This window comes from Anabaena lutea FACHB-196 (assembly GCF_014698305.1).
Taxonomy (GTDB): Bacteria; Cyanobacteriota; Cyanobacteriia; order Cyanobacteriales; family Nostocaceae; genus Anabaena; species Anabaena lutea.
The window spans coordinates 1-57,671 of sequence record NZ_JACJST010000024.1; the positions used below are offsets into that span (position 1 = coordinate 1).

52 protein-coding genes (1 of these 52 running past the window's edge) are annotated in these 57,671 nt (G+C 38.9%); 26 read left to right on the forward strand and 26 right to left on the reverse strand.

Annotated features, from left to right (window positions below; all coding sequences use genetic code 11):
* Nucleotides 1-67: 67 nt before the first annotated feature.
* From dhaL to H6G59_RS21315, 4 genes are all read right to left on the reverse strand, one after another.
* Nucleotides 68-706: a dihydroxyacetone kinase subunit DhaL gene (gene dhaL / locus H6G59_RS21300; protein WP_190718095.1), complete on the reverse strand. Its 639-nt coding sequence runs from the start codon at nucleotides 704-706 to the stop codon at nucleotides 68-70.
* A 1-nt stretch (nucleotide 707) separates the two neighbouring features.
* Nucleotides 708-1,781 (reverse strand): dihydroxyacetone kinase subunit DhaK, encoded by a 1,074-nt coding sequence (gene dhaK, locus H6G59_RS21305; RefSeq protein ID WP_190718098.1) that lies wholly within the window; start codon nucleotides 1,779-1,781, stop codon nucleotides 708-710.
* Between the two features lie 243 nt (nucleotides 1,782-2,024).
* Nucleotides 2,025-2,567 carry a peptide deformylase gene (def, locus tag H6G59_RS21310; protein WP_190718100.1) on the reverse strand — a complete coding sequence of 181 codons (543 nt, stop codon included), beginning with the start codon at nucleotides 2,565-2,567 and terminating at the stop codon, nucleotides 2,025-2,027.
* Between the two features lie 48 nt (nucleotides 2,568-2,615).
* The gene (locus tag H6G59_RS21315) at nucleotides 2,616-3,860 is read right to left on the reverse strand and encodes an HhoA/HhoB/HtrA family serine endopeptidase (protein WP_190718102.1); all 1,245 of its coding nucleotides are present in this window, start codon (nucleotides 3,858-3,860) and stop codon (nucleotides 2,616-2,618) included.
* Nucleotides 3,861-4,312: 452 nt separating this feature from the next.
* Here H6G59_RS21315 and H6G59_RS21320 point away from each other — a divergent pair, with 452 nt between their 5' ends.
* The 6 genes from H6G59_RS21320 to dnaN all read left to right on the forward strand — a co-directional run bounded on the left by H6G59_RS21320 (nucleotide 4,313) and on the right by dnaN (nucleotide 9,680).
* A complete protein-coding gene (locus H6G59_RS21320; RefSeq protein WP_190718105.1) occupies nucleotides 4,313-5,497 on the forward strand; it encodes a nucleotide kinase domain-containing protein in 1,185 nt (394 codons plus the stop codon).
* Between the two features lie 41 nt (nucleotides 5,498-5,538).
* Nucleotides 5,539-6,024, forward strand: a complete 486-nt coding sequence (locus H6G59_RS21325) for a DUF1643 domain-containing protein (protein ID WP_190718107.1) — start codon at nucleotides 5,539-5,541, stop codon at nucleotides 6,022-6,024.
* Between the two features lie 114 nt (nucleotides 6,025-6,138).
* The gene (locus H6G59_RS21330) at nucleotides 6,139-7,035 is read left to right on the forward strand and encodes a nucleoside triphosphate pyrophosphohydrolase family protein (protein WP_190718111.1); all 897 of its coding nucleotides are present in this window, start codon (nucleotides 6,139-6,141) and stop codon (nucleotides 7,033-7,035) included.
* A 74-nt stretch (nucleotides 7,036-7,109) separates the two neighbouring features.
* Complete coding sequence (locus H6G59_RS21335) at nucleotides 7,110-7,805, forward strand: dCTP deaminase domain-containing protein (protein WP_190718112.1); 696 nt, start codon at nucleotides 7,110-7,112, stop codon at nucleotides 7,803-7,805.
* Between the two features lie 71 nt (nucleotides 7,806-7,876).
* Nucleotides 7,877-8,128: a hypothetical protein gene (locus tag H6G59_RS21340; RefSeq protein WP_190718115.1), complete on the forward strand. Its 252-nt coding sequence runs from the start codon at nucleotides 7,877-7,879 to the stop codon at nucleotides 8,126-8,128.
* Between the two features lie 403 nt (nucleotides 8,129-8,531).
* Nucleotides 8,532-9,680 carry a DNA polymerase III subunit beta gene (gene dnaN, locus H6G59_RS21345; RefSeq protein ID WP_071191207.1) on the forward strand — a complete coding sequence of 383 codons (1,149 nt, stop codon included), beginning with the start codon at nucleotides 8,532-8,534 and terminating at the stop codon, nucleotides 9,678-9,680.
* Between the two features lie 197 nt (nucleotides 9,681-9,877).
* Here the strand turns inward: dnaN and H6G59_RS21350 are convergent, their stop codons facing one another.
* From H6G59_RS21350 to H6G59_RS21360, 3 genes are all read right to left on the reverse strand, one after another.
* Nucleotides 9,878-12,601: a GAF domain-containing protein gene (locus H6G59_RS21350; protein ID WP_190718117.1), complete on the reverse strand. Its 2,724-nt coding sequence runs from the start codon at nucleotides 12,599-12,601 to the stop codon at nucleotides 9,878-9,880.
* A 286-nt stretch (nucleotides 12,602-12,887) separates the two neighbouring features.
* The gene (locus tag H6G59_RS21355) at nucleotides 12,888-14,075 is read right to left on the reverse strand and encodes a TRC40/GET3/ArsA family transport-energizing ATPase (RefSeq protein ID WP_190718121.1); all 1,188 of its coding nucleotides are present in this window, start codon (nucleotides 14,073-14,075) and stop codon (nucleotides 12,888-12,890) included.
* A 43-nt stretch (nucleotides 14,076-14,118) separates the two neighbouring features.
* Nucleotides 14,119-14,508: a C6orf136 family protein gene (locus H6G59_RS21360; protein WP_190718124.1), complete on the reverse strand. Its 390-nt coding sequence runs from the start codon at nucleotides 14,506-14,508 to the stop codon at nucleotides 14,119-14,121.
* A gap of 421 nt (nucleotides 14,509-14,929) precedes the next feature.
* Between H6G59_RS21360 and H6G59_RS21365 the strand changes: the two genes are divergently transcribed.
* The 3 genes from H6G59_RS21365 to H6G59_RS21375 all read left to right on the forward strand — a co-directional run bounded on the left by H6G59_RS21365 (nucleotide 14,930) and on the right by H6G59_RS21375 (nucleotide 17,971).
* Nucleotides 14,930-16,957: an FAD-dependent oxidoreductase gene (locus tag H6G59_RS21365; protein WP_190718127.1), complete on the forward strand. Its 2,028-nt coding sequence runs from the start codon at nucleotides 14,930-14,932 to the stop codon at nucleotides 16,955-16,957.
* Nucleotides 16,958-17,348: 391 nt separating this feature from the next.
* Nucleotides 17,349-17,672, forward strand: coding sequence for an ATP-dependent Clp protease adapter ClpS (clpS, locus tag H6G59_RS21370; protein WP_190718129.1), 324 nt, complete (start codon nucleotides 17,349-17,351; stop codon nucleotides 17,670-17,672).
* 2 nt (nucleotides 17,673-17,674) lie between these two features.
* Nucleotides 17,675-17,971: a DUF2103 domain-containing protein gene (locus tag H6G59_RS21375; RefSeq protein WP_127054972.1), complete on the forward strand. Its 297-nt coding sequence runs from the start codon at nucleotides 17,675-17,677 to the stop codon at nucleotides 17,969-17,971.
* Between the two features lie 53 nt (nucleotides 17,972-18,024).
* Here H6G59_RS21375 and H6G59_RS21380 read toward each other — a convergent pair whose 3' ends face one another.
* On the reverse strand, nucleotides 18,025-18,348 hold the full coding sequence (locus tag H6G59_RS21380) for a hypothetical protein (RefSeq protein WP_071191218.1): 324 nt from the start codon (nucleotides 18,346-18,348) through the stop codon (nucleotides 18,025-18,027).
* A 316-nt stretch (nucleotides 18,349-18,664) separates the two neighbouring features.
* Nucleotides 18,665-19,150: a molybdenum cofactor biosynthesis protein MoaE gene (locus H6G59_RS21385; RefSeq protein WP_190718134.1), complete on the reverse strand. Its 486-nt coding sequence runs from the start codon at nucleotides 19,148-19,150 to the stop codon at nucleotides 18,665-18,667.
* A gap of 315 nt (nucleotides 19,151-19,465) precedes the next feature.
* Here H6G59_RS21385 and H6G59_RS21390 point away from each other — a divergent pair, with 315 nt between their 5' ends.
* The 4 genes from H6G59_RS21390 to H6G59_RS21405 all read left to right on the forward strand — a co-directional run bounded on the left by H6G59_RS21390 (nucleotide 19,466) and on the right by H6G59_RS21405 (nucleotide 26,568).
* On the forward strand, nucleotides 19,466-21,970 hold the full coding sequence (locus tag H6G59_RS21390) for a PAS domain S-box protein (RefSeq protein WP_190718137.1): 2,505 nt from the start codon (nucleotides 19,466-19,468) through the stop codon (nucleotides 21,968-21,970).
* A 65-nt stretch (nucleotides 21,971-22,035) separates the two neighbouring features.
* On the forward strand, nucleotides 22,036-23,742 hold the full coding sequence (locus H6G59_RS21395) for an ATP-binding protein (RefSeq protein ID WP_190718139.1): 1,707 nt from the start codon (nucleotides 22,036-22,038) through the stop codon (nucleotides 23,740-23,742).
* 452 nt (nucleotides 23,743-24,194) lie between these two features.
* Complete coding sequence (locus H6G59_RS21400; RefSeq protein ID WP_190718141.1) at nucleotides 24,195-24,641, forward strand: response regulator; 447 nt, start codon at nucleotides 24,195-24,197, stop codon at nucleotides 24,639-24,641.
* 16 nt (nucleotides 24,642-24,657) lie between these two features.
* On the forward strand, nucleotides 24,658-26,568 hold the full coding sequence (locus H6G59_RS21405) for a hybrid sensor histidine kinase/response regulator (protein ID WP_190718144.1): 1,911 nt from the start codon (nucleotides 24,658-24,660) through the stop codon (nucleotides 26,566-26,568).
* Between the two features lie 200 nt (nucleotides 26,569-26,768).
* Here H6G59_RS21405 and pyrR read toward each other — a convergent pair whose 3' ends face one another.
* The 3 genes from pyrR to H6G59_RS21420 form a co-directional block, all read right to left on the reverse strand.
* Nucleotides 26,769-27,305, reverse strand: coding sequence for a bifunctional pyr operon transcriptional regulator/uracil phosphoribosyltransferase PyrR (gene pyrR / locus H6G59_RS21410; protein WP_127054965.1), 537 nt, complete (start codon nucleotides 27,303-27,305; stop codon nucleotides 26,769-26,771).
* A gap of 88 nt (nucleotides 27,306-27,393) precedes the next feature.
* The gene (cbiB, locus tag H6G59_RS21415) at nucleotides 27,394-28,389 is read right to left on the reverse strand and encodes an adenosylcobinamide-phosphate synthase CbiB (protein ID WP_190718147.1); all 996 of its coding nucleotides are present in this window, start codon (nucleotides 28,387-28,389) and stop codon (nucleotides 27,394-27,396) included.
* 54 nt (nucleotides 28,390-28,443) lie between these two features.
* The gene (locus tag H6G59_RS21420) at nucleotides 28,444-28,887 is read right to left on the reverse strand and encodes an Rrf2 family transcriptional regulator (RefSeq protein WP_127054963.1); all 444 of its coding nucleotides are present in this window, start codon (nucleotides 28,885-28,887) and stop codon (nucleotides 28,444-28,446) included.
* A gap of 445 nt (nucleotides 28,888-29,332) precedes the next feature.
* On the opposite strand from H6G59_RS21420, the gene H6G59_RS21425 reads away from it, so the two are divergent.
* Nucleotides 29,333-29,743 (forward strand): AbrB family transcriptional regulator, encoded by a 411-nt coding sequence (locus H6G59_RS21425; RefSeq protein ID WP_127054962.1) that lies wholly within the window; start codon nucleotides 29,333-29,335, stop codon nucleotides 29,741-29,743.
* 154 nt (nucleotides 29,744-29,897) lie between these two features.
* Here the strand turns inward: H6G59_RS21425 and H6G59_RS21430 are convergent, their stop codons facing one another.
* Nucleotides 29,898-31,802 (reverse strand): chloride channel protein, encoded by a 1,905-nt coding sequence (locus H6G59_RS21430; protein ID WP_190718150.1) that lies wholly within the window; start codon nucleotides 31,800-31,802, stop codon nucleotides 29,898-29,900.
* 479 nt (nucleotides 31,803-32,281) lie between these two features.
* Between H6G59_RS21430 and H6G59_RS21435 the strand changes: the two genes are divergently transcribed.
* Nucleotides 32,282-32,662, forward strand: coding sequence for a hypothetical protein (locus tag H6G59_RS21435; protein ID WP_190718153.1), 381 nt, complete (start codon nucleotides 32,282-32,284; stop codon nucleotides 32,660-32,662).
* Between the two features lie 73 nt (nucleotides 32,663-32,735).
* Here the strand turns inward: H6G59_RS21435 and H6G59_RS21440 are convergent, their stop codons facing one another.
* Nucleotides 32,736-34,355 (reverse strand): ArnT family glycosyltransferase, encoded by a 1,620-nt coding sequence (locus H6G59_RS21440; RefSeq protein WP_190718156.1) that lies wholly within the window; start codon nucleotides 34,353-34,355, stop codon nucleotides 32,736-32,738.
* Between the two features lie 255 nt (nucleotides 34,356-34,610).
* Here H6G59_RS21440 and H6G59_RS21445 point away from each other — a divergent pair, with 255 nt between their 5' ends.
* Complete coding sequence (locus H6G59_RS21445) at nucleotides 34,611-36,137, forward strand: hypothetical protein (protein ID WP_190718159.1); 1,527 nt, start codon at nucleotides 34,611-34,613, stop codon at nucleotides 36,135-36,137.
* A 149-nt stretch (nucleotides 36,138-36,286) separates the two neighbouring features.
* Here the strand turns inward: H6G59_RS21445 and H6G59_RS21450 are convergent, their stop codons facing one another.
* Together H6G59_RS21450 and H6G59_RS21455 are read right to left on the reverse strand one after the other, a co-directional pair.
* Nucleotides 36,287-37,579: a recombinase family protein gene (locus tag H6G59_RS21450; RefSeq protein WP_190718162.1), complete on the reverse strand. Its 1,293-nt coding sequence runs from the start codon at nucleotides 37,577-37,579 to the stop codon at nucleotides 36,287-36,289.
* Entirely contained in the window at nucleotides 37,576-37,935 is a 360-nt protein-coding gene (locus H6G59_RS21455; protein ID WP_190718164.1) for a VOC family protein, read from the reverse strand. Before H6G59_RS21455 ends, H6G59_RS21450 begins: the two co-directional genes overlap by 4 nt.
* A gap of 373 nt (nucleotides 37,936-38,308) precedes the next feature.
* Between H6G59_RS21455 and fabG the strand changes: the two genes are divergently transcribed.
* From fabG to H6G59_RS21470, 3 genes are all read left to right on the forward strand, one after another.
* Nucleotides 38,309-39,004: a 3-oxoacyl-ACP reductase FabG gene (gene fabG, locus H6G59_RS21460; protein ID WP_190718167.1), complete on the forward strand. Its 696-nt coding sequence runs from the start codon at nucleotides 38,309-38,311 to the stop codon at nucleotides 39,002-39,004.
* 465 nt (nucleotides 39,005-39,469) lie between these two features.
* Nucleotides 39,470-39,787, forward strand: coding sequence for a hypothetical protein (locus H6G59_RS21465; protein ID WP_190718311.1), 318 nt, complete (start codon nucleotides 39,470-39,472; stop codon nucleotides 39,785-39,787).
* Nucleotides 39,784-40,161: an aspartyl protease gene (locus H6G59_RS21470; RefSeq protein WP_190718170.1), complete on the forward strand. Its 378-nt coding sequence runs from the start codon at nucleotides 39,784-39,786 to the stop codon at nucleotides 40,159-40,161. Before H6G59_RS21465 ends, H6G59_RS21470 begins: the two co-directional genes overlap by 4 nt.
* A 469-nt stretch (nucleotides 40,162-40,630) precedes the next feature.
* On the opposite strand, the gene H6G59_RS21475 is transcribed toward H6G59_RS21470, so the two are convergent.
* On the reverse strand, nucleotides 40,631-42,337 hold the full coding sequence (locus tag H6G59_RS21475; protein ID WP_242038944.1) for a reverse transcriptase domain-containing protein: 1,707 nt from the start codon (nucleotides 42,335-42,337) through the stop codon (nucleotides 40,631-40,633).
* A 21-nt stretch (nucleotides 42,338-42,358) separates the two neighbouring features.
* Between H6G59_RS21475 and H6G59_RS21480 the strand changes: the two genes are divergently transcribed.
* A complete protein-coding gene (locus H6G59_RS21480; RefSeq protein ID WP_190718173.1) occupies nucleotides 42,359-42,625 on the forward strand; it encodes a DUF2887 domain-containing protein in 267 nt (88 codons plus the stop codon).
* A 90-nt stretch (nucleotides 42,626-42,715) separates the two neighbouring features.
* On the opposite strand, the gene H6G59_RS21485 is transcribed toward H6G59_RS21480, so the two are convergent.
* Entirely contained in the window at nucleotides 42,716-43,162 is a 447-nt protein-coding gene (locus H6G59_RS21485) for a DUF29 domain-containing protein (RefSeq protein WP_190718177.1), read from the reverse strand.
* 230 nt (nucleotides 43,163-43,392) lie between these two features.
* On the reverse strand, nucleotides 43,393-44,541 hold the full coding sequence (locus tag H6G59_RS21490; RefSeq protein WP_190718180.1) for a homospermidine biosynthesis protein: 1,149 nt from the start codon (nucleotides 44,539-44,541) through the stop codon (nucleotides 43,393-43,395).
* 143 nt (nucleotides 44,542-44,684) lie between these two features.
* Here H6G59_RS21490 and H6G59_RS21495 point away from each other — a divergent pair, with 143 nt between their 5' ends.
* The gene (locus H6G59_RS21495; protein ID WP_190718183.1) at nucleotides 44,685-45,362 is read left to right on the forward strand and encodes a DsbA family oxidoreductase; all 678 of its coding nucleotides are present in this window, start codon (nucleotides 44,685-44,687) and stop codon (nucleotides 45,360-45,362) included.
* Between the two features lie 234 nt (nucleotides 45,363-45,596).
* On the opposite strand, the gene H6G59_RS21500 is transcribed toward H6G59_RS21495, so the two are convergent.
* Nucleotides 45,597-45,938 (reverse strand): hypothetical protein, encoded by a 342-nt coding sequence (locus H6G59_RS21500; protein ID WP_190718186.1) that lies wholly within the window; start codon nucleotides 45,936-45,938, stop codon nucleotides 45,597-45,599.
* A gap of 738 nt (nucleotides 45,939-46,676) precedes the next feature.
* Between H6G59_RS21500 and cobO the strand changes: the two genes are divergently transcribed.
* Nucleotides 46,677-47,354 carry a cob(I)yrinic acid a,c-diamide adenosyltransferase gene (gene cobO, locus H6G59_RS21505; protein WP_127054942.1) on the forward strand — a complete coding sequence of 226 codons (678 nt, stop codon included), beginning with the start codon at nucleotides 46,677-46,679 and terminating at the stop codon, nucleotides 47,352-47,354.
* Between the two features lie 300 nt (nucleotides 47,355-47,654).
* Here the strand turns inward: cobO and H6G59_RS21510 are convergent, their stop codons facing one another.
* Nucleotides 47,655-48,377, reverse strand: a complete 723-nt coding sequence (locus tag H6G59_RS21510) for a hypothetical protein (protein ID WP_190718189.1) — start codon at nucleotides 48,375-48,377, stop codon at nucleotides 47,655-47,657.
* Between the two features lie 532 nt (nucleotides 48,378-48,909).
* Between H6G59_RS21510 and H6G59_RS21515 the strand changes: the two genes are divergently transcribed.
* The 4 genes from H6G59_RS21515 to H6G59_RS21530 all read left to right on the forward strand — a co-directional run bounded on the left by H6G59_RS21515 (nucleotide 48,910) and on the right by H6G59_RS21530 (nucleotide 50,425).
* Nucleotides 48,910-49,359, forward strand: a complete 450-nt coding sequence (locus H6G59_RS21515) for a hypothetical protein (protein WP_190718192.1) — start codon at nucleotides 48,910-48,912, stop codon at nucleotides 49,357-49,359.
* A gap of 113 nt (nucleotides 49,360-49,472) precedes the next feature.
* Nucleotides 49,473-49,661, forward strand: coding sequence for a hypothetical protein (locus tag H6G59_RS21520; protein ID WP_190718194.1), 189 nt, complete (start codon nucleotides 49,473-49,475; stop codon nucleotides 49,659-49,661).
* A gap of 23 nt (nucleotides 49,662-49,684) precedes the next feature.
* Nucleotides 49,685-49,981: a hypothetical protein gene (locus tag H6G59_RS21525; protein WP_190718197.1), complete on the forward strand. Its 297-nt coding sequence runs from the start codon at nucleotides 49,685-49,687 to the stop codon at nucleotides 49,979-49,981.
* Complete coding sequence (locus H6G59_RS21530) at nucleotides 49,982-50,425, forward strand: type II toxin-antitoxin system VapC family toxin (protein ID WP_190718199.1); 444 nt, start codon at nucleotides 49,982-49,984, stop codon at nucleotides 50,423-50,425.
* Between the two features lie 49 nt (nucleotides 50,426-50,474).
* Here the strand turns inward: H6G59_RS21530 and H6G59_RS21535 are convergent, their stop codons facing one another.
* The 5 genes from H6G59_RS21535 to H6G59_RS21555 form a co-directional block, all read right to left on the reverse strand.
* The gene (locus H6G59_RS21535; RefSeq protein WP_190718201.1) at nucleotides 50,475-52,169 is read right to left on the reverse strand and encodes a tetratricopeptide repeat protein; all 1,695 of its coding nucleotides are present in this window, start codon (nucleotides 52,167-52,169) and stop codon (nucleotides 50,475-50,477) included.
* Nucleotides 52,129-53,472: a P-loop NTPase fold protein gene (locus H6G59_RS21540; RefSeq protein WP_190718203.1), complete on the reverse strand. Its 1,344-nt coding sequence runs from the start codon at nucleotides 53,470-53,472 to the stop codon at nucleotides 52,129-52,131. The genes H6G59_RS21535 and H6G59_RS21540 overlap by 41 nt, the downstream gene beginning before the upstream one ends.
* Before the next feature lie 199 nt (nucleotides 53,473-53,671).
* Nucleotides 53,672-54,655, reverse strand: a complete 984-nt coding sequence (locus tag H6G59_RS21545) for an RNA polymerase sigma factor, RpoD/SigA family (RefSeq protein ID WP_190718205.1) — start codon at nucleotides 54,653-54,655, stop codon at nucleotides 53,672-53,674.
* A gap of 582 nt (nucleotides 54,656-55,237) precedes the next feature.
* The gene (locus H6G59_RS21550) at nucleotides 55,238-56,968 is read right to left on the reverse strand and encodes a helicase HerA domain-containing protein (RefSeq protein ID WP_190718208.1); all 1,731 of its coding nucleotides are present in this window, start codon (nucleotides 56,966-56,968) and stop codon (nucleotides 55,238-55,240) included.
* Nucleotides 56,969-57,059: 91 nt separating this feature from the next.
* A protein-coding gene (locus tag H6G59_RS21555) for a glutathione S-transferase (RefSeq protein WP_190718317.1) crosses the window boundary here: on the reverse strand, nucleotides 57,060-57,671 show its 3' portion. Its footprint extends 183 nt past the window's final position; the window shows 612 of its 795 coding nt (coding positions 184-795); its start codon lies beyond the right edge, outside the window — the gene reads right to left on this strand; its stop codon occupies nucleotides 57,060-57,062.

Consider the following 57,671-nt stretch of genomic DNA (forward strand, 5'->3'; position numbering starts at 1 on the left):
CATCTCCCCATCTCCCCATCTCCCCATCTCCCCATCTCCCCATCCCCGCGTCCCCGCGTCCCCTGCCTCATCCCCTCGAACCTTCTACCACCTCCAATAAACTCCGCAACATCCAATAAGCAGAAGTACCACCGGGATCTTGATGTCCCAAACTGCGATCGCCTAAATAACTCGCCCTGCCTTTTTTGGCTAACATGGGTATAGTTGCCTTTAACCCTTGTTCTGCCGCAGCAACAGCCCTCTGCAAGGCTTCTACAGTCCCTAAACCCTCGCTGACAGCTTGCTCAAAAGCACTTACAGCCGGAGACATCACATCTATCATAGTCTTATCTCCCAACTGCGCTTTACCACGCTCTAGTAAACCATCTAAGCCAGCCTGAAGGACTTTGAGGGTATCTTCTGTTGTTAATTCCTGCTTGCCATCTGTTGCGGAACTAGCCCTTAAAAACCAAGTTCCATAGAGGGGTCCACTGGCACCACCAATACTGGAAATTAAGGTCATGCTAACAGCTTTGAAAATGCTGCTGATGTCTTTACCTGTAAAACTCCCTAACTGACTGCTGACTTTTTTAAAACCGCGATCCATATTGATACCATGATCACCATCACCTATGGCCGCATCTAATTCTGTCAAATCTTCTTTATGATGCTCAATGACAGAAGCGAAAACCTGTAACCATTCGACAATTTGCACCTGAGTAATCATCTCACATTCCCCAGCGTAAACTTGGCGTTTTTACTGGTGCATCCCATAACCGCAGCATCTCATCATCCAACTTTAGCAGGGTAATTGAGCAGCCTTGCATTTCCAAAGATGTGATGTAGGGGCCAATTAAGTTTCGGACAATTTGTAGTCCTTGCTGCTCACAGATTTCTGCTAGTTTGCGATAGACAAGATAAAGTTCAGAAATGGGAGTCCCACCCATACTGTTAACAAATGCTAGAATGCGATCGCCTTTTTGCAGGGGTTTATTTAACAGTTCCACATCTACCCATCTGTCTGTGGCTTCGTTCCACTCCCGCACTGTGCGACTGTAGGCGGTATCATCAGTGAGCGAGTTCACTAAAATCTCTGTAATCTCATCGACTGATTTCATGGCAACTCTCTCTCTACCAGGTTCTCCATGAATCCCAATCCCTAATTCTATTTCATCATCTCCCAAAGCAAAAGTCGGCGTACCTTTCATTGGCACTGTACAAGAACTGAGGGCAACTCCCACACTCCGTCCATGCAAATTTACCTTTCTACACAAGGAAGCTAATTGCTGCAAATCATAACCTTGTTTTGCGGCTGCACCACAAATTTTTTCCGCCAGCACTGTTGTTCCTACACCTCTTCTGCCTTGGGTATACAAACTATCTTTCACAGCTACATCGTCATCAATGATAATATTTAGCGTGCGGATGCCTTCACTTCTGGCTAATTCCGTCGCCATTTCAAAATTCATCAAATCGCCACTATAATTTTTGACGATATAAAGAATACCAGCACCACCATCTACCTGCTGCGCTGCGGCTAACATTTGGTCAGGTGTGGGTGAAGTAAAAACTTCTCCAGGACAAGCAGCATCAAGCATTCCTTCACCAACAAAGCCAGCGTGCATTGGTTCGTGACCACTTCCACCCCCAGAAATAATTGCTACCTTTCCCTGCATAGGTGCATCGGCACGATAGACAAAAGTTGGCTCATAATTTACCTTAATTAAATCACCATGAGCCACAGCCATTCCTTCTAGACTTTCCCTAACAAAGTCTTCCGGTTGATTAATCAGCTTTTTCATAATTCATATTCAAAGGGGCTAAAAATCAGAATAACCGTTCATAGCACCACTATTCAGTATTTTTGCTGATGATTACCCTTGAGATTAGTAAACTATAGGAATCCTAAATGATTTCTGATAGCTTGCGTGGCGTAGCCATAAAATATCCAAGTATTGTAGGTAGGGCTATGCCTTACAAAACCCGCATATTGTGGGCAATGCCCACCCTACGTATATGTTCAAAAATCAAATATTAGTCCTGTTTCACCTGTCACCTGCTATACCAATTATCTGCTTTTGATATTCTGCTTCAGTCATCAATTCATCAGTAGATTCTACCCTATCTAAAAACACTTTTCCTTCCAGATGATCATATTCATGTTGAAAAATTCGGGCTACAAAATCAGTTAATTCTTGCTTTTGCAAATTACCATTTCTATCTGTATATTCAATTTCAATTTTTTGATATCTAGGAACTAAACCCCTAATTCCCGGAACACTTAAACAACCTTCCCAACCTTTGACGACTTCAGTTGAGTGAGAAATGATTTGGGGATTAATCATTGCTGTTGGTTCCATTTCTGGCGCATGGGGATACCGAGCATTAGGACGGGAAGCAACAATAAATAAACGATAAGATTCTGCTACTTGGGGAGATGCAATTCCTACGCCGTTAGCTTGGGCAACAGTGGCGATTAAATTATCGATTAGTTGTTGGATACGCTGATCTTGAATATTTTCAATCTCAACTGCTTTTTGGCGTAATATCGGATTACCTAATTGAATAATTGGCGCTAATTCAGTCATGAAATCAACTCCTGTAAATTGGGATTTAATCTTGATAAATATCTGAAATCAACTTTCATTCCTGATGGGTAAAGGTGCAGGTTTAACTGTAACTTGAGTTAGTTGCCCATTTCGCTCTACTTGGATTGGTAATGGACTGCCAATTTTGCTATTTTCCACTAGCTTTTGTACTTCCTCTACTTTATTAACAGGTTGGTTATTAATGCTTTTGATGACATCACCAAAGCGGAGTCCACCAATTGCTGCTGGTGAGTTAGGAACAATTTTCAATAATAAAACTCCTTGATCTGCGACTAAATTCACGCGATCGCCAAATGTACTAATAACTTTTTCCTTAACTTCAGGTGTCAGCGTCACCATTTGAATACCCAAATATGGATGATCCGCCCTACCTTTAGTAATTAATTCCTGAGATATTTTCTGCACTGTATTAATAGGAATTGCAAATCCTAAACCTTGAGCGCCTTGGATAATTGCTGTATTCATTCCTATCACTTCACCACGAGCATTTAGTAGTGGTCCACCAGAATTGCCGGGGTTAATTGCTGCATCTGTTTGTAAATAGTCTACACGTTTATCAGTAGCGCCAATCTCACTACCAGAGCGACCCATAGCACTGATAATTCCAGAGGTGACAGTGTTATTTAAACCCAAAGGATTACCAATGGCAATCACCGGTTCTCCGGGTTGTAAAATATCGGAGTTACCGAGAGCTAAGGTGGGTAGGTTATTAGCGTCAATTTGAATCATCGCTACATCCGTTACTGGATCTTCACCCAAGACTTTACCGTTAAAAGTGCGTCCATCTTTGAGTGTAACTGTTACTCTATCAGCGCCGTCTACTACGTGGGAATTAGTCAAAATTTGCCCAGAGGAATTAATTATAAATCCAGATCCGCTACCTCTTTCAACTCTTTGTCTTGGTTGTGGGACTCTATCACTGAAAAACCGCTGGAAAAATGGATCGCCAAATTCTTCCGCTGGTTGAGATGTGATTGTTCGGGTAGAATCAATGCGAACCACAGCACCACCGACATTTTGTACTACTTTAACTATAAAGTTAGGATCTCCAGAGGAGGAAATCATGGCAGGAGGAGCCACTACTGGGATATTCTGACCTTGAGGAATATTTTGTTCGGCTTCTAAAGTCTTGCTATTCATACGGGAACAGCCACCAACAAGCACAACTGTTAAACCAGTTAACATCCACCCTCTTGCTTTGGTTCCCAATGTGTGGAACAAAAACTTAGTATCCATATTTCTGGGTGTTAAGTGATGATTATTCGTCTTCATGTGTACTTTATTCTCCGTGTTAGACCCTGAGTGGTAGGATATTGGCTACTTGGTGTAGACCAGATTAATTACAGTTTAAAGTTAAATGATTGCTTGCTCTTTCTTCTATTGTGGCAATTAGCAGCTATCTCGTCCCACCTGTGAAACTTGGATTAAAATAATTCGTAATTCGTAATACTAAAAGCCTTGTTAAATAAAGGTTTCAGATTTTGCTCTGCTGAGTGTGATGAATTTCTGATTAAGTCTAGTCTCACGCAAAGGCACAAAGGAATTTTTTAGCATCTTTACGTTTTTTACAGATTTTTGCCAGTTCAGTTAAGAAAATGGTAGGTTGGTTGAGTTAAGCAACAGCACAACCGAAAAGCTCTGATAATGTGCATTTTTGGGCTTAAATGGACTGTATTACCCCATATTTGAGGAAAACTGATGACGATAAGCCAGGAGAAAAGAGTATGAAAGTAAGACAAGAAATTTTTGATACTTATTGGCGATTTTCTGCTATGCGCCAAGAAGTATTTTTCAACAAACTTAAAAATGCACCACCACCCTGGACAAGTGATCCTATTCTTAATACTTATAAGTTTTGTAATGCTTATCGAGTAAGTGATCGGGTTTCTCAATATCTGATCAAAAATGTAATTTACGATGATAATAGAAGCAAAAATGAAGAAGAAGTGTTATTTAGGATTTTGCTATTTAAAATTTTCAATAAAATAGAAACATGGGAATATTTAGAAAGCAAAATAGGAGATTATATTACTCTGTCTAATTTTGATTTAGACATATACTCTAACATATTACAAGAAGCTATGAATCTTGGATATGTGATTTATACAAGTGCATATATGTCTTGTGCTAGTAAAGAGTTTGGTTATGATAAAAAACACCAAAATCATTTGGCATTAATTGATAAAATGGTTGTCAAAGATAAGGTAATTAATCCCATAGTCAAAGCTAAAAGTTTTGAAGAGATTTTTCATATTATTGAATCATATCCATTGTTAGGTAAGTTTATGGCTTACCAATTAGCAACAGATATTAACTATAGTGAAGTTATCAACTTTGATGAAAACAGTTTTACTATAGCAGGGCCAGGAGCAGAACGTGGTATTAACAAGTGTTTTCTTGATACCGAAGGAAAAAGTTATGCTGATGTCATTCATTGGATGACAGAAAATCAAGAAAGTGAATTTCAGCGTTTAGGTTTAAATTTTCAATCACTCTGGGGTCGTCCGTTACAAGCTATAGACTGTCAAAATCTTTTTTGTGAAACTGATAAATACTGTCGAGCCGCATTTCCTGATTTAAAAAGTAATCGCAAAAAGATAAAAGCTAAATTTACTCCAACGCCTCAACCAATTGATTATTTTTATCCGCCTAAATGGTGTATTAATGATAAAGTTCAAGAAACTTTAGCACAGAGATTACCAACATTAGAAATTCCTACTTTGCAACATAATTGTCAGCAATTATCTTTAGAGTTAGATTCTTTGCTGGAAACTACATCTGATCAATCTGATAAATTATCTAAATCTCATAAACAATACAAGCAGGAGACTCAGAAGAAAAAATCAAAATTTTTGCAAAATCCAGATACAGAAAAATCTCAACAGTTGTGCCTGTTTAATGTCTTATAGGATTTACAAATCAAGAGTAATTCAAAGGAAAGTATACTGGCATGGAAAAATATGCCAAGATTAATGGAAATTATCGCTACTTACTGGGGCGTAAATGGGATGCAAATTTGCAGCAAGTTACTTTTGTCATGCTTAACCCAAGTACGGCCGATCATGAACAAGATGATAGGACACTCACGAGATGTATTAAGTTTGCTCAATGTTGGGGTTATGGTTCTCTTGAAGTGGTTAATCTATTCGCTTATCGTGCTACAAAACGCCCTCATCTTCTCCTAGCAGACGATCCGGTAGGACCAAAAAATAACTACTATATTCAATTAGCAACAAACCGCGCTGAGGCAATTATTGTGGCATGGGGAGGGAGTAAGTATCCCAGAATTATGAACCGGAATGAAGAAGTGCTAAGTCTAATTTGTGGCAAAAATATCGATTCTCTAGGTCTTTTAACAAAAGATGGACATCCACGCCATCCGCTATATCTTCCACTGAGTACAGAAAGAAAGCCTTTTCTTAGTGCTTTACCATAGTAATAGTTAAAACAGAAACTCTAACAATGAGACTGTTTATTTCTCATCATATTTGTATGTTATTTCGGTGAGAATACTAGTAATCAACAAGTTTAAAATTTAAGGAATTGTATTATGAATTTTGCTGAATATCAAATACAAGCATTAAATACAGATCAGATTCCTGCTGTTGAAGGTACTGAATTAATCATACCGCTACTAGGTTTAGTTGGTGAAGTTGGTTCACTGATGACAGAATATAAAAAACATTTACGCGATGGTGAAGCACACAAATTATTTAAAGAAGGAATTGCAGAAGAATTGGGAGATATGCTTTGGTATATTTCCAATATAGCCAGTAAATTTAACCTTAATTTGGAAGAAATCGCAGAAAATAATCTGACAAAGTGTAATGATCGGTGGGGATGGAGAGATTCAACAGAAACAGATAATAAAAATACAAGTTACAGCTTTGATAATGATTTTCCCGAACATGAAAGTTTACCAAGACAATTTGAAGTAGAAATTACAGAGGTAAGCAAAGATAACTCAATCAAAATGAAGGCATTTGTCAACAAAGAACAGATAGGAAATGACCTAACTGATAATTCCTATAAAAGTGATGGCTACCGCTTTCATGATATTTTTCATTTTTCCTACGCCGCAGTTTTAGGTTGGTCTGTAGTTACTCGTAGTATTCTTAAACGTAAGCGCAAAAGTAATCCCCTTATTGACGAAGTTGAAGATGGAGGTCGTGCAGTAGCTATTGAAGAAGGTATATCAGCACTTGTATTTAGCTATGCTAAAGATCACGGTTTCTTAAAAGGCGTTTCAACATTAGATTACCAACTATTGAAGACTATCAAAAATATGACATCTCATTTAGAAGTTTCTTGTTGTTCGCTAGGAGATTGGGAGAAGGCTATTTTGATGGGTTATGATGTCTGGCGACAAGTAGAAAAAAATCGGGGAGGAACGGTAGTTGTTGACCTTGATGCAGGCTTTATAACTTATCAAATAGGTGTAAGTTAAAGTAACAAGTCTAGTTGGCATTTTGTCTCTGTTAATATAAAACTTTCATTTAACCATATCTTGAGGAAATAAAAATGAGTTTTTGGTCATCACAAACTTTGCGTTCTCGTCTTCCTAGTTTAATTGAACCATTTAATGATGATCAAATTGAGTCTGCATCATACCAATTGTGTTTAGGGGAAGAAGTTTATATTTCACCCCTTCCTGATACACCTCTGAAAGAACGAAAAAAAATTCCTCTTAGCGAGAAAGAAACTGTTCCTATCCCTCCAGGACAGTTTGCATTTCTAATAACTTCTGAAAAAATCAAAATTCCTAACAATGCACTTGCATTTATTTCAATTAGATTTAAATTTAAATCAAAGGGCTTGATTAATGTTTCAGGTCTTCATGTAGATCCTGGTCATTGTGGCAAATTAATTTTTGCTGTTTATAATGCTGGACCTCTTCACCTTCATATAGAAAGAGGTGAAAGGGTTTTTTCTATATGGTATGCAGACTTAGATAAAGAAGATGATAATCCACGAAATAAGATCGGTTATAGTTCAATTCCGTCAGACTTAATGAATAGTGCTGATTTAGTTTCTTCTCTTCCTGCTTTGGTAAAACGTTTGGATGATCTAGAGAAGAAAGTAGAGAATTATTCTATTAAACAGGCTTTTGTCATTACGATTGCTGTTGGGGTTCTACTTACTTTAGCAAAGCCAATAGCGGAAATATTTATACAGCCATTACTAAATATGATTAAATCTTCTCTTACCATCTATTAATTTTCAATTAGCGAAATGAATCTAAGCTATCGCTAAGATGATATAAGTCACGAAATAAACGAGGTGAAGTCATGACAGTAAAAGAAGAAATAATCAAAGAAATTTCTCAAACCCCTGACTTTTTAATCCAAGAAGTATTAAATTTCTTACTGTTCATTAAAAACAGGTTTAAGCAAAGAGTTTCCGAAAATCAAACTGGAGATTTTACCGATACCTTAGCATCCCAATCTTTTTTTAATTTCATTGATGAGGTGAGTAGCCAAATTCCTCAATCAGAATGGGAAAAGCTACCATCGGATATGTCAAAAAATTTAGACCACTAAGTAGCTTGGCACAATTAAATATAAAACCTCTCTCCAAACCTCTCCCCTACCTCTCCCTAACCCTCTCCTACAAGGAGAGGGAAAAGGAATAACTTTTAATACTGGAGAGGCTTTGACTCCCCCTTCCCTGGTAGGGAAGGGGGTTGGGGGGATAGGTTTATATTATATTTTTTAACGCCCACTTACTTATCTATAGGATATCGAATTGCATTAGCACTTAAAGATATTTCGGCTTTAAAGAATCGCATTCTTTTGGATAAGTTGCAAAAAGGTGTTTAATTTAAAGTAGTTTCCGCAAAGATGCAAAAAATACCCAGATTCTAGACTTCTCAGAGAAGCCGGGAGTCTATCTGTTGTTACAAAATTTGTTACCATTATCCTTCACCAGCTGTATCTCAGATTTATGAAATTAGTTTGCGCTCAAAGCGATCTCAGTACCAACCTCTCACTCGTCAGTCGTGCAGTACCATCAAGACCAACTCATCCCGTACTTGCTAACGTACTGCTGCAAGCGGACGCTCAAACTAACCAAGTCAGCTTAACAGCCTTTGATCTCAGCTTGGGTATCCGCACCAGTTTTAGTGCTGAAGTCTTAGAAGGGGGAGCGATCGCACTTCCTGCTAAACTACTTGTAGACATCACCTCTCGTCTACCAGAAGGCGAAATCACCTTAGACGATGAATCAGGGGACAACACCGGAGAAGGTATCATTGTCACTCTCAAACCCAAAAGCGGCAAGTATCAAGTCCGCGCTATGGGAGCAGAAGAATTTCCCGAATTACCCATAATTGAAAATTCAGAAGCAATTCACCTCACCACGGCTGCTTTAATTGAAGGACTAAGAGGTTCATTATTTGCTACTAGTGCTGATGAAACCAAACAAGTTCTCACGGGTGTGCATTTAACAGTTAAACAAGACACCTTAGAATTTGCAGCGACTGACGGACACCGTCTAGCTGTGCTAGAAACAACTAATGAGCGTCCGCTGGAGGGTAGCAGTCAACTTGAGGTAACAGTACCAGCGAGAGCATTACGGGAACTACAACGGATGTTAGCTCATAGTTCCTCAGAGGAAACTGTAGCCTTATATTTTGATCAAGGTCAAATAGTGTTTGCTTGGCAAAATCAACGCCTAACCAGCCGAACTTTAGAAGGACAATATCCCGCCTATCGGCAATTAATTCCTCGCCAATTTGAGCGACAAGTTACTATTGAAAGGCGGCAATTTATTAGCACTTTAGAGCGAATTGCTGTGTTAGCAGATCAGAAAAATAATATTGTCAAAGTTAGCATTGATAACGCCAATCAAGAAATTACCTTATCTTGTGAAGCCCAAGATGTGGGTAGTGGTACAGAATCTATGCCGGCACAAATATCTGGAGAAGATATAGACATTGCTTTTAATGTCAAATATTTAATGGAAGGTTTGAAAGAGTTACCATCTTCAGAAATCCAAATGCACTTAAATCAAAGTCTCACTCCAGTAATTTTTACACCTTTGGGCGGTTTAAAGATGACTTATTTAGCTATGCCTGTGCAATTGAGAAATTAGGAATAATTCAATTTTGGATTAATTTTGGATTAACTCGTTTCCAGTTTCCAACTGGGAATACTATCACAGAGGCTCTGCCTCTGCTATGATTAAAGGCAGAGCCTTCTAAAATTCATTCCCATACAGAGCATGGGAACGAGAATAAAGAGAATACAGTTTTTTTAAATATAAAATCCCAAATCTAAAATCTAAAATTGTTAGGTGATGTGGAAAATGGGAATTTCAATCCAGAATTCTGTACCTACATTTGGTTGTGAATCACATTTAAATATACCACCGTGTTTTTCCACCACAATTTGATAACTAATTGATAACCCCAAGCCAGTACCTTTACCCACTGGCTTAGTAGTGAAAAAGGGGTCAAATATTCTTGCCTTTTGAGCGTCCGGCATTCCTGGCCCATTGTCACTAATACGAATTACTGCACTTTGCACATTTTCATTCATTTCCCCTATGGAAGTACAAATAGTAATTTTCCCTGACAGAAGATTTTCTGATTTAAATGTTCTGTAACTTTCTAGGGCATCAATTGCATTACTTAAAACATTCATAAATACTTGATTTAGTTGTCCAGCATAACACTCTACCAAAGGTAAATTGCCGTATTGTTTGATTATTTGAATGCCCGGACTTTCGGGTTTGGCTTTTAAGCGATGCTGCAAAATCAGCAAAGTACTATCAATGCCATCATGAATATTCACCTCTTTCATTTCTGACTCATCAAGGCGTGAAAAGTTTCGCAAAGATAAGACAATTTGCCGAATTCTGTCAACTCCAATTTGCATAGAAGATAAACTTTTTGGTAAATCTTCAATCAGAAATTCTAAATCCAATTCTTCTGCCCGTTCCACAATCTCTGCACTGGGTTCTGGGCATTCCTGCTGATAGAGATGGAGCATACTGAGTAAATCTTCAGCATATTCATTGATATGAACAAGGTTGCCAGAAATAAAATTAACTGGATTATTAATTTCATGGGCAACACCGGCTACAAGTTGCCCTAAAGAAGACATTTTTTCCGTTTGAATAAGTTGGGTTTGAGTTGATTGTAATTCATGCAGAGTTTGTGTTAGTTGTTCCGCTTGTTGCTGAGTTTTTACCAGTAATTCAGCTTGTTGAATTGCTACCCCAAGTTGCGCTGCAATTTGACTCATGAAGTTAACTTCAGAGGTTTTCCATTGACGGGGTCCGGTGTGTTGATAAGTACAAAGCAAACCCCAAAGTTGTTTTCTGATAAAAATAGGAGCTAACACAAAGGCATGAATTTGAAACTGCTCTAAATTATCGACATGACAAGGAGTAAATCCCATTTGGTAGATATCATCTACGGCAAAGGTTTCATTATTTCGGTATCTTCCTCCTTCTGTATCTTGTAAATATGTATCATTCCAAATTGTATTGATCCCAAGTTTAGATTCATTGAACCAGTTGGGACTAGCAGCTTCAAAATCACCAACAAATTCCCCACCCCAATCAGCAGCGAATTTATAGACAGAAACGCGATCAGCTTTGATTAATTGACAAACTTCTTTAGTAGTTATTTTAAAAATAGTATCTATATCAAGAGACTTACGGATCTTGTTAATGACTCCAAACACAGCTTGTTGCTGCTCAGAAGTCTTTTGCATTTCTAATGTTCGCTTGTGGACTTGTTTTTCTAAATTCTCATTAAAACCTTGCACCTGTTGATAAAGTTCATACTGCTGAATTGCGGAAGCAAAATGTTTACCAATTTCTCCAGCTAGTTCGATTTCTTCATCTGTCCATTTTTCAGCTTGTTCTTGTTTAGATTCGCGCCACAAGTCAAAAGATAACCGGGGGTAAAGTTGTCTGTTATCTGGGTCAAATTGACCAGCCCAAAGAGTTTCTATTTCTATTTCCTTGCGAAAAATAGTTAAATAGCCTACTAATTCTTGCCGATAGTGGAGGGGAATCATTAAGAGGCTGCGGATTTTTGTGGGTTTAAAGGCAAGTTGCACAATTCGCAAATTGGAATTTTGGTAAATATCAGGAATTGCCCAAATGTCGTATTCACCAGATTTGTAATGTTCCTGCCAGACACTATACTGCTCTAGAAGTGGATATATATTTGGGTTGGGAATAACTGGTTGCTGTCCGCATACATAAAGCTGGAGGCAGTTGCTACCAGGAATTAAACATTCTGTGAGAGTTTTAAAGTTGTTATGTTGAAAATCAAAGGCATTATATCTGATACATAACCTGCCACCAACACCATGAAAGGCAGCAACTGTGGCTTCTAAAGCTGGTTGTAAGACAATTGTCGGTAATGAATGTAGAAGGGTGGCAATGCGGTTAATTATAGCTTCTCGTTCGGATTGGGCGCGGGCTTGGGTGAGGAGATTACTTTGTGCGATCGCTACAGACAACTGCTCTACTACCATCTGCATCGCCTCTAGTTCATATTCTGCCACATCACGAGCTTGAGAATGATGAGATACTAACAATCCCCAAAGTGCATCTTGATGGATAATCGGTGCAACTACAGAAGACTTAACCCCCATAGCCGTTAAATATTCTACATGACATGGATCTACTGAACGATAAAGAATATCTTCAGAGATAATTTCCCCCGTTTCTAAGTTATGCTGCGGACTTTGAGCAATCTGTCTAGAATCAACATTTACTACAGAACGCACCCGCGACTTAATAAACATTTCACGGGCATGAAGGGGAATGTCATCAGCGGGGAAATTCAACCCCAATAAGGACGGTAAACGATTTTCATAAATTGATTCAGCAATAACCTGACCACTACCATTTCCATGGAATTTGTAAATCATTACTCGGTCAGTTCCCAGTAAAGACCGAACCTCCGCTGTTGTAGCTGTGATAATATCTTCTAATTCTAAAGACTGCCGAATGCGATTTGTAATCCGACGGAATAAGTTTTCTTTTTCCATACCTGTCCTCAGGTCTAATGGAGGGATGGAGGCCATTGCTTTAATCAAATAATTTAGTATCTTACTATAGTAAGCGATTCACCTTAATCGTATTTTTAGATTTTACCCATGTCTTTGTCTTCAGTAAGATTACGGTCAAACGATTTTGGACTTTGGACTTTGAATGGATGAGGTTAAAATCACCCTGCTAATCTTTTAATCTTGATCTTAACAGGCAACAGAATTCTCTCACATATCATGTAGTTGGATTGCTATAAGAATTTTCAGTCACCTGTTAAGTAGTCATCTAAACCTTCACAATGTCAGCAAAGCGAATTTTTAGATAATCATCTTCCATTTTTGCTCCTGATGGTTGAAGTGCTGCTAAAGCCTGCGGTAAAACCAAATTACGGCGATGATTACCAATAGTAATATTTAATTCATCGCCACTTTTACTGAGTTGAACTTGATTTTTGGGAATGCCCGGTAAATAAAGTTCCAAGCTGTATTGGTTATTTTCTTGCACAACTCTGATAGTTGTTTCTTTGTAATAAATCTGAGTTGGATCTTCATCTGGGTAAAGTGTTTCTTTGAGTCTTTCTAATGCTGCTAAACCGCACATTTCCTCCGAATAAAGAGGTACTTCCTTCACAGGTAAGGGGTGGAAGTTTTCATGAATTTCTTGGCGATATTGTTCTTGATTTTCTTTCCAACGTTGGAAGAAGGGATCTTCAACTTGTTTAGGAATAATGCGATTAGCAATAATTAAATCGGTAGCCACATTATACAAACTCAAATAAGCATGAGCGCGGAGAGATTCTTTAATCACCATCTTTTCGGGGTTGGTGACAAGACGGACTGAGGTTTGAGTATTGTCAGTCAATACTTTTTCTAAAGCTTCTATTTGTTCATAAAACTCATAAGGAGCATCCATTACTTCTCTATCTGGTAACGAAAAACCAGCAATTGGTCTAAAAATAGGCTCAACTAAAGGTCTAAGTGCTACCGAGATGTTTTGAAAAGGTTTATAGAAGCGCCGCATATACCAGCCGCCGACTTCTGGTAAACTCAACAAACGTAGAGCCGTACCAGTCGGAGCCGAGTCAATAATTAAAACGTCAAATTCCCCTTCGTCATAGTGACGTTTCATTCTTACCAAGCCGAATATCTCATCCATTCCCGGTAAAATGGCTAATTCTTCGGCTTGTATCCCCTCTAAACCCCGTGCTTGTAACACTTGAGTAATGTAACGCTTCACCGCACCCCAGTTACCTTCTAATTCTTGGAGCGCGTCGAGTTCTGCTCCCCACAAATTGGGGCGGACTTGTCGGGCATCATGTCCCAATTCTAGATCAAAGCTGTCGGCTAGTGAGTGAGCAGGGTCTGTACTTAAAACTAATGTGCGGTAGCCGAGTTCTGCACAACGCAATCCCGTTGCAGCCGCGACTGAGGTTTTACCTACCCCACCCTTGCCGGTCATTAAAATTACTCGCATGGATGATTCTGTCCTGCCTGAATTTTGTTTACATTTATTTACATTATCCGTTGTTTAAGGAAAAGAAGTGCTGCTTTAGTACATCTAAACGTGAACAATGCCAATAATCGATGTGGGAAACTATCAAATCATCAGCATTGAGACGTAATTCACTCCAACCTGAGATAGATATGCGTGGTTTCCAGGGAAGAGGAGAATTCCAATTCAATGTCCACTCGCTTTTAATGATGTCTTCTTGGCGTTGGATGTTATGCAAATCCATTTTTAGATTTAAGAAAAAAGTCTGAATGAATTTAATCATCCATTTATAAAGTTCTAAACCACGAAATTTAAAAACCGGATCTTGAAAATAAACATCAGGAGCATAAATGCTGTAAGTTTGATCAACTGGAAATCTTTGATAGTCGGCTTTGAGAATTTCAATAATGTCCATAATAGGGAATAGGGAATAGTATTTGTAGGGTGCGTTAGGCAAAGCTGTAACGCACCATTAATCAAGTTTACAGTGCGCGTTACGCGATCGCTCTAAGCGTAGCCATCGCACCCTACGTATCTTTAAATTAATAATTTTGTTGATGTCATGTTGTAGGTTTAGCAGTGCTAAACCCCTATGGACAGTGTGGTTTTTTGATAATACATATTTGGTGTTATCTGTCAATGCGTAAATTCTATTATAGAATAAGGCAATTCATGAATTGCCCCTACAGCCGTGTAGTAGGTTAGTTTGTACGTAATCATTACCCAACACAGTTTTAAGAATGTGGGATTTTGTTCCTCAGCCCAACCTTGTAAAGAACATTTCCCAGATGCTACCGTCTACAAGTTGACGCAATAGTACACGGAGTGCATGAACCATGAAGCGCAGATACAAAAAAAGCTTCCAGAAATCAATCATCAGTCTCAGTTTACTTCCCACCTTTCTCACCCCCTATTTCGTCAGCGCTACCCCACCCCGAAACCCAGATAAAACCGTCAATTGTGAAATTCTCGTTGTTGGTGGTGGACTATCCGGTGCAGCGACAGCTTATGAGGGGTTACTTGCAGGACGGACAGTTTGCTTAACGGAAATTACTGACTGGTTGGGTGGACAAATCTCCTCTCAAGGTACATCTGCATTAGATGAAAGACCAACTCAACGGGCTAAACAATTCTATTCTCGCGGATATTTGGAATTACGAAACCGCATTCAACGCAAATATGGCCAACTTAACCCCGGTGACTGCTGGGTAAGTGACTCCTGCTTTCTTCCTCGTGATGCTCACAATATTCTTACCCAAATGCTCAAAGATGCAGAAAAGCAGGGTAAAGGAAAGTTGCAATGGTTTCCCAACACCGTAATTAAAGAATTAGGAATTAGTGCTGATGGTAAAATTATTAACAACGCCACAGCTATTCAACATCAACCCACAAAAGGCGCACCACCTCTCAACACTTTTCCTTTATCTCAAACCATTGAAGATGCTTATCGCTACGAAAACTCATCTCGGTTGAGTAAAGCGATTATTCGCTTTGTCCCCAAACAATCTCAAAAAAATGCCTCAAAATGGTACGTTATCGATACCAGTGAAACTGGGGAAATTATCGCTTTAGCAGATGTTCCTTATCGTCTGGGTATTGATGCACGCTCTTACCTGGAACCTTCCTCTTCTAGCACCACTAATGATCCTTATTGTACTCAAGGTTTTACCTACACCTTTGCAATGGAGGCGACTAAGGAACCGCAACAGCAAGCAATGCCCCCATTTTACTCACAATATGCACCATATTTCAGTTATGAATTAGCGCGACTGGCGAATTTTGATTTAGTGTTTACCTATCGTCGCATTTGGAGTCCTCAACAAGGAAAACAAATGAAATTTGGTGGTATTAATTTTACTGTTCCTACTCCAGGGGATATCTCTATGCAAAACTGGACTTGGGGTAATGACTACCGTCCAGGAACTGAAGATGATAATCTCATTTATACTCGTCAACAGTTGCAAGCCAGTGGCCAGTTACAACCCGGTGGTTGGATGGGGGGATTAAGAACTGAAACTTTCCGCAAAGGTGAAGAAAATGCTCTTTCCTATTTTTATTGGTTATATGCGGGAACTACGGATTCTCAATTAGGTGATGGGGTAAAAAAACCGTACCCAAATAATCGGTTGTTAACGGGTTTAAATTCCCCAATGGGAACAGTACATGGTTTATCGAAATATCCCTATATGCGGGAAGGAAGACGCATTATTGGCCGTCCGAGTTGGGGACAACCAGAAGGTTTTGGGATTTGGGAAGTTGATATTTCTCGCCGCAATTATAATGACGAATATTACCGTCAAACTTTGCCAGCAGATATGTATCGCCAGTTAAAAGCGACACTGGCTGGTTTAGAGGCTACTTCTGTAATTAGGGGTGAAGTTTCTCCTGATAAAGCTATGCGGCGAAGTCGTTCGACAATTTTCCCTGATGCTGTAGGTATCGGTCACTACGCTATTGATTTTCATCCTTGCATGACAAAAAGTCCAGCAGAAGCACCTGGTAATACGGAACGTGCAGGAGAAAGACGTGGTGCGGGACAAGCTTATCCTTTCCAAATTGCTCTGCGGGCGATGATTCCCCAAAAGATTGATAATTTATTAGTAGGTGGTAAAAGTATTGCTACTAGTCACATAGCTGCTGCGGCTTATCGGGTACATTCTTTCGAGTGGTCTTCTGGTGCGGCTGCGGGAACTGTGGCTGCTTTTGCTCTCAAACAGGGAATTGCACCTTACCAATTAGTTGATGAGTTACCTAAACAGGAACCGCAACTACAAGTTCTCAAACGTCTGTTGGAGCAAAATGGTAATCCCACGGCTTTTCCTGATACTTCCATTTTTAACCAAAATTGGGATGATTGGCGGTAATATCGTGTCTGGTTGAATACTTATTATTGGGGTGATGGGGAGTTGGGGTGATGGGGAGACGCGGAGATGGGGAGACGCGGGGACGCGGAGAAAATGAAGAATAACTTAATTACCTATTCCCAATCCCCAATCCCCAATCCCCAATCACCGCTGACAATGGATTAAACTAGTTTTTGTAGTCTGGGTTTGTCAAACCTCTTTTTTGACTAAAAAGAAGCAAAGACGCAAAGAGCAATCCTGCTGAAGATAGAAGCACTTGCTTACAAGCCCCCGACTTCAGTCGTGGAGACAAAAGAATCTGTTCCTGGTTTGAATCTTCTAGCTGTCTTCTATGGGATTTTCCCCTGTCTTCGCGTCCCTGTGTCCCCCTGTCCTTTTCAATTATTGTTCTATGCTTACAAGACTAACAGCTGTTTATGGCATGGCAACAGCGCCAACAGTAACACCTGATCGAGTTAATCAAGTTACTCGCAAAACTTATCCAAATTACAAAGTGATTGTATTGAATGACGATTTCAATACCTTTCCCCATGTGGCTGAGTGTTTGCTCAAGTATATTCCGGGAATGTCGAGCGATCGCGCTTGGGATCTCACAAATCAGATACATTACGAAGGACAAGCGATCGTTTGGGTAGGCCCCCAGGAACAAGCGGAACTATACCACCAACAGCTGCGACGGGCTGGTTTGACTATGGCTCCTCTGGAAGCAGCATAATTATGGGCAAACCCACGGATGGTAGACTAGTCTGGAATCACTCCACCCACATTTCTGGTCTAATCCCAATTTTAGAACGTCTATGTCAACAAGACGGCATTCACACTGTAACACCGGCAGTCATTGGGCGAGCCAGAGGTCATTGTCCAAAAATGCAGTTGCGTGTGTCTGTACCCATTCGCGGGGGTTATAAAGTCATCGCACGGCAGGGTAAGACGGTACAAGAGGTATTTGTTCTCACGACTTTGGAACTGGATCAACTGGAAATAGCGATCGCGATCGCTATGAAAATTACATGAATACGACCATTAACAAAGGGAAGAGCCACATATTCTCCTCCCTTTATTTTTGATTATTCCTCAACTTCATGCACCGCAAATTTATGTAATGGTAAACTTAGGATACAAGAAAAAGTTAAAAAATATGATAACGCTGTAGTAATTTTCACTGCCATTGCTAAACTTTCCCAGTTTGGTAAAACTGTTTTTTCAATCCCAAAAGCCACGCAGTAAACCAGCCAGTAAGCAAAGCTCATTCTCAAAAGAATTTCTTCTGTTTCTTGGGCATCGTCTTTTTGTTGCTTCTTGTCATCCCACAGTAAAAACAGCCCCATAATACAAGCTACGGAGGAAACAGCAACTACAAATTCATGACAAAATAAATTTACAGAGTCCATTGCCTTGATCCAACTATTTTGGTTTTTCCATCGTCAATTAGTCTAAAGGACTATTCCGAATGAATATGCAAAATAGTTACAAACTGCAATAGTTAACTGACATTTATGTAAACAATTGCAAATAAAATCATCTATCAATTTACAATTGTTTAGTTAAATTTAATTACAAAATCAAACAGACCTCACTCAACTAAATGCTTAAGAAAGCATTTTTAACAGTTGCCGCAATAGGGTTAATTGCCATAGGCCATTCATAAAACTCAGACACAGAAAGACTTTCAACCTTGTTACGGATGAAAATTTACCTATTTTTCTTCTAACAATTAGCGTCCGTCACTTCGCAAGCACCAATACTCACCCAACTACTAGAACCATCTTGCCAATGTTCTTTCTTCCAAATAGGTGCTTGGTGTTTAATGGTGTCAATTGCATATTGACAAGCAGCAAACGCTTCACCTCGATGGGGACATCCCACAGCCACTAAAACACTGATTTCTCCAACTTGTAACCGCCCGATGCGATGATATATGACCACCCGCTTCACATCAGGCCATTGGTAGCGAATATCAGCTGCAATTTGATAAAATACTTGTAATGCCATAGGATCGTAAGCTTGATACTCTAAAGCAACCACAGGTTGACCATCGGTTTGATTACGAACCATGCCACTCATCACCACCACAGCACCATTAGCTGGGTCATCAGCCTTAGTATAGATTTCCTCAAGAGACAATGGAGCAAAGGTAATACCAAAGCTATCTTCGTTTCTAGTTTTAATGGGAAAAGCAAGTGGGGTTTTCATAATTAACTTTTGATAATTGTCTAGTGTAATTAATAAAAAATAAGTATAAATCAAGGGCTACTATAGGAATTATCAGGAATCATATTTGATTTTGCTGTATCCCTTATGGGAGAGTATGGTTAACGCCACACCAGCTAGAGCCAAAGCGGCCTGCACTTAAAAAACGACCTACAGATCTATCTCCATTCTTTCGCTGTGCCTATTAACAGTTAAAAGTTCCCTACTGCAAGCCTTAACCTTCCCCGCTTGATTAACTTAGAACACCGAGAGTAACGCGATCGCACGTTGTCATTCAGTAATACTAGGAAAATTTTCATGAGATTACCAGTGTCTAATAATGAAGCAGCTCGGGTTGAGGCTCTACGACAGTACGACATTCTTGACACAGAACCCGAACAAACTTTTGACGATTTAGCATTTTTAGCCGCCCAGATTTGTGACGCACCAATTGCTCTGATTAATTTCATTGATACCAACCGTCAGTGGTTCAAAGCCAAGGTAGGATTAAATGTTCAGGAAATGCCAAGAGATGCTGGCTTTTGTCCGATTTGCCTCCAGCAAGGCGATGTTTTGATTATTCCTGACACCTTGCTAGATGAACACTTTGCCACAGCAGATATAGTTACTTCAGAACCCCATGTGAGATTTTATGTTGGTGTGCCTTTAATTGTATCAGGAGGAGAGGTAATAGGCACTTTGTGTGTGGTGGATCAAGTACCACGTCAAATCAGTGCTAAACAATTGCAAGCACTGCAATCTATTAGTCGTCTGATAGTTAGACAATTAGAAATCAGGCGGAATTTAGTCGAACTAGCCAGCATCAATATAGAGTATAAACAAGCACAAAAAGCATTATATCAAAGTGAATCTACCTTACACAGTTTCTTCGAGAGTGCGCCAATGATGATGGGAATTGTGGAATTGGTAGATAATGACATTCTACATATTGCTGATAATCCTATCACTGCCAAATTTTTGGGACTCACACCAGAGGCAATGCAAAACCGTCTAGCGCGGGAGATGGGTGCAGAAAATAGCAATTTAAAGCATTGGATAAATTACTATCGTCAAGCAGAACTTACTCAGACACCTGTGAGATTTGAACATTCTCAGAAAACTTCCCAAGGAATAACTTGGTTATCGGCCACAGTTTCTGCGATCGCTAACAATCATGGCAATCGTCAGCAATTCGCCTACATAGTGGAAGATATTACCGAACGCAAGCTGGCAGAAGATGAATTGCGTTGGCAAGAAGCACTTTTGCGCTCCATGAATAGTGTTTCACCACTGGGTTTTTATGTAGTTGATAATCGTACTGACGACATTCTTTATTTTAATGATCGCTTCTGTGAAATTTGGCAAATCGAACATCTTAAAGATGGCATGGAAATCCGGGAATTAAAAAATCAAGATATTATTCCCGATTGTTGCAAATTGATCCTGGATATTCCGTCCTTTACCGCATCATGCCAACCTCTACAAGATGAAAATAACCTCTGTGTTATTGAAGATGAAATTGGCTTTAACGATGGGCGGATTATTCGCAGATTTTCTACTCAAATTCGTAATAAATCTGATCAATATTTTGGGCGTTTGTATATTTTTGAAGATATCACAGCCCGCAAACAAGTAGAGCAAAAACTGCGCGAACAGGCGGCATTACTTAATATTACGACAAATGCCATTATTGTCATAGATTTAAACAACAAAATTTTACTATGGAACAAAAGTGCAGAAAAATTGTATGGATGGAAAGCTGAAGAAGTTATAGATCAAAATGCTAGGGAACTCTGGGTTGAGGAAACCGTGGCACAACAACTGGAAATTTATCAAACAGTATTGATGTCTGGTTCTTGGCAAGGTGAATTAAATAAAATCACAAAATTTGACACAGAAATCATCGTGGAAAGTCGCTGGACTTTAGTACATGATGAGCATAATCAAGCTAAATCCATTCTGATTGTTGACACTGATATTACCCAGAAAAAACAACTAGAACAGCAATTTTTACGCGCCCAACGTATGGATAGTATTGGTACTCTAGCTAGTGGTATTGCTCATGATTTAAATAATGTATTGTCGCCTATTTTAATGTCTGCATATTTACTTAAAAATAAATACCATGAGCCGCAATCTCAACAGATAATATCGATCATAGAAACTAATGCTAAACGAGGTGCTAACTTGGTTAAGCAAGTTTTATCCTTTGCTAGAGGAATTAAAGGTGAACACACAGTAATTCAAGTGAAATATTTGATTTCAGAAATGCAACAAATTATTGAACAAACATTTCCCAAATCGATTACAGTTCATACGGAAATTCAGCCAAACCTATTTCCAGTTTGTGGTGACATTACCCAATTAGATCAAGTACTGATTAATTTATGTTTAAACGCTCGTGATGCTATGCCCAATGGCGGTAATTTAACAATATCTGCTGAGAATATTTGGATTGATGAAACTTCTGCTAAAATGCATCTAGACGCACAAGTTGGTTCTTACATCGTCATCAAGGTGATTGACACAGGACTTGGCATTCCCAGTAAAATATTAAATAGAATATTTGAACCTTTTTTTACAACCAAAGAATTTGGCAAAGGTACAGGACTAGGATTATCCACAGTCATAGGTATTATTAAAGGTCACGATGGTTTTATCACAGTATCAAGTAGTCTAAATAAAGGTACAGAATTTCAGGTATATTTACCAGCAATATATACCCCTGAAAACCAGTCTTTGAAACAAGTTGAAATGCTAACTGGCAATGGAGAATGGGTTCTCCTAGTAGATGATGAAGCTTCTATTCAAGAGATTACCTAAACTCATTCATAATTCGTAATAGTGCTTACAGTCCCGCTAGGGATACATAATTCGTAATTTTACTAATGACTAAGGAATTACCAGCACAAACTGAGCAAGTACATCAGTGGGAAGCAAAACTCAGGATGGCATTAGATGCTGCTCACATGAGCATCTGGACTCTCGATATCCGAAACCATCAAATTACTAGTGGGATTAATCTGGAAGCTCTTTTTGGTTTAGAGAAAGACAGTTTTAACAACACCTATGAAGCTATTCTCAACTGTATTCATACAGAAGATCGTGAGTTTTTTAAGCGCGTCCATCAACAGGCTATTGAAAACAAGGGAGAATTTGAAATTGAATATCGAGTTGTTTTAGCTGATGATAGTATTCGCTGGCTAGTCAGCAAAGGTGTAGTTTGGCCAGACTCATCTGGGGTAGCAGTGCAAATGTGTGCGGTAGAGATGGATATCACCAAGCGCAAGCAAGATGAAGCAGAATTACAACAGCAAAACTTGCAATGGCAGCGGCAAACTACGCTAACGCAATTATTCGCTAATATTACTCTAAAAATTCGTCAGTCTTTACAAATTGATGAAATTCTTGACACCAGTGTTACAGAAGTGCAAAAGCTGCTGCAAGCAGATCGAGTATTAATTTTGCAGCTTCATAGTAATCGTTCCTTCCTCGCTGTGAAAGAAGCCGTAGTTCCTGGTTTACCAGTTGTTCTGGGGCAGAGAATGACTGACTCTTGTTTTGCAGATGATTACATCTACCAAAAATATTGCCAAGGGCGAATTAGTGCCATTAGCGACATCGAAACAGCACAGATTCAACTTTGCCACGTTGAATTTCTCCAACAATTTGCTGTTAAAGCTAACCTTGTGGTGCCAATTTTCCAAACAAATCAACTTTGGGGGTTGCTAATTGCCCATCAGTGTCTGCATACCCGTGAATGGACTGACTGGGAAATTGAACTTTTAAGACAACTTGCCGATCAAATTGGCATTGCTTTAGCGCAGAGTCTGATTTTAGAAAAAGAAACTAATCACCGCCAAGAACTTATTCGTTCCAATGAAGAACTACAACAATTTGCTTTTATTGCCTCCCATGATTTACAAGAACCACTACGTAAAATTAGAACATTTGGTGATCTCCTCAAAGTTAGCTGTAGAGACTCATTAAGCACACAGGGATATGATTATCTGGAACGGATGCAAAAAGCAGCCCTGAGAATGCAAACGTTGATTGATGACTTATTAACACTTTCACGAGTAACCACAAAGGCACAGCCTTTTGTATCGGTGAATTTAGCAGAAATTGCCCAAGAAGTATTATCTGATTTAGAAGTGCGTATTCAGCAAACTGGGGGACGAGTGGAGATAGGAGACTTACCCATCATACCCGCTGATCCTTTACAGATGCGGCAATTATTGCAAAACCTGATCGGTAATGCTCTTAAATTTCATCGTCAAAATGAACCGCCTGTTGTGAGAATATATAGTCAATTTTTAAACAATAACTTGGATAATTTAGAACACAATATTCAACATTTTCAAATCATTGTTGAAGATAATGGTATTGGTTTGCCCGAAAAATATCTTGACCGCATTTTTCAGATTTTTCAACGTCTGCATAGTCGCACTGAATATGAAGGTACTGGCATCGGTTTAGCTATCTGCCGGAAAATTACTGAACGACATCATGGTAGTATTAAAGCCCAAAGTACTCCAGGACAAGGAGCCAAATTTATTGTGACGTTGCCAATTAAAATAATTTGTAATTCGTAATTCGTAATTCATAATTCGTAATTCGTAATTAGAAGAGTTACCTCTCACCTGTCATATCAAGACCGGCTAATTGCTGATCAAAAAAAATTCTCCGCGTCCCCGTGTCTCCGCGTCTCCTCTTCCCCGCGTCCCCCCCTCTCCGTGTCCCCGCGTCACCGCGTCACCCTTGCCCCAACGACAATTTTTAACGCCAACCTACTTAGTGCCTACAGTCTCGCTAGGGATACGTAATTAAGTTTCGTAACGGAGATTGAGACACCGCCTAACATATTTGTCACTTTATAGAAGTGGGGGATTTAAACCCCCTGAACTGGTTAATTAGCATTTCTAGTTTTTCTTCCTAGAGAGGGATTACTAATAGACCATATTTTAGGGTTAATTGTACAAATGTAAATGGCTATTTATAGGAAGTGAATTACTAATTATAACTAGTATAAAGGAGACAATACAAAGTGAAGCTTCGGCAAACAACCGTCACCATCTTAATGGCTGATGATGATGAAGACGACAGCTTATTGGTAAGTGAGGCTTTAGCAGAAAGTCAATTGCCCATTGAGCTACTGATCGTCAGGAATGGTGAGGAGTTGATGGATTATTTATATCATCGTGGGTTATATGCTGATGCTGAAGGGGCAACACGTCCAGGGTTAATTATGCTAGATTTAAATATGCCTAAAAAACATGGCTTTGATGTAATCAAAGAAATTAAAACTCATCCAGAACTGCGGATCATCCCCGTTATAGTAATGACTAATTCCAGTAATAAAGAAGATATATATAATACCTATGACTTGGGTGCAAATTCTTATATTATTAAACCTAGAACTTTTACATCCTTAGTGGAAGCGATCAAAACTTTAGGAAAATACTGGTTTGAAATTGTAGAACTGCCCTTATAAGCAGTGCGAGGGAATCATGAATAAAAGCCCCATCAAAGTTTTGTTAATTGATGATGATGAAGATGATTATATTTTAATTCGTGCGTGGTTGAGGGAATTTCAGGCGGCTGGCTGTGAGTTGGAATGGGTGGAGAATTATGAAACAGCCAAGGACGCGATCGCTCGACACCAACATGATATCTATCTAGTAGACTACCTTTTAGGGGCGCATAATGGACTAGAACTGTTGCAAGAATCCATTACCAATGGTTGCACTTGTCCTTTTATATTACTTACTGGTCAGGGCGATCGGCAAATCGACCTAGAAGCGATGAATGCCGGAGCAGTTGATTATCTAGAAAAAAGTCAACTGACTGCACCTTTATTGGAACGTTCGATTCGTTACGCCATTGAGCGCAAACAAACAGAAGCAAAAATCCGTCAACAAGCAGCTTTACTTGATGTCGCTACTGATGCCATCTTTGTCCATGATTTAGATAATCAAATTTTATATTGGAACAAAGCCGCTGAATATCTATACGGTTGGAAAGCAGAAGAAGCTCTGACAAAAAAGACACAAAACCTCTGGCAGGAAAAAGACTTGTCTAAATTGTCAGAAGCACTCAAAATTGTCATGAACAATGGCTGCTGGGAGGGAAAACTGTATCAAATTACAAAACATGATCAAGAAATCATCGTCGAAAGTCGTTGGACATTAGTACCTGAATGGGGTCATCAATTACCATCTATTTTAGTTGTAAATACTAATATTACTCAAAAGAAACTACTAGAATCTCAATTTTTACGTACTCAGCGCTTAGAAAGTATTGGCACATTAGCTAGTGGTATTGCCCACGACTTAAATAATGTCCTCACCCCGATTCTGATGACTGCTCAACTTTTGGAAACTCAAGTCCAAGAAGAGCGTTCTCGACAACTAATCCCGATATTAATTGCCAATGCTAAACGGGGGGCAAATTTAGTTAAGCAAGTATTATCTTTTACTCGTGGACTAGATAGCGATGCCTGCGGCTCTCTAGAACAAAGCACCCTGTTACAAATAAAACATTTGCTGAGGGAAATTCAGCAAATTATTAAAGAAACCTTTCCTAAATCAATTGAAGTTATAACTCAAATTCCCCAAAATCTTTGGACTGTATCCGGTGATGCCACTCAACTACATCAAGTGTTAATGAATTTATGTGTCAATGCTCGTGATGCTATGCCCAATGGTGGCACTTTAAAAATCACTGCCGAAAATCTCTTAGTTGATGAGAATTACGCCCGGATGCATATTGATGCTCAAGCAAAACCTTATATTATCATTACTATAACTGATAATGGAATTGGCATTCCACCAACAATAATAGACCGTATATTTGAACCATTTTTTACTACTAAAGAACTTGGTAAAGGAACAGGTCTAGGTCTATCTACAGTATTGGGAATTGTCAAAAATCATGGTGGTTTTATCAATGTATATAGTGAAGAAAGAAAAGGCAGCCAATTTAAGGTTTATTTACCAGCAAAAGATACACCAGAAACTAGAGAAGAAACAGAAATATCTTTGTCTCAAGGAAATGGAGAACTGATATTGTTTGTAGATGATGAAGCGGCCATTTGTGACATTACAAAAATATCACTAGAAGAATCTAATTATAGAGTCATTACAGCCCATGATGGCATTGAAGCAATAGCCTTATACGTAGAACATCGTGATGAAATATCTTTAGTTTTAACTGATATGGGAATGCCACGTATGGATGGACTAACCACCATTCGTACCATGCAAAAAATTAATCCAAACGTCAGAATTATTGCTATCAGCGGACTAGCAACCAGTGAGAATGTGAATCCAGCTTATGATTTAGGTGTTAAAGCCTTTTTATCCAAACCTTACACCGCCAACCAATTATTAAAAACCATTAGCACAGTTATTGGTCATTAATTAGGGCTTTCATTAAAGAAGAGACGCGGGGACGCGGAGATGGGGAGATGGGGAGATGGGGAGATGGGGAGATGGGGAGATGGGGAGATGGGGGGACGCGGGGAAAAATAAGAATTCCCTGTTCCCTGTTCCCTGTTCCCTGTTTACGAATTACGTATCCCTAGCGGGACCGAAGGAAATATTACGAATTACGAATTATTTTAATTACCAATCAACTCCACCGCATCACGTCCATCGTCATCTTGTAAGTAAACTTTAACAATCTCTTCTTTAGCGGTAGGCAATTTCTTGCCCACAAAATCTGGGTGAATTGGTAACTCTCGATGACCCCTGTCTACTAACACAGCTAAACGAATCACCTCTGGTCTACCATACTCATTAACTGCATTTAAAGCAGCACGAATTGTCCGTCCTTTGAAAATAACATCATCTACAAGTACAACTGTTTTCCCGGTCAGATCGAAAGGAATATCGGTTTTGGCTGGAGTCCTTAATCCAATTTGGTCGAGGTCATCACGATAGAACGTGATATCTAATGCTCCCACAGATACGCTGACATCTTCCAGAGTCTCTATCTGACGTGCCAATAAGTTGGCTAACGGCACACCTCTAGTGTAAATACCCAAAAGTACTAATTGCGACAAATCACGTGTCCTTTCCACAATCTGAGAAGCAAGCCGTGTCAAGGTTCGTCGCAGTTCTTCCGATGAGAGAATTTCAACTACTTTAGTAGACATAAATACTGGGGATTAGGGAGCAGGGAGCAGGGAGCAGGGAGCAGGGAGCAGGGAGAAGGGGGCAAGGGTAAATTTTACGAATTACGAATTACGTTGGCGGTAGCCTGCCGGAGGCATTATTACGAATTAAAAATATTGCTACCCCCAACCACAACAAAAAACAAAATCGAGTCAATTGCAAAGCTTTGTGAATGGTCTCTGGGGCAATAGTATAAATAGCATCTCCTAACAGTGGTTTATGTTTTGCTACTCCACGATACCAATTTGTACCTCCCATTTGCACACCTAAAACAGCAGCATAGGCACACTCACTCCAACCTGAATTGGGGCTGGGATCTTTAATAGCATCCCGGCGACAGATTCGCCAGATATCTAAGGGTTTAGCTGATAACAGCGCCAGAGTTATAACTGTTAACCTACAAGGAAGCCAAGTCAAACAATCTTCTAACCGCGCACTGAACCAGCCAATATCAGTATAAGGTGCTTCCCGATAACCCACCATTGAATCTAGAGTACTACTAGCTTTATATGCGAGAGCCAAAGGAACTATCCCAACAAATGGTATAACCGCACCAATAATTGCATAAAAGAGGGGAGCCATAACTCCATCAGTAGTATTTTCTGTCACCGTTTCCAGAACTGCTCGCAAAATTTCTGTTTCTGAAAGATTTTCTGTATCCCTACCCACATAATTACTTAAAATCTTTCGCGCTTCTTCTAAATTTCCTGTTATTAAAGGTTGAAGTACATCCATAGCAGCTGCACGCAGACTATGAAGAGCAAAACAACTGGCTAAAAGAATGCTTTCTAAAGCAATTCCTAACCACGGATGTAGCCATTTAGCAATCAGAATTATTAACCAGCCCATTAAACCGCTGCCGATGATCACGATCATGCCGAGTGCAATTCCGGCTAGGCGTAGTGTTAGAGAACTCTGACACTGTTGCAGAGAAAATTTACTCAAGTGAGAAATCACCCACCCCATTACTCGTACTGGATGAGGCCAACCCCAGGGATCACCAATTAAGTAATCTAACAAGGCAGCAATAATTAATATATATATATATTGTTCGTCATTAGTCATTGATTAATTTCTGCCCTATTTCCTATCCCTTATTCTCTGATAACTGACCAATGACTAAACAACAAAACTAGCTTCTTCCCCAAGAGATGCCTGCCAACTACGAGCATCATAATAAAGGTCTGCCAGGGTAATACTGTACAAAGCTTCTTTCAGTTTTTGGTTAAGCCTCTGCCACAAAGTAAATGTTACCCAATCTTCAGCTTGTGCAGGTGCTGGACTATTAAGGGGTAAGTGAGTCATATTTTCACCAACTGCCTCTAAAATTTGCCCTATAGAGATTTGTACAGGCTCTCTTGCTAATTGATAGCCACCGATGCTGCCGCGAATTGATTTCACTAACCCTCCACGACGCATTTCTATCAGCAGCTTTTCTAAATAAGGAGCCGGAATATCTTGGCGCTTGGCAATTGCTCTTACAGATACAGGACCATATCCTGGCTGTAAACTCAAATCTAGCAATGCCTTAACACTGTAGTGTCCTCTAGTCGTTAGTTTCATCTATCAGGGAATAGGGAACAGGGTAAGAAATTACTAATGACTTTAGGATCATCTTCGGTGAGCAGACGACTTTTTTGGGGTGACTTTAAAAAACTTAAACAAATATAGTCTAGCAGGAATTCACAAACTATATATCGCATTGCTCAATGATCTGTGAGAAAATCAGTTCCTTGTTCCCTATTGCCTGTCTTGACGAACGCGAACTGCATCTTGTAGAGAATAAGTTCACGAATCAAATAGGATTTCTATAGATATCAGCATTGTCAGCATTATTTTTCGATAAAATGTCTTGACAAGATTGGGAATTGTGCAACAATTTTGCCTGTGAGTGTAATATACTTGGCTATGCTGAGATAAAAATAAAGGATTGTGTTCCTATTAGCTCAGTATCAGTTAAAATAAAATCGATTCAATCACTTCAAACATTCATTTTCGACCTAAGTTGATGCCTAAACAGAAAAAAATTGACCCCCTAGTCGGTGAAGAACTGCTCAAAAAAGTTAAGGAGCTAGAGAACGAAAGCAAGGAAGACAAAGCTAAACAGTGTGGCTACTATACTGTTACCAAAAATGGTATAGAGCGCGTCAATATGATGAAATTCTTGAATGCCCTGATTGATGCTGAGGGCATTCAGTTGGATAGTACACCTAGCGCCAATGGTCGTGGTGGACGCAGTGCCAGCTATAGAATTAGCGTGCAATCCAACAACAACTTACTGATAGGTTCAGCTTATACAAAACAGATGAATCTTAAACCTGGAGATGAATTTATCATCACTTTAGGTAAGAAGCACATTCGACTGCGGCAAGTAGACCCTGAAGATAGGGAAGATGCTGAAGTAGAAGCTACAGATTAATAAATAGTCATGAGTCATGAGTCAGTTGTCCGTTATTTACTAATAGACATCTGGCGAAAAAAAATGTAGAGACGTTCCATGGAACGTCTCTACAAGGGTTCTGGAAAACGCATATTTAAAGAAAGGTCGATGTCTAATGACTAATGACCAGTGACTAATGACCAATAACTATATCTGTTGTGGGCAGTACTGGCAAATAATGCTGTAGTGCCTTACGTGTTGCTGCTAAATTACAAGTTAAAGCAATTTGCTCTTTTTCTAGTAATCCTAAAATGCAATCGGGGTTGTCTCGTGCTACAACAGGTAACTGATGCAAACCCCGCAATGCCATCCGATCTAAAGCTTCAGATAAAGGTTCATCCTGCCAAGCATAGAGAATGTCAGTCGTACAAATATCTATAAGTGTTTGAGAAGAAAAATTAGCCTGGATTTCAGTAGGGGAATTCTGGTAATTTTCCCAAAGGGAAAGAGTACGGTTAATATCTTCCAGAGACAGGATACCAACTAATTGTTCTGCGGCATCAATTACTAAAGCACTACGTGTGCGATCGCGGATCATTTCCATAGCAGCTTCTAAAACCCCAAGAGTTGCAGGCAACTTTTTTGGGCTGGAGTGCATAGCATCTGCCACCAAAATGTGTTGCACAATTTCCACCTGTTGATCCTTCAATTCTGAAAGACCAATCTGTTGAAGATTGGAATTAGAGTTAAAAGTTGGCTTGATGCGCTCCACTAACCATACACTTAAACCCACTGCTGCCATCAAAGGTAAAACAATGCGGTAGTCACGGGTTAACTCAAACAACATTAAAATAGCCGTTAACGGCGCTCTCACACTACCCGCTAAAACAGCAGCCATACCCACCATTGCATAAGCTGGGGGAGCAGCCATATATTCACCAATGCTTGGAACTACCAAAGCCAGAAATTTAGCATAAGCTGATCCAAAGGACGCACCTAAAAACATTGCTGGTGCAAACAACCCACCCACAAAACCGCTACCAGAACTAACTGCCGTCATCAGCAATTTTAATAGCATTAGCACGAGTAACAGGTTGAGGGAAAACTCCTGATCTTGCAGCATTGCTTGCACAGTTCCATAACCAATACCCAAAATTTGCGGGTACTGCAAAGCCACTACCCCTACTATGGCACCGCCAATAATGGGCTGAATAGGTTGAGGAAGCTGGGACAGCAGCTTAAACCCCGGAACTCTTCCAGCAAAGCCAGCTTTACCCAAACGAATTAATTCTGTATAAGCAAGAGAAACTAGACTTGCGCCTAAACCTAAGCCTAGATAAAGCGGCAATTCTAAGAGACTACGGACTTGGTAAGCAGGTAAGGCAAAAGCAGGTTGGGCCCCCAAACCAATTTGAGCAATTAATGCTGCCACTACCGCAGCCAGTAATACCACACTTACCGCAGAAGTGGCAAAAGATGTAGCCCCCATCACTACCTCAAGGGCAAAAAATACTCCGGCTATGGGAGCATTAAATCCCGCAGCTAATCCAGCCGCAGCACCAGCGCCCAAAAGCAAGCGCTGCCTTTCTTGAGAGACTTGTAGTACATCAGATAACAAAACTCCAAAATTAGTCCCAATTTCCACACTGGGACCCTCTGGCCCCAAAGATGCACCACTACCTAAAGACACAGCAGCTGCGATCATTTTGGTGACTGGTCGTAGTTGTCGCTTAACTTCTCTACCTTGAGAAACGGCGATTAGAGATGAAAGTCCGGGGCCAAAGTCTTGAGTGCGCCAGCGCATTAAGCCCACAATAAGTCCGCCTAGGGTGGGAACACAGGCTAAAGTCCAAGCACCCCAGACTCCAATTTGTCCCATGAGATTTTCCAGCATTAGTTTCTGAATCAGCTGGATTAAATAGTGAAATGTGACTACACCCATACCAGTACCACCACCAATTAGTATGGCTAAAAACAGCACAACTGTTTCTGGGGATGGTTGAAAACGGTTAATTAGGTGAGTTAAATGGACGGAAGGTTTGGGAAAGGCAGGTAGTTCAGTTACCTTCCTCAGTTGAGTGGGAGGCAAGAGAGTCATTGAGAGACGGGGTAAATGTAAGAAAAAATTTAAATTTTTACTAGCTACTACTTATTGTGAGCCATGATTTACCTACCAGACAAGTATGGTGGCTTTGCCTAATTTACAAAGCTTTGGTAAAACCAGACAAGTAATCACAATTTTTGTGAGGAGAATGGTTAAATGGGAGAGAATTAATAGTTAGTGGTCAACAATTGCCCTTTAAAGGCGGGTAGGTTCTAACTGTATTTTCTATCAGAACAGTTAATTAACACTGGTTTTAGTGAAGATAGCTTCAATCAGCTGTAACTAAGAGTCACCCTTACCCAAATCTGGCTATACTCGTGTTACGACCATGTAGCTCTCCTTAGTACCAAGAGAAATGTATGTGTGATGCATGACGAATGTTCAGACGATATTGGCGAGGCTACTAAGTGGTGAGCAAATTTCAATATAGCTATTGTTATAGAGCGAGTAAATGGACTAGGCGGACGAGCTAGATGAATATACACACCTTTGATAATCATTATGTTACTTGCCCGATTTGCCAAAGAAATAACAGGACACAGCCTATCAAGACTTACATGGGTTTATTTACCTGTCCGTATTGTCAGGAAAAGCTGGTAGTTTGTAAAAGTGGTCACTACGTCCGTGATCCGTTTACTTGGAAACAAATGGTGATTGCTTCGGCCTTACGTCGTCAAAGCCGACCTTTATCGAGGATGATTAGAGATTTAGTTCTTCTCAAGCGTCCTTTATTAGCTTTAGCTGTAGGAGGTGCAATTTTATTTACGACAATTGCTGTCACCCAGGAAAACACCAGCTACAACCACCCAGGGATTCCAGGAAATGAGAAAGTTAATGATAACAGTGTAACATAGTGTTGTATTGTAGTGATGAGAGTTGAGTCATCAAAATTGTGGATTGCTAGACTCAAAACTCATCACTCTTTAACTACAATCGATTGGTATCTTTTGTAATTAACTGCCAACCTTCAGCTTGATCAATTAACTTGATAGATTTGAGGTTGAGGTTACTTAAAGCGGATGCATTCAAGAGAAAATAGGGTTGGGCGTTAAACTGCCAATAATATTGCAGTTCACCATGAGAAGCAGGAGTAATGGTGCGATCGCTATAAAAATCCAAGGACGGACGAGAATAGGCAAATGATGTGTAGATTTGCCGAACTGTTGGATTCGCACGCGCTATCATTGTGGCGACTGGTTTAACTGGATAGGCTTCTCCTAATTCCCACACCCAGTAGTTAGATTTCATTAACAACAGAAGTGAAATATAACTTCCCCAAATTAAAATTTTCAGAAATTGCCCATCGCCTCTCTCTACCAAAATCGCGGCTAAAGTCATAGTCAAAGCTACTGCTGCAAAAATCATCTGTAAGTCGGTTTTGTCTGCACTCCCCCAACTACAATAGACACTCCCAGCAAAAGCAGCCACAGCCAGCATGGCAAAACTAGTCACCCAAGCACGAGGATAGGACGAGAAGAGGCGCAAATTTTCAGTCTCTGCTAACTGAAAACCAAAACCCAAAGCCAAGCTAGGATAAATTGGAATTATATACCAAGGCAGTTTGATGCTAATCAGGGAAATGAGCAGTAGGTAAACACCAGTCCAGACTATGATCAGTTTTGCCCAACTAAGGCTGCGATTTTCCCAGGTTAAACGCGCGGTTTGTGGTAAAAATACCAGCCAAGGCCACGTCCACTTGAGCAGTTCTATGACGTAATACCAAGGCGCTTCAGACTGGCCGTTAGCAATTTTACCAATCTGATTGAAAGGTTGATCTACTGAGTTAATTTGGGCAAAATAATAACCATAGTGCAGTAGCTGGGCAGAGTGCCAAGCTACCACAGGTAGACTGCCAATGAAGATTCCTATCCACAGATAGTAACTAGTGAGCAATCTTGGTGTATCCCAAAAGAGAAAAACGGCAGCAATAGCACCTAATAATATGCCCACCATGCCCTTTGTCAGACAAATTAACCCAAAACTGATACCGATACCAAGACAATAACGTAAGTCTCGACGCGATCGCAGCACACACAACATCATCACCATCAACAAGCTGACAACCGCGCCATCTAACATTGCTAATCTGCCGTGACGCACTATCGGTAGCATTGTTAGATAAATCAAGGCGCTATAAACAGCAGCCCAACGTTGATGAAATATCTCTCTGCCGATACAATACAGTAAAGGTACTGAATTTGCAGTGATAATTGCACTAGGCAAACGCGTAGTCAATTCGTTCACACCACCCAGGGAGTAAGCCCAAGCAATTAGCCAATGCATTAGAGGTGGCTTGTTATAGTATGGTTCACCTCCCAAAGTCGGGTAAAGCCAGCGCATTGAACCTGCTGGGGCCCGCCAGATTTCTCTGGCTACTTGTGCTACGGTACCTTCATCCCAATCTCGTAGCGGTAATCCCCCAAGATTGATGCTAAACAGTACTACTGCGGCAAACAGCAATACTATCAGCCATAACCAATCAATCCATTTCTCAACTGCGCGATGCTGTTTTTCTAGATGAATCCAAATAAAGCTTCCTTCTTGCATATTCTATGCTAATCATTTTACTCGCACTTTTGATTACAAAGAGACATCTAGCGAATCTCCAATTTTGCCACACAGTCACAAACTATTTTTGAGCAATGGCTAGATCCCAAATTAACTCAGTTTTCTCTGAACAGTGAAATTTTTTGGATAATTTTTTTCTCTGAGTTATTTTAAACTTAATTTAACAAGCTTCCTCTTCTAATTAATGATACAAATATTACCAAACTAGTTAATTACCCTGTGAGGAGCTTCGCCATGAATTTACCTTTGGTAGTAGATATTGCTTTAGGACTAATTTTTATTTACTTAATTTTGAGTTTATTAGCTTCGGAAATTCAAGAATTGATCGCCACAGTGTTACAATGGCGTGCTATACACTTAAAGAAATCAATTGAAATTCTTTTGGCTGGAGATGTTAAAAGCTCAGAATCTCAGGATATAATTGCACTAGTAAATAGAATTTATAGCAATCCTTTTATTAAAAGTATCAATCAAGAAGCAAAAGGATTTTTCTCTATTTTACCAAGAAAAATAACTTGGTTTATAGCTGATACAACTCGTCCACTGCGAAAATTGATAGCTAAATCTCCAAAAGGAGAGAGAACTTTTGATAAGGAACATAGTGCGCCTTCCTATATTTCTGCGGATACTTTTGCTGCGACGCTTATAGAAGAATTACAACTACCAAAAATCATTCACAGCTTAACAGCAGTAAGGCTAGACAAATTCAAGAACCAACGATTGCAGGAAGTTGAAACAATTTTAACCCGATCCCTAAGACAAATAGAGCTAACCGAATTATCAAATTATATTACCCAAGACCTAAACGATGATTTTAAAAATCTCAAGACAGAATATACAAATATTGTTGCTGATTTCAAAAACAACAAACTTGATATAGATACTAGCGTGAATCGAATGAAGCATAGTTTAGAGAAATATATAGATAATTTTCAAGCAAATATAGATGATGAAAATCAAGTATTAGCAGAAACATTACGGCGACTGCAAACTTTCTGTAACCATATTTTTTCAAGTGTTGAGGAGGCAATAATTATAGGGGGATTAAAGCCTAATATTAACGAAATTGTGCAATTAATGAATACAAGTAATACCGTGTATAAAGAAATGAAAACAGCTATACAAGATGAAGATAGTCAAACATATCAAACGATTAACCAATTGATGGAAAGTTTACCTTCTGTGATCAGAGAGAATATTGAAACTATAGCCAAGCGAGCGCAATATAGAGCTAAAAGCACGGAGGAAGGTATTACTGTATTACGTCGAGAAATTGAAGACAGTTTTGACAGTTCGATGCAACGAGCAGGTGGTGTTTACAAACGAAATGCTAAAGGAGTAGCAATTTTAATTGGTATTCTCCTTGCTTTCGGTGCTAATGCTGATACATTTCATATCATTAATCGCTTATCAAAAGATAGAGTACTACGAGAAGCTATTGTTTATAAAGTGGGACAAACAATAGAAGAACAGTCTAATTCTCCCAATCTCAATAATATAGATACTAAGAAGCTTTTAGAAGATGTTAATTTACCAATTGGTTGGACAGATGATAATAGACTAGAGCAAATGAACTGGAATCCAATCAAGATTAAGGGTGTACCTATTTTTAGCTTATTAACTATGTTTCTTGGTTGGATAATAAGTGGTTTTGCTATTGCAATGGGAGCGCCTTTTTGGTTCGATTTACTTGGTAAAGTGATGAATGTGCGAAATGCAGGTAAATCACCAAAATCAGGTAGAAGTCGAGAGGAAGATTAAAATAATTCGTAATTCGTAATAATGCCTCCGGCAGGCTACCGCCAACGTAATTCGTAATTCGTAATTCGTAAATAGGGAATAGGGAATAGGGAATAGGGAAGAGTTAGAAGATGATTCTACCCATCTCCCCATCCCCTATTACTGACGAATCAAAAAATGAAAATTACCTGTAAATCCCATTCATTAGTTTGGCGAATGATGTCTATTTGACGGATAAATTCTCGTAAATAAAATCGTCGTTCTACTTCTGATAAGTCTAACCAAAATTGAGGAATAGAAACAGCTTCAGCAACGGAACGTAAGTTTACTGGTGGGAGAGTTGCTAACTTGGCTTGGAGTTGAGAAATTTCTGTGCGGAGTTTGTAAGCCCTGATTTTGGCGGTTTCTGTATCCAAAACTCCAGTTTCTATGAAAGTGGGTAACTGTTCGAGAATTTCCTGCTGACGTGCAATATTATCTCCTAAACTATTTTTAATGGCATCCAATTGGGGAAAGTTCATCCCCGCAACAGCCTGAGGTAAGTCACGACAAACGGTTTCAATCGTCTTCTCCAAAATTTCTTGGTAAGGAATAGCTCGACATTTAGGACTTTGGGGACAAGTTGTATTGCGTAAATACAAATATTCCTTATCTTGATATCGCTGAGTAACACGAGTAACTATCATCTGAGACTGACAGTGGTTACAAACAACTAACCCAGCTAGAGAAAGGGGCGCACTAGCGGTACGAGATGGTAAACGGCTATTCCGGCGTAAAAGTCGGTCAACTTGAGCGGCTTCTTCCCTAGAAATAATACCTGCATGAGTATCAGAAATAATTTCATTATTTTGATAAGCGGTGTCACCACGATAAACTGGATTAGTCAACCAGCGCCTTCCTGTAGTGACAGAGATTTTTTTATTGTATTTTTTCCCTAAGTAACGAACTGAACCACGTAGAGAACCATAGAGTAAAAAGTTGTCAAAAAAATCTTTGACTACAGGTGAAGTACTGCGATCAATAGTATATTTTCCTTTACCTCTGCGATAGCCGTAGGGCGCTTTACCGGGTGGGGGAGCGACTTCAAGACGATTGCGGGCGTGTCCTTGACGGATACGGCGACTGCGTTGCTCTAGTTGGATTTCCTGTAGCAAATTTAGCAATTCGATGCGGGGTTTGGCAGCTTCTGAGGTGTATGCTTGTTCTGTAGCAATTACCATTATCCCCATTGCTTCGAGTTGGTTCAAGCGATCGCTCACTTCTGCCATTTTATCCCCCAATTCTTCTAAGCGGCGAATCAAGAGATAATTTGCAGGTTCTGTTTCACAGTCAATGATTAGTTGTTGTAATTGGCTTCTCTTTCCTAAATCTTGATAAACTCGATCTACCTCCCAACCCCAAGTAGCTTCGTCGGGAGCAGTTTCTAATAGGGGATCTGTGTAAATGTAAGCAATAATTTTCACAATGAAGTCAATTCAATCACATTCCCATCTGGATCTTTAGTAAAAATAGCAGCACGGCCGGAAGCACTAGCTTGAATGGAATAATTTTGATTGAGTAATTCTGTTTTAGCTGCTTCTAAGTCAGCAACACAGAAAGCAATATGAGGGTTACGTCCCCATTTTTCGTTTTGATTATCGGTGGGGACAGATGACGAAACTATCAGATGAATTTGATAATTGCCGATTTGATACCATGCACCAGGATATTTAAGGGTGCGGTCTATTTTTGCTAATCCTAATACTTTACCATAAAAGTTTTCTGAGCGTTCTAAGTCGGTTACGAGTATGGCTGTGTGGAGACTTTGGCTAATTTGCATTGTGAGTCAGATGGGTGTAATTTCTATGCAGGATGTTAGAAAAAAATTGGACGACTTATCTGAAAGTTTATGGGATAAATGATGATGGAATAATTGGTAATAGTGCCTCCAGAAACTACCTGTGATGTGTCAGTCCTTAGAGGATGTTTGAAAAGTATTGCATGAAACCAATCAACCCCAAAAACCTAACCCCCCTTCCCCCCTTCCCTACAAGGGAATGGGGGTTTCAAAGCCTCTATCCTCGTAGGAGAGAGGTTTGGAGAGAGGTTTTTCAGTAAATTTTTAGACTTCTCAAACAACCTCTTAGGTGAGATGTCAGATTCCCCCTATGACGCTATCGTAAATCATGAGTGCTTTCAGGAGTGCATCTTTAATGAAAGGCAAAAAAGTTTTACTTACAGGCGGTACTGGTGGACTGGGTTTAGGCGTAACGCCAGCGGTTCTCGCTCAAGGTGCAGAGGTGACAATTCCTTATCGTCACTCTAAAGATGTAGAACGTCTAAAGGATATTATTCCACCTGAAGATTTTACCAGAATTCACTTTATCCCTGCTAATTTGGAGGATGAAGCTTCGGTAGAATATGTAATCAGCCGCATAGGAAGGGTTGATGTGTTAATTCATCTCGTGGGTGGATTTTCGATGGGGAAAACCCACGAATACAGTTATTACAGTTGGAAGAAGGAATTTGAGTTAAACCTAAATACAACTTTTTTAGCTTGTAAATATAGCCTGAAAAGTATGCTAGAACACGGCTATGGGCGTATTGTTACGGTCAGTTCTCGTGCTGGTGCTGAACCTGCGGGAAAATTAGCCGCTTACTCTGCTGCTAAAGCTGGTGTGATTGCTTTAACTAAAGCTATAGCCGATGAAACCAAAGGAACTAACATCACCGCCAATACTATTCTCCCTAGTGTCATTGATACCCCCAGCAACCAAAAAGCTATGGGTGCAGAAAATGCTGATAAGTGGGTAAAACCAGAATCTATCGCCCAAGTGATCTGCTTTTTAGTTTCAGAAGCTGCTAAAGATATCCGAGGTGCAGCTATTCCTGTTTATGGGAATGTTTGATAATTGAATTGCATATTTTATTTGATAAATACCCATTCAGATCAACAACTGGATGGGTGTTTTTTGATCGTGGTGAATTATTGCTAGATAGTTCTTCCTCATCAAATTCATGATAACAAATTTTAAAGCCAATGTCAACTTCCTAAATCTCCTTTATTGGCTTTTTTTGCAAGTGTCATAATTAATGTCTGCTGTTGTAGTGATAAAACGATAAGATGATGTTTTAAACTAATTTCAATATTCATATTGATGAAGAAATAGATTTATTTGCCAAAATTGAACCTATCTAAATAAGTGAATAACTAAAAAATAGTTTATTCTAAACTACTGACTTGGCATTAGCAACTAACAATGATTATTACGCCTATTTTGCTTGTAATATTCTTGATGCTTGTTTATTTTCTCTAAGATTTTCACTCATCAATATGCTAAAATAGCTAATACACTTCAATCAGGTGATCAATGATGACACAATCTACACCCCAAAGAGTTGTACGGCGTGGTCGAGTATTTCCCGAAATTCAGTGGACAGAAGAAAGAAAAGCTCAGGAAAAAGCTAGAAGACAGGCATTTTCTGAGCGTTGTTGGGCAATCTTTGAACGGTTAAAACCAGAAATACTAGATAAATACTATGGTTGGTACATTGCCATTGAACCTGATAGCGGTGATTATTTCATTGATCAGGATCAAGAGGTAGCTAGTAAAATGGCTAGAGAAAAGTATCCTCATGTCATTCATCATATTTATGGCATTAATGAAACGGGAATTAGTGGCAGAATATGATTGAGGGCAGATTTGGAGATAAAGGTCAAATTTATTTGGAAATTGATTTAATTGGTGGGGATGATTTCAGTTTTCCTGTAGAAACAATGTTAGATACAGGATTTACTGAATTTTTAGCCATGAATAAACAAGATGTACAAAGTCTTGATTGGCCTTTTTTACGTCAGAATAAATTAAGAACTGCTCAAGGAGAAACTGAATTTGATGTTTATAGCGGTAGGGTAATTATAGATGAGCAAGAGTTTGAAGTTCCTGTATTTGCTGGAGATGAAATACAGGAAATTTTATTAGGTTCTCGATGGTTGAAGTTGTTTGTTTTAGTCGCTAATTATGGTGAAAATAGGGTAAGTTTAGAATTGATTAAATCAAACTAAAAAATCACCTTCCCATTTTCCAGCAGTTTTATCAAAAAAATCAGCAGGATATTCTAATTCTTCAGGTGTTGGTATTTTTTATTAATGGGGGAAAAATATTTTTTTATTTTTTCAATTGTCTTCTGTACATAAATATACAGATTTTATTGCTAGTTAACCCAAGTATATATAAAAAATATCACGCGACATTTTTATTAGGTTGCCCCTTCGTAAGCCCAAAGGAAAGGAAAAATCCCTATAGCGCGTAGCGTCCATAAAAACTCATAATAGTTTACACCGACGTAAACAGTAAGCTTTGATCATGGTAAAGCACATACTTGCTCACCGAACGGCGATAGCCAGGTGAACAAGAATTAGCTTAAACACAAAGGGCGGCGCTCCACCGCCCAAATGCAAGGCTGTTTTACCTGTTGATAATGGCGCGTGATGATTAAAGTATAAAACATTGAAGGTATAAAAAGCAAGTGTTTTAGAAAGGAACAGGATCATCTGTGTTACTAAAACAAAATTTTTCTGGTTGCCAGTTTGTTAAGTAATGTAAAAATTCTAATAGTTCTTCTTCTGTTAATTGTTGCAAAGAAAGTTTATGATAATTTTCCTGTAAATGTTGGCGTTTTTTAGTTTTATTAAATTTCAATTCTTTGAGTTTATAATTAATCTGTTTGACAATATGAGATTGAGTCATAAACTCTTGATGAACCAATACATATTTTTCACGTTTACGTAAATATTTTTCTTTAATTCGTTTGATCTGCTCTATAAATTTATCACCTTTTTCTGGATTTACCATTACCACAAAATTAGCAAACCCTTCAATAGCTGCTATAATATCCTGGGACTTTCCCCAAGTATAATTTTGCAGTCCATCTTTTTCAATTTTATAAAGAACAGCACGAAAAGTTTTAATTTTATCTCTGGAAATATTCAGTTTTTCATTAACGATGATACCTGTTACTTCCTGTCTGCGATAATTACGAACTACCCTAGTTTTATTTTCATTAATTTCAAAGTCTTCTTTTTTAACAATCAAATTGGTAAGTTTCAGAATATTATTGATATTGACAAGACTTTCACCAGCAGCAGAAAAAGTTAAATCATCAGCATAACGAGTATAATCAAAACCATATTCTTTAGCCATAAAAGTTAATCTTCTATCCAACCTGCGACACAGAATATTGGTAATTGCTGGACTACTTGGTGCGCCTTGGGGTAAATAACGATCTGTCCATGATAATAATATATTATTAGTTTTTCCGTTTATTTCAACTTCTTTAATTTTTGGTTCGGTGCAAATCAAAGCAAAAATTGTTGAGGCTGTTTCTGAATATCCAAAGGATTTTAAAAGTCCCTTAACTCGTTTATAAGAAATTGAAGGAAAAAAATCTTTGAGATCAATATTAATAATTACTTTTTTACCTACATGAATCTGTGCATTTGTCACTATTGAACGTTGTAAACAAAACCCGTGAGCAGCATCATGTAATTCTATTTGTTCCAGAATATTATGCAAGATCCAATTTTGAGCTTTTTTTAATAATTTTTTTGGGGCGGAAATTTGCCGATATCCACTAGGTTTTTTAGGTATTTGAAATCGGTTATAATGATAATGTGTGCGAGAAAAAGCGAGAAAGCGTAAACCTTTAACACTAATTCCCATAGCTTGAGCAATTTCTTCATGGGTATTATATATGGGTAAGTTTTTACTTTCTAATTTCTGCTGATTAAACTGGGAATTTTCACTGTGCTTTTTTCGCAATAAATCAATTTTTTCTAATCTTTTAGAAATGAAACTCTCCAATTTATTTAAGTCTGCGGATATCCATTCATATGTTTCTTGTTCTATGTACCAAGTACCCTCATATTCAATATAAAAAAAGTCAGAATTATCATTACTTTCATTATTTGAATAATGGGGATAATCTTTGCCAATTAAATCCTGCATTTTTTGAAAAATATTTGTATATTCTCCATCAGCTATGAGTGTATTAGCTTTTTGTAAATCAGCAATTGCACCTTGCTCCTCTCTTTGTTTCCTGCGAATTAAACCCCGGTAGTGATAAGCTTGATAACTATTTGGATCTTGAGAAATGATTTGATTAAAACAATCAATAGCCTCAATATATTTTTGTGATTTGTAGAGGTCAATACCTCTATTGAGAATTTGATTAAAGTCCATATTGTTGGTAAATGCAATTAGTTGAATATTTTTGTAAATGATATTTTAGAATTAGTAGAAAGAATTTTGGTTTACAAATTTTCATCCTATAGCCGTCAGGAGTTAGAAGCAATGTTTGGATTAACAGAATGGCAGCAAACTCGATTTTATCAAGAAGTAAAAAAAGAAACGGAGTTAGAAACTAAGTTAAAAACGATTTCTAAACTGTTAAATGAGGGGCTAACTGTAGAACAAATCGCTCGCATACTTGAGTTAGATATCGAAGTGGTGAAACAAGCAATCCAATAGCAAAGTAGTAAATAGACATTTGATGAACAAATACAGGGGCGATACACCTTGAAAAGCCATCGCCCCCTAATTAGCGACCATATCAGCGATTTATGGCAACCAATTTTGATCTAATAATTGTTCAATAGTATAAGGACAATCTTCAGGAAAATCAACACTCATTCCTGTTTTCTTCCTCACATATCTTAACGCCTTCTCATAAATTTTTGCTTGATTTTCTTGTAAATGATTTCTGAGATTTTGACTTAAATAATCATTAAGTTGGGATCTAAAACTCATAATTTCCGCTTGCCAATGATTGGCATTATAATCATATTGTTCCTGCCAATATTGCAAAAGTAATAAATGTCTAATAATCTGTTCTAAAAAACTCTCAACTGTTAACTTATCTCGACGACTCACATCTTCTAATTCCTCAATTAAATGCTCTAAGTCGATATCTTCTAGCCGTTTTTCTTTGAGGAGTTGCAGCGTTTCTACTAACCATTTTTCATTATCAGTATCATACAAAGAATATAGATCACTTGTTTGAGTCATTGCTGTACTCTACTGGTTATATAGCTAATAACTAATCTATCTCTATTCTTAGTTTGCCACATCATTGTCAAATCCATAAACTTTAACCACCTAACCCCCAACCCCTTCCCTATCAGGAAAGGGGAGCAAATTACTTCTTTTCCCTCTCCACCCCCCAAGTTCCCCCCTTTCTGGGGGGAGTCCGTCCATATGTTCCCTCTCCTGAAAGGAGAGGGTTAGGGAGAGGTAGTCTAACGTTTAACCGGCGTACCGCAAGGATAAGTTGCTACTTCCTCTGCACCTTCTTTAACAACTGGTTTATCCTTCGCTGCTAAATAATCTTTTTGTAATGTATCTAACAATGCTTCTCGTCTATCATACAACCGCTTCAGGGAACGAGGTTGACATTGATTCAGGACATAAGCTGTTACCAATGGGAGAGCGATCGTACTATCGGTATAACAAACGATCGCACTGGGTAACTCATCTGGGTCAATCTTACCCCAACTCACAGCTTCTGCGGGAGTCGCCCCCGATAACCCACCAGTATCAGGACGTGCATCGGTAAACTGCACAAAGAAATCATGTCCCCGTTCTTCTAATCCTAAAACCTCGTGAAGTTGCGGTTGTGTTTGTAATAAAAAGTTCTTAGGACTACCACCACCAATAATTACCGCTGCACTTGTACCGTCGTTTTCTCGCGCCCCATAGACGATCGCAGCTGTTTCATTTACGTCAATAGAGGGATCTATTACCAACTTTGAACCTTCTAAAGCTAAAGCTGCCACATTCATCCCAATGGAACTATCTCCAGGAGAAGAAGTGTAAATAGGTACACCACATTCATAAGCCGTTGCTAATAAGCAAGAATTTTTGACACCCAATTGCTTTTCTATTTCCCACACGCACTTACCTAGCAAATGGTGAAACTCAGCTGTTCCCATGCGTTTTTGGAAAGGTTCTGCTTGGAGAACTTTGCGAATAAAAGCATCTGTTTCTAGCAGTACATCATAACCAAAAATAATGTCATAAATTCTGATAGTTCCTTCTTCCCGTAATTTGACATCATCTAAAAACGGACTACCTGCAAACAGTTCAAAACCCAAACCATAGTGCATATCATGGTAAAGATTTGCACCAGTGCATATCATCCAGTCAATAAAACCATTGCGAATTAATGGTGCAAGGGCGGAAACACCAAAACCTGCGGGTGTCATCGCCCCGGAAAGGCTAACTCCTACAGTTACACCCTCTTGAAACACTTCCTTAGTCAGCAGTTGACAGGCTTCCCGCAACCGGGCTGAGTTGTAAGCCGTAAAATAGGTATTAATCAAGTCAACCACGCTAACATTGTTAGACATGGGGATAGGTGCAATTTTCTTACCTTGCTGTTTTGACATTTTTGCTAACTCTCAAATAATAGATACGCCGAATCTAACCGAATATAATGTTATCTAGCTTTTAAGGAATTCTGCCAATATTGCTCGATACAAATCATAGACTGTTCAGTAATATCATGTTTGGTTTAATACTTTAATTACTTATGGAACCCATTCGTATTTTTTACTTTTCTGATGTTCTCTGCATTTGGGCTTATATTGCTCAAATCCGTCTGGATGAGTTGAAAACAACCTTTGAAGACAAGATTGCTATTGCACATCACTTTGTCCCTGTCTTTGGTGTAGCTAGTGAAAAGCTGGAGAACCGATGGAGAGAAAGAGGTGGATTGCAAGGATACAGCGATCATGTTCAGGAGGTTGGGAAAAAGTTTGATCACATCACTGTTCATCCTGATATTTGGACTAAGGTGACACCACCTTCATCCACATCTTGTCATTTGTTTCTCCATGCCATTAAATTAGTAGAAGCGAATGGTTTGGTAGAGCCAGATCAACAGGTATTTGAAAAAGCCACCTGGGCATTTCGGAAGGCGTTTTTTACCCAACTGGCAAACGTTTCTGACCGCAAGGTGCAATTTGAAATTGCGGAGGAGTTAAGACTCCCAATCGCCGCTATCCAAGCGCAAATCGATAGTGGTGAGGCTTATGCCCAGCTATCCAAGGATTTTGAATTAGTCAAAGAGCATACGGTTACAGTCAGCCCCACTCTGATTTTTAATGAAGGACGGCAGAGACTTAATGGTAATGTGGGCTACAGGGTGATCGAAGCCAATATTCGGGAGTTACTACACAATCCTCCCGGAGAACAATCCTGGTGTTAGGAATCTGGCGTTAATGGAAAGATGCGATGCCTTCTCTACGAGACGCTTCGCGTAGCTTGCTTCTCCGGAGGGGTACGGCGAGCGCAGCTATCGCAATCCAACCGACCTGAACATGAACATTAATCTTCAAGCAACAAATTCACCCTGATCTCAAACATCAGGTTTTCATACTAGTAACGCTGCAAAAATCAATTTGCCGCTAGGTAAGTGTAGTTTGATCTAAAGTCACCTCGGTCACTTGTCAGTATGTACGCCTAGTAGCAACTCCTTTGGATCGCCATTGGCTTTGTAGGTTGCCAACAGCAAATAGGGACATACGAACATGGCACCAACGGAAGGACACAGAAAGCCGAAGAGAAACCCTTTGGGGGTAAATCCCTCTCGCCACGTAACCCAGATTGCTGTTAGGCAGAGAAAAATCAAAAGATCCGTGTTGAACTGAGCTCGCCAGTCAAGCTTCAGCAGGTCGCCAAAATAGACGGCTGGAAAATTTATACCCCTCGTGACTATGGCATAAATTGATACCGTAAAAATGAGCAGTGTAGAAACTACTAAAAAAGCGCGTAGTAATGTCATATTGTAGTTACTCCTGTTACTCGAATAGAAGACCGATTTCGGAATGTCATTTAGGGCTTGTAACTTTAATTTAGATACAGCACTTTGTGTAGCGATTTGGTACAAAATGGAATCCTATAACCCTTGTCCCATCAACCTTTTACATAATATTGTAGGTGTGGTACTTTAAAACTGGAGTTTAGACTAAATTCCATTTTTAAGACTACAACCCATACCCAGCAAGGATTTTAGATTTTATCATCCTCAAAAGCCCATAAATGATGAAAGCCTTTTAGAATAAGGGTTTTGCGGGTTTATTTTTGAAAATAGTCTAAAGTCCAGTTAAAAACAAAAGTGCTGTATTAAGGACAAATTACCGCAGATCCTACTCTAAGTCAAACGCGATCGCATTAATGATCTCTCACCTAAAAGATTTGCCCAAGGCGATCGCGGTTCCAAATGTGGTGACATGGAAATCATCTACCTTTTCATTGATGTGGTTGACAATTGAAGTTTCATTTAGAGTTGATTAAATCTAGATTAACGACTGCTCTCGTCATTGCAAGTGATGGGATATTTTTTATTTGGAAGTCTCTTCCTGAATTACTTGAAAATAATGTTATAAAAACTAACATATTTTTGAGATTTTTTATTGTAATCTTAATAGATATATAAAAAATACAATTTTAGCCAAATTGTATAAACCCAGAACTTATACTTTATTTCCCTAGTTGTAACACCTATTTTTTGACAAAGGTAATGAAAAACGACACACCCCAAGAATTAAATTCCGATCCAGAGATTTCGCGGTTGATTGATGAGGTAATGTCATCATCCCTGAGTGATGAACAGTACCGCAAAAAGATGCAGCGACGTAAGGAAGTACAAGATCAACGAATAGCTAAAGCCATACCAGAAAAAGGATTAATTATTGTCAACACAGGTAATGGTAAAGGTAAAACCACTGCGGCTTTGGGAATGGTGATGCGATCGCTTGGCCATGGGTACAAAGTAGCAATAGTTCAATTCATCAAAGGAGCCTGGGAACCTTCCGAAAAGCGAGCTTTCAGTCATTGGTCTGACCAATTAGAATTCCACGCTATGGGTGAAGGCTTCACCTGGGAAACTCAAGACCGTGATCGCGATCTCGACAAAGCCAGCACCGCTTGGAATAAATCCCTAGAATTCATCCGTAACCCAGACTTTAAATTGGTACTATTGGATGAAATTAATATTGCTCTCAAACTCGGTTATTTACAAATTGAGCAAGTTTTAGCCGGTTTAGAGCAAAAACCACCTGATAAACACGTAATTCTTACAGGTAGAGGCGCACCACCCGCCTTAATGGAAAAGGCAGATTTAGTCACTGAAATGACGCTTGTTAAACATCCTTTCCGCGATCAAGGTGTTAAAGCTCAAGCCGGAATTGAATATTAATCACGTTAATCAATTTTGGATTTTAGATTTTGGATTTTGGATTTTAGATTAATCCCAAAGCTAAACGGGGGCTAGTGCAAGGATGCAAGAGATAAATTTTTTTCATAGTTATTTCTGCCAAGCTGCACTAGAAACCTTACTTTTTATCTAATACAAATACTAAGTTCTAAGCCTCTCCCGTATTAAAAGTTTCTCCTCTTTCCTCCCTTATAGGGGAAGGTTAGGGAGGGGTGCAGGGAGAGGTTTAACAGAGGGGTTCCCTGTTTGGTTACACTGTGAAATGTTTGCAGTATATTAACATTACTGTTGATTACACATCTGTAAAATCTTTCTGTCATTAGCACTGATAGTTTTGAGCGGACGATAATCTTGCAGTGCAACTGAGTAAGCGTAAGTGATTGAATCATCATTCGTAAGTTGAGGTATCCTACTGGTTGTGGACACCTGAATTGCACCAACTTCACCTAGAGAACTCCTTACAGTCATTGCCAATTCTCCTGAGTTAGCGATCGTACCCTGAAAACAACTAAACTCAGAATTCGGCATATACAATGCACCTATTACCTGACCTTGCTGTTTTTGAAATACAATATAGCCTTGTCCCATCTGGTTTGGTGCTGATGACTGACCATAGAGGTAAATTCCATCTCTTTGGGGTAAATTTGCTGGTACTGATAGTCCCAAGTTGTTTCTAGTTGTGGGAACTATGTTGACATTTTTATTCTCTGCTTCTGAAGAAACTTGCTCACTTTTTTCTAAGTTATTACTGTCAAACTCATCTGTCTGTAGTTGACTTTTTTGATCTCTGATTTCTCTGAGTTTAGACAAAAGAGAGGTTTTCTCACTACTCTGAATTTGATTCGTAGATAGTTGTAAATTTGCAGCTACTGCTGTAGATGTCAGCAACATTTTATTCTGTCCACTGAAAGCACCCAAACCTACAAGACTAAAAGTAGCAAGTAAGCCAACACCTGCAAATTTTAACTGACCTGGAGTAATAAACTTAGAAATGTTGTTAAGCACGTGATTTCTCCTGTAACAAAATTAATGATTGTCCTGTTACTAGCGTAAATAATAACTAAACACTGATATTTTGTGATTCCCTCAAAGGTTCTATATATTATCTAGAGTAAAAACCATCTAAAAAGACCGTTTTTATAGATTTTTAGTTGATATTTTGAAATATATCATTGTTTGATAAATTTATGCTTCAGCCAAGATATTCACCCATTTGGGGGATACAAAATATATTTTTTAACTTAGCAATCAAATCGATATTGATATAACTTGATTTTGACATTTTTAAATATCATTTCCAGTGGAAAACAATACGAATGATTTGAGTAAAGCCAATTTTATTACATTTTGTGATTTGTATAAGCAAATTGTGATCAGCGAGATTGCGCCCACAGTCCCATTTGCTTGGCTATTGTTAACTACAACAGCAAGTCTGGGGATTTCGGACGAGATGAGGGAAAATTATGGGATAAGTGAAATGCTAATCTCTGAGATGTAGTTAATTTCCACACCACTCAGTAAAAAGACTGAACCATTTATGCAAATCACTAGCGGCGAAATCCAAGCTATGCGGGAATTAATGCCCGATTATACCCCCGGACTGGAAGCAATGGATCATTTAGAAAAGCACAATGGCAACATGGAAACGGCTTTTCAAGATTTATGGCAAGACAAAAATGGTCAAATGATCATGGGGGAAGGTAGGTCACTATTGCAAATCACCCTGAAAAACCTGCGAAATGAACTTTGCGGCGATGATGGGTTTCGTGGTCAAATCAAAGAATATACGAAAAATCCCGGTAGTTCACCTTTACTCACAGGTGCGATAGTTTCTTTAGTGAGTTTAGCTTCAGCTAACGGCTTACCTCTTGATCCGGCCATTGCGACTGTTATAGTTTTGTATATCCTGAAAATAGGGGTAAATATCTTTTGCGATTATACCGAACCCCCGGCTAATACTGGTGGAACTTTACCCCCAGCACAATAATTTATTATTTAGGGGCGGGGTTTCCCCGTCCTGATAGAGTGCGTTACACAAATATATGGGATTTTAATTTTCAGCTTACAATGTAATCAAAGAGCTAGACTTGAGCTAAAAATATGGAAAAATCAAACATTAAAACTGAAGCCAGAAAATTAATTGACAGATTACCTGATAATTTTACTTGGGATGACTTGATGTATGAGATTTATGTTAGGCAAGTAGTTGAGGCTGGACTTGCTGACAGCCAAGCTGGTAGATTAATTTCTGTACAGGAAGTTAGAGCTAAGTTTGGATTACCAGAGTGAAATATTCACAAATAACTCAAGTTATGAATACAGAAGTTTTGCATTTTTTCCAAGAATCACATAAACAGGATTTGGAAACAATCACTCAAATTTTGGCTAATATCACTAACCGTAATCCTGAAGAAATTAAACCCTACTTAGATAGAATATTGACACAATTAGTAGAACCGCAACAAGAAACTCAGGTAGATGAAACTGCTACTCCAGAACAAAAGATAGCTGCATTTCAAGGATGGGTAGAAAGTCACAGAAATCTGAATTTACCAAACCTTTCTGATGAAGCAATCAGCCGAGAAAGTATTTATGGTGACAGAGGTTAAATGCCTTATCTTCTAGACACAAATATATTATTACGTAGCGTTGATTTATCTCATCCCATGAATAGTGATGCTGTCAATGCTATCAATACATTACTAGGTCAGCGGAAAACATTACATATCGTCCCGCAAAACTTAATTGAGTTTTGGAATGTTTACACTCGTCCCATTGAGAGAAATGGATTAGGACGCACAGCACTAGAAACAGAAGTAGAGATAAAACGATTAAAAATTATTTTTCATCTTTGTTTAGATACCGAAGCAGTTTATTCAGAATGGGAACGGCTTGTTATTACTCATTCGGTTATTGGTATTAATGTGCATGATGCTAGACTTGTAGCTGCAATGCTTGTTCATGGGATAACTCATATTTTGACATTTAACACTAAGGATTTTGCTCGTTACTCGGAAATTATAGCTGTTCATCCTACGGCTATATTGTCATGAATAAATAAACATTAATGATAAGCACTTTGAAAAAATGATCTCTTTTCCATCAATCTGGTAATTTCTCTAAAATTTCCCTCGCAATATTCGCCCGATATTCGTCGTTATATTCAACATATATATCTAACGCTTTCTGCCAGTTTTCTATTGCTGCTTTGCAATCTTTCTGTGCTTGTGCCAACAGTGCTAAAGCATGGTAAGTTAAACCTTGATGATACCTATCATCATACTGATTTTTGATATCTAAAGCTTGTTGATAATATTGTCTTGCCTCTTCATATTCACCCATCTTTTGGGCTACCATTCCTAACTGATGGTATGATTTAGCCAGTGCATAATTAGCTCCGTATTCTTTGTAAATATTTAAAGACATTTGATAATAGTGTTTTGCTTCTTCATGTTCCCCTAATTGTTGGGCAAATATTCCTAACTCATGATATGTTGTGGCTTGTTCATAGGAACTTCCATCTTCACTATAGATATCCAAAGCCTGTTGATAATGGTGTCTTGCATTTTCATACTCTCTTAATTCTCTAGCTATCATTCCCAACTGGTGGTAAGTTCCAGCTTGAGAATGTCTATCCCCATATTCGATATAGATATCTAAAGCTTGTTGATAAAAGCCCCGTGCTTGTTCATATTCACGTAAATTTTGGGCTACTATTCCCAAATTGTGGTATATTTTAGCTTGGTTATCAATATGATCTAATTCTTTCTCAATTTCTAAACACTGTTGATAATATTTTCTAGCTTCTAAAAAATTCCTTAAATCTAAATAAGCATTACCTAACTTAAATAAAGCATAACCTTCACCATTACGGTTTTTTAATTCTTTAGCAATATCTAAACCCTGTTCATAATAATTAATTGCTGTTTCAAACTTCCTTTCCTCTCTATAAGCATCACCAATTTTATTTAAGACATTATATTTTAAATTTACATCTGCTAATTTTCCCACAATTTGTAAAGCTTCTGCTAAATATTCCCTAGCCGTTTCCGGTTGATGCTGACTAATATAAGCTGTACTCAACTCCAATAAAATATTACTATACCTGCGTAAATTGCCATTAGTTACTCCTTCACAGGTAGGCTTATATTCCATTAATAAACGTTGTAAAATCTCAATCCTTTCTTGTTTTTCCTGTGGTTTTACTCTGTCAATTTCTCTTTCAGCTTGCAAAGTTTGAGCAATGGCATTTTCTCTGGTTGTTTCTAAAGTTTTAAATCTAAATACACCAGAACGCCAAGCCCAAAAGTCAGGGGCAAATTTAGCTAATCTGTTAATAGCGTAATCTGGTAAAATAAATAATATAGGATGAGGTACTGTTCTTTTATAAGCATCCCGTACAAAATTCAAATCTTGTAAAACTGGTGGATATTCACCAGAAATACCAATAGATTTTTCTAAACCTTGAATTATTAATACTAATTTTTTATTTGCCTCTCTTTGAATTTTTGGCAATTCTTTTACGATTTCATCGCGTAAAAAGCGTAAATTTGGGTCAGCAAAATTGAGAATTACAAATTGAATTTCTTCACATTGGGAATTTGTTTTTAATGCTGCAATTAATAACTCTCCATCGGGAGGAAAATTAATTTCAATAAATCCCAAAGTGAATTTTTCAGAAAAGTCGATAAAAGTCAACAATTCCGCAAAAATATCTTCATTCAGAGCGATAAATTGCCCCAATTCACCCTTAAAATCAGGTTGTAATTTCTGCCAGTGCTTGTTTGAAGAATTCATTTTGCATTACCACTGGGTTAGGATAATTCCATCGGTTATCACCGTTGTATTCTAAAACGGAAGTATTAAACAGCATTAACTGTCCAATCTCATCTTTACTCACATCTTTATTAAGACAAACTTGCGCCAACAATGGATAATGCTCATTGGGAATAAATCTTTCAAAACTAAATTGTTGTTGTTTTACAGCATAAATAATATCTTCTGCCAAAATTTTAGGATGCTTTTTAGTGCTGGCTGTTTGACAAGCTGATCTCATCATTTGCATGAGTTGACGCACATGGCCACCACTGGCTTTAGCTAATTCTAGCAATTCTGCACGAGAATTAAACACAGCATCAATATCTACCCGTTTTTCTACTAAACTTGCTATTGCATGTAGTCCCGGTTGGTTATAGTCTAAATTGTAAATATTTCGGTCTAATTGGTATATATTCACCATTGGGACAATGTGAGGATTACCATTAAACAAAGATAGGGGATTTTTGGGCGAACACAAAACAGAGATAGGAACTGTATAAATAATTGTACAATGCAGTTCTTGTAATTGGGCTGCGTAATCAAAAAATAAATGATCTGCAACTCCTGGCGGAATGCGATCTAAATTATCAAAAATAATCAACAATCCCTTATAGTCTGGGTAATTTTTCCGCAATTTAACATAAGCGTCATCTAGTAATAAATTAATATCTGCTTTGAGGCGGGAGATATCTTTTTCTAAAGTTTGGCGAATTGTAGTTTTTTGTTTATCAGAACCTTTAATTTGTGCCAATAACTTCACCATTAATTTAGCAATAAATGGCGCACCACCTTCTAAACTAGCTTCTGATTCTACACTAATAGATTTTTCTACGCTTTCTTCATTCTCTTTAGTAATTTCTTTAAACCATTTTTCAAAACTATTTAATAACTTTTTATCAAAATTCAAGCCTAATTTACGTAAAGCAAACTCAACTTGTTTGATCACTATTAAATATAAATCTGTGTAATTAGCATCATTAATATCTGTTTCTTCATTCACTTCTAAATAAATCACATGATAATTTTCTTCCCATAGTTTTTGAATCCGTTTTAATTCTGTACTTTTACCAGAACCACGATGACCAGTAAATAAAATAGTGCTGAAATTGGCTGGTTCTTGAAAGTCTAAAATTGTACTTACACCATCAACTGCTGACGTTTTACGTACTGCTGATAAATCAACATAGTATTTTTCTATATCTTCCCCTTCTAGCGGTTCTAAAGTACAAGCATTAAAAGCAGCTTTGAGAGTATTAGCACGTTGAAAATTAGGTTGATTCATAAAAAAATTATATTTTCACTTATAACAATAGATTACTTTAAAAATACAACTTTTCTGATAACTAACTATATCTCTAACGAGACGCTACGCGAACAAACGGACATGATATAACAACTGACAACTAACAAAAAAATTGCCCCCTGGATTCAGGAGGCTCATTGTTCGGATATGAAAGAACACGCTGCTGCGCGGTTGCATTTTAGCTCGCAACGTATTCTTTAACATTGGCTCGACGGCGACGTAAATGAGCAAGAGCTTGATGCTCTAATTGACGGACGCGCTCACGGCTGAGGTTCAACCGCTCACCGACTTTCGCCAAAGACATTTCATTACCATCTTCTAAACCAAAGCGCAGAGCCACAACTTCTCGCTGTTGGGGGGTGAGTTCTGCTAATAGGTTATTTAGGTCTTGGCGCAAGAATTCCTGAGTGGTGTAATATTCTGGCGATGGACCGTCATCTTCCAGCATTTCTTGCAGTTCGGTATCCTGGTTATCACCAACTCGCACATCTAAAGAAACTGGTTGACGCGCCATGTTCAGATACTCACGAATCTGAGCAGGTTCTAATTCCAGTTCTTTGGCGATTTCTGTAGGTGTAGGAGATCTTCCTAACTTTTGCGCCAATTCCCGCTGCACTTTTTTGATTTTGTTCAGTTTCTCGGTAATATGGATGGGTAGACGGATGGTGCGACCTTGTTGTGCGATCGCTCTCGTAATCGCTTGACGAATCCACCAGTAAGCATAGGTTGAGAACTTATAACCCCGCATGGGATCAAATTTCTCCACCCCTCTTTCTAATCCCAATGTTCCTTCCTGGATTAAATCCAGAAATTCCATATTCCTTTTTTGATACTTTTTCGCAATAGCTACAACCAAACGTAAATTGGCTTCAATCATTTTTTGCTTGGCTCTTTTACCAAGCGCCAAAGTCTGCTTGATATCGGGTTCAGATTGATTAACATGGGCAGCCCACTCTGGTAAACTAGGTTCATGGTCTAGTTTCTTTGCCAAAGCTTCCTTAGCTTCCAGCAGTGTCATCATTTGTTGCACCTGCTTCCCATAAACAATCTCTTGCTCACGGGTTAGCAGAGGTACACGACCAATTTCCCGCAGATAGGTTCGCACCATATCAGCTGTGAATTTGGTGTTCAGGTTTTCAGTTTGGGTGTTAACAGTAGGCATTGGTGCGTTGTCCTCTACTCCCTAAACAAAATGTATCTTTTCTCAACTAGGGCGGATTGAAAAGGGTGGTATAAACATCAATAGATATAGGTGAGCTACCATAAGCAATTAATTTATATAGCCGTTTTCCAGACGGTAGTCCCCTGGAATGGGTTCCCCTCCCCTTCCTCAATTTTGGAATCTCTTAGAAGCACACTGCTTTGTTTTCAAGAATTCTTCTTTTCTTCGGCTGCTGGTAGCAGCGATAAAACACGAAGTCAGTATGAGTTTTACTTCTTTTATAGTACGGCAGATCTGGCGGATAGTAAAGTAGCCCAGATAAATCTCACAATTATAAAGCAAAATGGGCTGACTGCTTAATTTGGTTTTAAAGTTCCTTAAAAACGCTGACTATATCTATAGTGACTCCAAAAACCCCTCTTCTGTTGCCTGCAAGTAGCCGGATAACCGAACTTATGAAGCTACCATGATGGAGGGATGTTACGAAATTTTATTAGGAGGCAGGAGGCAGGAGTCAGGAGGCAGGGGAAGCAGGGGAGGAAAGGGAAATTAATAACCCAATCACCAATCACCCTTGAATTACTAAAAACCTAAGTCGGCTTTAGCTAGTTCTGCGGCTGCGAAAACTTCTGCATCTGATTTTTCTTCCCAGGCTTGGTCGCCCATTTCGGTGTAAAATACTGAGTCATAGGGACGGGTACGCACAACTACTGGCATGGGAACGGCGTGACCTAAAATTAATGCTTGTTGCTTGGAGTCTAACTTTGCTAATACTGAGCGCAAAGCCCCAGCACCAGATACACCTGTAAAAATTGCATCAATGTCTTTTTCGTCGTTCAGCAAAGCCGTGATGCGAGTCCCAATTTGGGACATAACTTCATTATCTATCCCCGACGGACGTTGATCAACTACTAAAAGTGTTACGAAATATTTCCGCAGTTCGCGGGCTATGGTTCCAAAAATTGTACTTTGTACCACGCCTGGGTCAAGAAAGCGGTGCGCTTCCTCAATTGTAATCATTAATGGCGTTGGTCTATCCAAAGGATTCTTGCTTTGGAGAAACCGATCTGCTCTTTTGACATAATGCTCGTGAATGCGTCTGGTGATCATATTTGTCACCAACATATAGGATAGCATATTTGACTGGGAACCAAACTCAATCACTACATTTTTCCCAGCTTCTAAAGATTGTAAGATCTTATTGATATAGTTTTGGGGACAAACTGCCCGCATATATTTTAGACTATCTAAGCGTAACAATTTACGTTGTAAAGAAGTAATAGAGCCTGGGTGTCCTGGCTTGTCATCACAAAAAATCTTAATATCCTCACTAGTCATATTGAATAACTGCGGAATCCAAGATTTACCTAACTCGTTGCACAAGATATTGGCATTATCTAAAGCTGCTTCTGAAAGTCCTAAATCTCTTCCACATAATTTAATATCTTCTACTTCTATTTGCTCATAGCTGAGATAAAGTTCTTGAGCATCTCGTACACCCCGGCGTTTAGTTGATTCGGGGTCAAGAGTGTAAACTTCGACTTTACCAGGAAATAATTGTTTTAAACCTTTGACGGTGTTAACTTCTTTACCTTCTGCGACTGCTTCCCAGCCATATTCTGAGTGCATATCAAAAATCAAGTTAACAGCCGCATTTTTGCGAATTATACCCGCTAAAAGTAAACGAGTCAGGAAAGATTTCCCCGTCCCTGATTTCCCAAAAACGCCGTTACTTCGTTCTACAAACCGATTTAAATCAATACAAATCGGCACATCCATATCTAATGGTTTACCGATAGAGAAGTTATTCCGGTGGGGATCATCTTCCCAACCAAATACCCGCCGAAAATCATCTTCATTCGCGTCGTAGACTTGGCTAAAGTGACTGGGAATGGTTTTGACGGGGAGCAATTCCATCGTCGTGCTGGTTTGTGGTTGAAATGAGGCTAAACCATTGAAAGACGGAACAAATGAATTTACAGATTTACCATTAGGGGAAGAGAAAGATTCCTGAGATTCAGGGGTAAACATCAACATTGGTGCGAGGTTGACCATTCCATAGGTTCCGCTTCCAGCTAACACCTCGCGCAAAAATGTATCTTCCCAACTAGGGGGACTAGCAACAATACGTGCATTCGCAGCACCTAAAGCTACATCTGTCAGCATACAGAAAAAGCGCGATCGCATCCCCTGTACCACCAAAAATTTACCCACCCGCATATCTTCTACAGAAATATCCGGGTGTAGTCTGACTTCTAAACCTCCAGTTAGTGAACCTTCGATAACCGAACCTAGTGGTTGTCCTGAATTCATTTTGTTAGTTATTAGTCATTAGTTATGGTGATTGGTGATTGGTGATTGGTGATTGGCAAAAAGTCTTACCTGTCACCTATCACCTAATTACTTAATCAATTTGAATTGAAGTTGGCGCACTTCCTGGCGTTGGAGTTATGGTTGATAGGGGTTTTCTGAATTGGGCGTAGATGCGATCGCGCCAAGTGAAGAATGGTTCATAATCAGGATTATCCGCTAAACCAGGGACTCCTTTACCTCTGAGAGATGCTGGTAAATCCAAGTAAGAGCCTTCTGGAAACTTCAACAATATCGACAATCCTGCAACTGTCAAATCAGCTATGGTTGGTTCATCTCCCAACAAATAAGGACTATCTGCCAATAATTCTGTGAGAATGTCTAAATCTTGTTTTAGACTAGCGATCGCGGCACTAATCACATCTGGGGTCAAACCCACCCCAAAACCCAAAACCGAGAGAAAATCACTGGGTACACCTTCTACAATACTTTTGAAAATATCTGGTGTCGAAACAGGTAATAAAGACTTACGATAATCTTGATCTTGACTAATCGCCGCAAACAAAGCTTTTCTACCCTTAATCCCAATAGTCTCATCTGCCCAATCTTCTAGCAATAAAGCCTGAGCGCGTTTTTTCTTATCTGTTGGTATCAGTGGACGATCTGGATATTCGGAGTCTAAATACTTAGCTATTTCCGTGGAGTC

Bases quoted from the DNA above. Each gene is read 5' to 3' on its own strand.
- dhaL (WP_190718095.1), bottom strand. From the start codon at position 706: ATGATTACTCAGGTGCAAATTGTCGAATGGTTACAGGTTTTCGCTTCT.
- dhaK (WP_190718098.1), bottom strand. From the start codon at position 1,781: ATGAAAAAGCTGATTAATCAACCGGAAGACTTTGTTAGGGAAAGTCTA.
- def (WP_190718100.1), bottom strand. From the start codon at position 2,567: ATGACTGAATTAGCGCCAATTATTCAATTAGGTAATCCGATATTACGC.
- H6G59_RS21315 (WP_190718102.1), bottom strand. From the start codon at position 3,860: ATGAAGACGAATAATCATCACTTAACACCCAGAAATATGGATACTAAG.
- H6G59_RS21320 (WP_190718105.1), top strand. From the start codon at position 4,313: ATGAAAGTAAGACAAGAAATTTTTGATACTTATTGGCGATTTTCTGCT.
- H6G59_RS21325 (WP_190718107.1), top strand. From the start codon at position 5,539: ATGGAAAAATATGCCAAGATTAATGGAAATTATCGCTACTTACTGGGG.
- H6G59_RS21330 (WP_190718111.1), top strand. From the start codon at position 6,139: ATGAATTTTGCTGAATATCAAATACAAGCATTAAATACAGATCAGATT.
- H6G59_RS21335 (WP_190718112.1), top strand. From the start codon at position 7,110: ATGAGTTTTTGGTCATCACAAACTTTGCGTTCTCGTCTTCCTAGTTTA.
- H6G59_RS21340 (WP_190718115.1), top strand. From the start codon at position 7,877: ATGACAGTAAAAGAAGAAATAATCAAAGAAATTTCTCAAACCCCTGAC.
- dnaN (WP_071191207.1), top strand. From the start codon at position 8,532: ATGAAATTAGTTTGCGCTCAAAGCGATCTCAGTACCAACCTCTCACTC.
- H6G59_RS21350 (WP_190718117.1), bottom strand. From the start codon at position 12,601: ATGGAAAAAGAAAACTTATTCCGTCGGATTACAAATCGCATTCGGCAG.
- H6G59_RS21355 (WP_190718121.1), bottom strand. From the start codon at position 14,075: ATGCGAGTAATTTTAATGACCGGCAAGGGTGGGGTAGGTAAAACCTCA.
- H6G59_RS21360 (WP_190718124.1), bottom strand. From the start codon at position 14,508: ATGGACATTATTGAAATTCTCAAAGCCGACTATCAAAGATTTCCAGTT.
- H6G59_RS21365 (WP_190718127.1), top strand. From the start codon at position 14,930: ATGAAGCGCAGATACAAAAAAAGCTTCCAGAAATCAATCATCAGTCTC.
- clpS (WP_190718129.1), top strand. From the start codon at position 17,349: ATGCTTACAAGACTAACAGCTGTTTATGGCATGGCAACAGCGCCAACA.
- H6G59_RS21375 (WP_127054972.1), top strand. From the start codon at position 17,675: ATGGGCAAACCCACGGATGGTAGACTAGTCTGGAATCACTCCACCCAC.
- H6G59_RS21380 (WP_071191218.1), bottom strand. From the start codon at position 18,348: ATGGACTCTGTAAATTTATTTTGTCATGAATTTGTAGTTGCTGTTTCC.
- H6G59_RS21385 (WP_190718134.1), bottom strand. From the start codon at position 19,150: ATGAAAACCCCACTTGCTTTTCCCATTAAAACTAGAAACGAAGATAGC.
- H6G59_RS21390 (WP_190718137.1), top strand. From the start codon at position 19,466: ATGAGATTACCAGTGTCTAATAATGAAGCAGCTCGGGTTGAGGCTCTA.
- H6G59_RS21395 (WP_190718139.1), top strand. From the start codon at position 22,036: ATGACTAAGGAATTACCAGCACAAACTGAGCAAGTACATCAGTGGGAA.
- H6G59_RS21405 (WP_190718144.1), top strand. From the start codon at position 24,658: ATGAATAAAAGCCCCATCAAAGTTTTGTTAATTGATGATGATGAAGAT.
- pyrR (WP_127054965.1), bottom strand. From the start codon at position 27,305: ATGTCTACTAAAGTAGTTGAAATTCTCTCATCGGAAGAACTGCGACGA.
- cbiB (WP_190718147.1), bottom strand. From the start codon at position 28,389: ATGACTAATGACGAACAATATATATATATATTAATTATTGCTGCCTTG.
- H6G59_RS21420 (WP_127054963.1), bottom strand. From the start codon at position 28,887: ATGAAACTAACGACTAGAGGACACTACAGTGTTAAGGCATTGCTAGAT.
- H6G59_RS21425 (WP_127054962.1), top strand. From the start codon at position 29,333: ATGCCTAAACAGAAAAAAATTGACCCCCTAGTCGGTGAAGAACTGCTC.
- H6G59_RS21430 (WP_190718150.1), bottom strand. From the start codon at position 31,802: ATGACTCTCTTGCCTCCCACTCAACTGAGGAAGGTAACTGAACTACCT.
- H6G59_RS21435 (WP_190718153.1), top strand. From the start codon at position 32,282: ATGAATATACACACCTTTGATAATCATTATGTTACTTGCCCGATTTGC.
- H6G59_RS21440 (WP_190718156.1), bottom strand. From the start codon at position 34,355: ATGCAAGAAGGAAGCTTTATTTGGATTCATCTAGAAAAACAGCATCGC.
- H6G59_RS21445 (WP_190718159.1), top strand. From the start codon at position 34,611: ATGAATTTACCTTTGGTAGTAGATATTGCTTTAGGACTAATTTTTATT.
- H6G59_RS21455 (WP_190718164.1), bottom strand. From the start codon at position 37,935: ATGCAAATTAGCCAAAGTCTCCACACAGCCATACTCGTAACCGACTTA.
- fabG (WP_190718167.1), top strand. From the start codon at position 38,309: ATGAAAGGCAAAAAAGTTTTACTTACAGGCGGTACTGGTGGACTGGGT.
- H6G59_RS21465 (WP_190718311.1), top strand. From the start codon at position 39,470: ATGACACAATCTACACCCCAAAGAGTTGTACGGCGTGGTCGAGTATTT.
- H6G59_RS21470 (WP_190718170.1), top strand. From the start codon at position 39,784: ATGATTGAGGGCAGATTTGGAGATAAAGGTCAAATTTATTTGGAAATT.
- H6G59_RS21475 (WP_242038944.1), bottom strand. From the start codon at position 42,337: ATGGACTTTAATCAAATTCTCAATAGAGGTATTGACCTCTACAAATCA.
- H6G59_RS21485 (WP_190718177.1), bottom strand. From the start codon at position 43,162: ATGACTCAAACAAGTGATCTATATTCTTTGTATGATACTGATAATGAA.
- H6G59_RS21490 (WP_190718180.1), bottom strand. From the start codon at position 44,541: ATGTCAAAACAGCAAGGTAAGAAAATTGCACCTATCCCCATGTCTAAC.
- H6G59_RS21495 (WP_190718183.1), top strand. From the start codon at position 44,685: ATGGAACCCATTCGTATTTTTTACTTTTCTGATGTTCTCTGCATTTGG.
- H6G59_RS21500 (WP_190718186.1), bottom strand. From the start codon at position 45,938: ATGACATTACTACGCGCTTTTTTAGTAGTTTCTACACTGCTCATTTTT.
- cobO (WP_127054942.1), top strand. From the start codon at position 46,677: ATGAAAAACGACACACCCCAAGAATTAAATTCCGATCCAGAGATTTCG.
- H6G59_RS21515 (WP_190718192.1), top strand. From the start codon at position 48,910: ATGCAAATCACTAGCGGCGAAATCCAAGCTATGCGGGAATTAATGCCC.
- H6G59_RS21520 (WP_190718194.1), top strand. From the start codon at position 49,473: ATGGAAAAATCAAACATTAAAACTGAAGCCAGAAAATTAATTGACAGA.
- H6G59_RS21525 (WP_190718197.1), top strand. From the start codon at position 49,685: ATGAATACAGAAGTTTTGCATTTTTTCCAAGAATCACATAAACAGGAT.
- H6G59_RS21530 (WP_190718199.1), top strand. From the start codon at position 49,982: ATGCCTTATCTTCTAGACACAAATATATTATTACGTAGCGTTGATTTA.
- H6G59_RS21535 (WP_190718201.1), bottom strand. From the start codon at position 52,169: ATGAATTCTTCAAACAAGCACTGGCAGAAATTACAACCTGATTTTAAG.
- H6G59_RS21540 (WP_190718203.1), bottom strand. From the start codon at position 53,472: ATGAATCAACCTAATTTTCAACGTGCTAATACTCTCAAAGCTGCTTTT.
- H6G59_RS21545 (WP_190718205.1), bottom strand. From the start codon at position 54,655: ATGCCTACTGTTAACACCCAAACTGAAAACCTGAACACCAAATTCACA.
- H6G59_RS21550 (WP_190718208.1), bottom strand. From the start codon at position 56,968: ATGAATTCAGGACAACCACTAGGTTCGGTTATCGAAGGTTCACTAACT.